The following is a 56,245-nucleotide window of genomic DNA, read 5'->3' as shown; positions in this document are numbered from 1 at the left end:
CTGGTGGCCAGCAGTGAGCTGCCGATGGCCTTCTACACCGGCACCCTGACCGCGAGCCTGGGCATCCTGATCTTCAGCGTGCTGCTATGGCTGATCATTGCCCGGCAGATCAAACGGCTGATCACCCAACCCATCCATCAGCTGGAAGAACTGTCCCGGCAGGTGACACGCGAGGAAAACTATTCCCTGCGCGCCGCCCGTGGCAACCACGATGAAATCGGCAGCCTGGCCGAGGCCTTCAACACCATGCTGTCGCGCATCGAAGCGCGAGAACAGCAACTCAAGCGGGCCCGCGACGACTCCCAGGCGGCCTATGACCAGGCCCAGGGGCTGGCCGAGGAAACCCGTCACACCAACCGCAAGCTGGAGCTGGAAGTCCAGGTGCGCAGCAAGATCGAAAAGAAACTCACCGGCTTTCAGAACTACCTCAACAGCATCATCGACTCGATGCCCTCGGCGCTGATCGCCCTGGACGAGCAGCTCTATGTCACCCAATGGAACCAGGAGGCCAGCGCCCTCTCCGGCACCCGCCTGGACGAAGCACTGAATCAGCCGATCTTCCTCGCCTTCGAACCGCTCAAGCCGTTCCTGCCGCAACTCAAGGAAACCGTGGAGCAACATACGGTCACCAAGGTCGAGCGGGTCACCTGGGTCAAGGACGACGAAGCCCGGCATTACGCCCTGACCTTCTACCCGCTGATGGGCGGTGCCGGGCGCGGCGTGGTGATCCGGATCGACGACATCACCCAGCGCCTGTCCCTGGAAGAAATGATGGTGCAGTCGGAAAAAATGCTCTCCGTGGGTGGCCTGGCCGCCGGCATGGCCCACGAAATCAACAACCCGCTGGGGGCCATCCTGCACAACGTGCAGAACATTCGTCGGCGCCTGTCCCCCGAGCTGCCGAAGAATCAGGAACATGCCGAGCAGATCGGCATCGAGCTGGAAACCGTCAACCGTTACCTGCAGAGCCGCGAAGTGCCGCAACTGCTCGATGGCATTCAGCAGGCTGGTGCCCGGGCGGCGAAGATCGTGACCCATATGCTCAGTTTCAGCCGGCGCAGCAACCGGCAGATGGCGCCCTGCGACCTGCCGGCATTGATCGACCAGGCCGTGGAGATTGCCGGCAACGACTTCGACCTGGCCATAGGCTTCGACTTCAAGGGCCAGGCCATCATCCGCCAGTTCGACCCGCAACTGGGGCCGGTGCCCGGCACCGCCAACGAACTGGAGCAGGTCCTGCTCAACCTGCTGAAAAACGCCGCCCAGGCCATTCACCAGCGCGTGGATGACAGCGAACCCGGGCGCATTATCCTGCGCACCCGGCTGAACCCGCCCTGGGCGGAAATCCAGGTCGAGGACAACGGCATCGGCATGAGCGAAAACGTGCGCAAACGCACCTTCGAGCCGTTCTTCACCACCAAGGAAATCGGCCAGGGCACCGGCCTTGGACTTTCGGTCTCTTACTTCATCATCACCAACAATCACAAAGGCCAGATGGAAGTGCAGTCGACGCAGGGCCAGGGCACATGCTTCACCTTGCGTTTGCCACTGGCGGGCAGTCAGCCGCCACCACTGGAACATCCCCCACTGGAGAGGTAAGCATGGGCTTTCGCTTGTCGAAGATTTACACCCGCACCGGCGACAAAGGCGAAACCGGGCTGGGTGACGGGCGCCGGGTTCCCAAGGACCATCCGCGGGTCGAGGCCATCGGCGAAGTCGATACGCTGAACAGCCAGCTGGGGCTGCTCCTGGCCGGGCTGGCGGAACAGCGTCTAGAACATCCCGGCCTGCAGGAACTGATCGACGTCCTGGCGCCTTGCCAGCACCGCCTCTTCGACCTGGGTGGCGAGTTGGCCATGCCGGTGTATCAGGCACTGAATATCGCGGAAGTCGAACGCCTGGAAGCGGCCATCGATACCTGGAACGAAGAGTTGGGGCCGCTGGAGAACTTCATTTTGCCGGGCGGTTCGGCCTTGATCGCCCAGGCCCATGTCTGCCGCAGCCTGGCGCGCAGTGCCGAGCGACGCTGCCAGCATCTGAATGCCGTGGAACCGCTGGAGGGGGTCGGCCTGGCCTACATCAATCGCCTGTCCGACTTGCTGTTCGTGGCGGCGCGCCTGATTGCCAAGCGCCAGGGGATTGCCGAGATTCTCTGGCAAGCAGCAGCGAAACCCGAATAGCGGGTGTTTTTCTCCGCCGGTCGCGAGCAAGCCCGCTCCTGCAACTTATGCAGGAGCGAACTGATGGGTGAATGGCCTCAGGGCCAGAACGCGCGAATCCCCGCCACCCCTTGCGCACCGGCCTGCCAAGCCTGCTCGCGCTGATCCGGACCGACGCCGCCCAGCAGGTACACCGGCTTGTTGAAACCGCTGATCAGTCGGGCGGCCTGCTCCCAACCCAGTGGCTGCGCCTCAGGGTGGGTCTGGGTCGGCTGGACCGGCGACAGCGTCACGAAATCCACATCCATCAGCTGCGCCAGGGACAACTCTTCAGCGTCATGGCAAGACGCCGCCAGCCAGCGCTCCTTGCCAAAGGGACGTCCGGCGCTGGCGTATTTGCGCAGCTGCGCCGAAGTGATATGCCAGCCCGCCGAGGGGAAATCCCCCAGCCATTCGAACGGCCCCTTGAGCATCAATTGCGCCTTGCCCGCGCTCAGCCCGACCGCGTCCACCGCCAGGTCGCGGTATTGCGGGTCGTAGCCATTGGGCGCGCGTAGCTGGATCAACTTGCTGCCACCGGCAATGGCCTTCTGCATGCCCCGCAACAGCGCCGGTGTTTCCAGGCCTTCCGGGGTGATCAGGTAGTCGCTCGGCAAGCGCGCTGCCGCCACGATCGGCTGGTTGGCCGCCGGGAACTCGTAGTTCTCCAGCTCACGGGCCGTGACCCAGGCCAAAGGCTGGCCCTCGGCGCCATGGGGTTCGCCGGTAAAGGCGCACACTTCCCAGACATCCAGCAACACCTGCTTGTCCGGGTAATCGTGCTGCACCTTGATCAACGGCCGTGCCTGGGACACCAGAATGCCCAGTTCCTCCTGCAGCTCACGGGTCAACGCCGCTTCCACCGCCTCGTCCGCTTCGACCTTGCCGCCGGGAAACTCCCAGAGGCCGCCTTGATGCTGGGTATCGGCACGTCGGGCAATCAGGATCCTGCCGTCGGCATCACGGATAACGGCCGCCGCCACATGTACTCGTTTCACCGCACTGCTTCCTCTAAACCGGCTTTCTGCCAGGCCTTGAAGGCTGGCCATTGATAGATCGTTTCAACATAGGCGGCATCGACAGCCGGCAGCGCCACCCGATAGGTACGCAGGCGCACGGCGATTGGCGCAAAAAAGGCGTCCGCCAGGCTGACCCGACCAAACAGGAAAGGCCCTGGCTCGGTCGCGGCTGCGCGACATTCGGCCCATAACGCCAGCATCCTCTCGATATCGGCCTGGGCCTCGGGCGGCATGGGTGAAAGCGCGGCATCGCGGCTCAGGTCGAACGGCAGGTTACCGCGCAAGCCAAAAAAGCCGCTGTGCATCTGCGCGCAGGCGGAGCGGGCCTGGGCACGGGCGGCCACATCCCGCGGCCAGAGCTCGGCTTCGGGAAAACGCTCGGCCAGGTATTCGGCAATCGCCAGGGAGTCGGCAATGGTGCCGTGCTCGGTCTTCAGCAACGGGACTTTGCCGGTTGGCGAATGCTTGAGAATCAGCTCGCGGGTATCGGGCTGGTTCAGCTTGATCAGTTCTTCGGTGTAAGTCGCGCCGGCCAGCTCAAGCGCCAGGACGGCGCGTAGCGACCAGGAGGAATAGAGTTTGTCGCCGATGATCAGGTGAAGATTCATGTCGGGCACCTTTCAGAGGAGATGGAGGCCCGGGGCCTCCATCGCGAGCGGACTCGCTCCTACACGTGATGCGTCGCGTCCATGTAGAAGCGAGTAACGGTGTATCAGGTACGGTATTCCGCGTTGATTTTCACGTACTCGTGGGACAGGTCGGTGGTCCAGATGGTTTCGCTGCAATCACCGCGTCCCAGCTCGATGCGGATGGTGATTTCTTCCTGCTGCATCACCGCCGCGCCCTGGGCTTCGGTGTAGCTGGCAGCACGCGCGCCACAGCTGGCGATACACACCTCACCGAGGAAAACGTCGATCTTGCTCACATTCAGGTCCGGCACGCCGGCACGACCGACAGCGGCCAGGATACGCCCCCAGTTCGGGTCGGAAGCGAACAGCGCGGTCTTGATCAGCGGCGAGTGGGCCACGGTGTAGCCGACATCCAGGCACTCCTGGTGATTGCCGCCGCCGTTGACTTCGACCGTCACGAATTTGGTTGCGCCTTCACCGTCACGCACGATGGCCTGGGCCACTTCCATGCACACGTCGAACACCGCCTGCTTCAGCGCGGCGAACAGCGGGCCGCTGGCCTCGGTGATTTCCGGCAGGGCTGCCTGGCCGGTGGCGATCAGCATGCAGCAGTCGTTGGTGGAGGTATCGCCGTCGATGGTGATGCGGTTGAACGACTTGTTGGCGCCGTCCAGCAGCAGGTTCTGCAGCACTTCACGGGAGACTTTGGCGTCGGTGGCAATGTAGCCGAGCATGGTCGCCATGTTCGGACGAATCATGCCTGCGCCCTTGCTGATACCAGTGACGGTGATGGTCACGCCGTCGTGCTGGAACTGGCGGCTGGCACCCTTGGGCAGGGTGTCGGTGGTCATGATGCCCGTGGCGGCGGCGGCCCAGTTGTCCACGGACAGGTCATCCAGTGCGGCCTGCAGCGCGCCTTCGATCTTCTCGACCGGCAGCGGCTCGCCGATGACCCCCGTGGAGTATGGCAGTACGGCGCTGGCATCGACGCCAGCCAGCTCGGCCAGCTTGGCGCAAGTGCGGGTCGCGGCGGCCAGGCCTGGCTCACCGGTGCCGGCGTTGGCGTTGCCGGTGTTGGTCAGCAGGTAACGCACAGGGCCCTGCACTCGCTGCTTGGCCAGGATCACCGGAGCGGCGCAGAACGCGTTCAAGGTGAACACACCGGCCACCGTAGAGCCTTCGGCACAGCGCATGACCACAACATCCTTGCGCCCCGGGCGCTTGATGCCCGCCGAAGCGATACCAAGTTCAAAACCGGCAACCGGGTGCAACGTTGGCAAAGGACCAAGACCAACAGCCATGAATGCGCTCCTCTTTAACCTGATGTGTGCACCGCCATCGCAAAAGGCAGTGCGGCGAATGGAAAAACGCCGCGACGGCTGATGCCGGTCGCGGCGCGGGTATTTCAGTGTCTGGCGAAAATCTTAGTTGATCTGGCCGTGACAGTGTTTGTACTTCTTGCCCGAACCGCAGTAGCACAGTTCGTTGCGGCCCAGTTTCTGCTCGTTGCGTACCGGAGCCGAAGCCAGGGCCACGTCGACATCGACGCCCTCTTCCAGCGCTTCCGGCTGCTCCAGGCCCGGGGCTTCGGCATGTTCGAACTGCATGCGCTGGGCCAGTGCCTCGGCTTCCTGGCGCAGGCGCGCCTCTTCCTCGACCGGGTCCTCGCGGCGAACCTGAACGTGCGACAGCACACGGATCGAGTCGCGCTTGATGGAATCCAGCAACTCGGAGAACAGGGTGAAAGACTCGCGCTTGTATTCCTGTTTCGGGTTCTTCTGCGCATAACCGCGCAGGTGAATACCGTGACGCAGGTGATCCATGGTCGACAGGTGGTCTTTCCACAGGTCGTCCAGTACGCGCAGAACGATTTGTTTCTCGAAGGTGCGCAGTGCTTCGGCACCGGCCTGGTCTTCTTTCTCGTTGTACGCCGCCACCAGCTCGTTGAGCAGTTTCTCGCGCAGGGTTTCTTCGTACAGGTGATCGTCTTCGTCGAGCCATTGCTGGATCGGCAGGGTTACACCGAAGTCGCTTTGCAGCGCAGCTTCCAGACCGGCCACGTCCCACTGCTCAGGCAGCGATTGTGGAGGAATGTGCGCACTGACGGTGGCGTTGAGCACGTCCTGGCGGAAGTCGGAGATGGTCTCACCGATGTTGTCCGCGGCCAGCAACGTGTTACGCATGTGATAGATCACTTTACGCTGTTCGTTGTTGACGTCGTCGAACTCGAGCAGTTGCTTGCGAATGTCGAAGTTGCGGCCTTCTACCTTGCGCTGGGCCTTTTCGATGGCGTTGGTCACCATGCGGTGCTCGATCGCTTCGCCGGACTGCATGCCCAGGGCCTTCATGAAGTTCTTCACCCGGTCGGAGGCGAAGATGCGCATCAGGCTGTCTTCCAGGGACAGGTAGAAACGGCTGGAACCGGCGTCGCCCTGACGACCGGCGCGACCACGCAGCTGGTTGTCGATACGGCGCGATTCGTGACGCTCGGACGCGATCACCTGCAGGCCGCCGGACTCCAGCACTTGCTGGTGGCGCTTCTGCCAGTCGGCCTTGATCTGGGCAATCTGCTCAGGAGTCGGGTTTTCCAGGGAGGCGACTTCGACTTCCCAGTTACCGCCCAACAGGATGTCGGTACCACGACCGGCCATGTTGGTGGCGATGGTCAGGGCGCCCGGACGACCGGCCTGGGCAATGATTTCCGCTTCTTTTTCGTGGAACTTGGCGTTCAGGACCTTGTGCTCGATGCCTTCCTTCTGGAGCAGGTTGGACATGTGCTCGGAAGTTTCGATGGTCGCGGTGCCCACCAGAACCGGACGGCCCTGGGTCATGCATTCCTTGATGTCGTTGATGATCGCGGCGTATTTCTCGTCCGCGGTCAGGAACACCAGGTCGTTGTAGTCTTTGCGAGCCAGCGGCTTGTTCGGTGGAATCACCATCACCTGCAGGCCGTAGATCTGATGGAACTCGAACGCTTCGGTGTCGGCAGTACCGGTCATGCCGGACAGCTTGGTGTACAGACGGAAGTAGTTCTGGAAGGTGGTCGACGCCAGGGTCTGGCTCTCGGCCTGGATGTTGAGGTTTTCCTTGGCTTCGATGGCCTGGTGCAGGCCCTCGGACAGACGGCGACCCGGCATGGTACGACCGGTGTGTTCGTCCACCAGGACCACCTGGCCATCCTGGACGATGTATTCGACGTTGCGGTTAAACAGCTTGTGCGCGCGCAGACCGGCATAGACGTGGGTCAGCAGGCCCAGGTTGTGCGCCGAGTACAGGCTCTCGCCTTCCGCCAGCAGGCCGACCTGGGTCAGCATCTCTTCGATGAACTGGTGACCGGCTTCGTTGAGTTCGACCTGACGGGTCTTCTCGTCGACGGTGAAGTGACCGGCCTTGGTGACCTCGCCTTCCACTTCCTCGACGTGCAGCTCAAGGCGCGGGATCAGCTTGTTGATTTCGGTGTACAGGCGGGAACTGTCTTCAGCCTGGCCGGAGATGATCAGCGGGGTACGGGCCTCGTCGATCAGGATCGAGTCGACTTCGTCGATCACGGCAAAATTGAGCTCGCGCTGGAACTTGTCTTCCATGCTGAAAGCCATGTTGTCGCGCAGGTAGTCGAAACCGAATTCGTTGTTGGTGCCGTAGGTGATGTCGGCGGCGTAGGCGGCGCGCTTCTCTTCCGGCGGCTGGAACGGCGTGACCACACCGACCGTCAGGCCGAGGAATTCATACAGCGGGCGCATCCAGTTGGCGTCGCGGCGGGCCAGATAGTCGTTCACCGTGACCACGTGCACGCCCTTGCCGGACAGCGCGTTGAGGTAAACGCCCAGTGTTGCCACCAGGGTCTTGCCTTCACCGGTACGCATTTCGGCGATCTTGCCTTCATGCAAGGTCATGCCGCCGATCAACTGTACGTCGAAGTGGCGCATACCCATGACCCGCTTGCCGGCTTCGCGGGCGACCGCAAAGGCTTCGGGAAGCAGTTTGTCGAGGGTTTCACCTTTGGCTATGCGGGCCTTGAACTCTTCGGTCTTGGCGCGCAACTGATCGTCCGAAAGGGCCACCATTTGCTCTTCGAAGGCATTGACGATCTGTACCGTCTTGAGCATGCGTTTGACTTCACGCTCGTTCTTGCTTCCAAAAAGTTTCTTTAACAAAGGCGCAAACATATCGGCAGGATCTTCCACACATAGGGATGGAGGGCGGCCCCGTGAGTCGCCCGTGCAGCCCTCATGGCCGCATGCGAACGAGCATTCTACCCGGAAACGATGGTGAGGAAAGTGGCGTTATTCCACGATGCTGGTACAGCGCTGTGACGGGGCTCACTTACAATAAGGCCTTTTGCGCCAGTTTCAACCCGGACGAGTACGAAGTTAACCATTGATTTAATAGATAAAGCGCAGCCGCAGCGATGAACGAGGTCCGGCCAGCGCTTTCTGCTACCATGGCGGCTCTGTAACTTCAGGTGTCTGATCATGGCATTTCGCCCTCTTACGGCCAGAGCACCCGCCGTACTCCTTCGCGAAGCCAAGCCTCTCAAAGCCATACTCGGCCACGCCCAGCGCCTGGCGCATCTACAGCGCCTGCTGGAAAGCCAGCTGCAACCGGCCGCGCGCGAGCACTGCCATGTCGCCTCCTGGCGTGAAGGCAGCCTGCTGCTGATCGTCACCGACGGCCACTGGGCGACGCGCCTGCGTTATCAGCAAAAACGCCTGCAACGTCAGCTTTTGGAGTTCAATGAGTTCAACAATCTGACGCGGATTCTGTTCAAAGTGCAGCCTCCCACCGTACAACGCGGCGCAGCCGGCCACACCATGGACCTGTCGAGCAACGCCGCCGAGACCATTCAGGCCACTGCCGACGGCATCACCGATCCCAACCTGCGCGCTGCCCTGGAGCGCCTGGCCAGCCACGCCAAACCTCGGGCGTGACTGGCCAGCGGCCGATCAGCGGCGCTTGCTGCCACCCAGCAAAGACCCCATCAGCCCGCGCACCAGTTGCCGGCCCAACTGGTTGGCGGCCTGACGCATGGCGGACTTCAGGGCCTGACCGGCGGCAGTGCCGAGGAACTCTCCGGCCCGATCGGTAAAGCTCGGTTCCTCGGCGGCCGGTTTGCCCGGCGCAGCCTCGGCCTCCGGTGCCAGGCCCTTGCGTCCCATCAGCACTTCATAGGCCGACTCGCGGTCGACCGGTTTGTCATAGCGGCCGACCAACGGCGAACTATTGATCAGCGCCGCACGCTCGGCCTCGGTCAGAGGCCCGATGCGCGATTGCGGCGGTGCCACCAGCACTCGCTGGACCATCTCCGGCGTGCCTTTTTCCTGCAGCGTACCAACCAGCGCCTCGCCGATCCCCAGCTCGGTCAACACCGACAGCGCATCGAACGCCGGGTTCGGCCGGAAGCCGTCCGCCACGGCGCGCAAGGACTTCTGTTCCTTGGCGGTGAAGGCCCGCAAGCCGTGCTGGACGCGCAGCCCCAGTTGCGCCAGCACGTCGTCCGGCAAGTCGCCTGGCGACTGGGTGACGAAGTACACGCCCACGCCTTTGGAGCGAATCAGCCGCACCACCTGTTCCAGCCGGTCCTGCAACGCCTTGGGCGTGCCGGCGAACAGCAGGTGGGCCTCGTCGAAAAACAGCGCCAGCAGCGGCTTTTCCGCATCGCCGCGCTCTGGCAGTTGCTCGAACAGCTCGGCCAGCAGCCACAACAGGAAGGTCGCATAGACCTTGGGCGCCTCGTGCACCAGGCGACTGGCGTCGAGCAGGTGGATCCGCCCGCGCCCGTCACTGGCCGGCTGCAGGATGTCTTCCAGTTGCAGGGCCGGCTCGCCGAACAGGGCCTCGGCGCCCTGCTGTTCCAGGGTCGCCAGGCGCCGCAACAAGGCCTGGCTGGAGCCGGTGGTCATCAGCGCCGCGTCATCCCCCAACAACTGCGGGTTGTCCTTGAGGTGGTTGAGCAACGCCTTGAGGTCTTTCAGGTCGAGCAGCAACAGCCCTTCGCGGTCAGCCACCTTGAATGCCGCGTACAACGCCGATTGCTGGCTGTCGGTCAGTTCCAGCAGGCTGCCCAGCAACAGCGGGCCCATTTCACTCAGGGTAGTGCGCAGCGGGTGCCCGGACTGCCCGTGAATGTCCCACAACGTGACCGGATAAGCCTGGGGCTTGTGGTTCAGCCACGGCATCCCGGCAATACGTTCGGCGACCTTGCCCTGGGGATTGCCCGCGGCGCCCAGGCCACACAGGTCACCCTTGATGTCCGCGGCGAACACCGCGACACCGGCATCGCTGAACGCTTCCGCCAGTCGCTGCAAGGTGACGGTTTTCCCTGTCCCGGTAGCGCCTGCCACCAGCCCGTGACGATTTGCCAGGCGCATGGCCTGGGCAATCGGTTGCCCCGCGAGATCGGCACCGATAACGAGTTGCGATGAATCCGGCATTTTGTCACCCATGGTTAATCTTTAGCCTTGACCGGCCGATAGATCAGAAAAGACTGAAAAATAGTTCAGATAATTCCCCAAGGAGAGGTGGAAATATCAACTTACTTTCAACCCCGCCCATTTTGCGCGCTTTTATAAGAGCACGCTCGTGACATTAAGACCTAGCGGACACCACAAGCCATGAACAAAAACCTGCGCTTCAGCCATAAAATCCTGCTTGCCGCCGCCCTCATCGTTATTGCCGCCTTCGCTTCCTTCACGCTGTACAACGACTATTTACAGCGCAATGCGATCCGCGAAGACCTGGACAATTACCTGCATGAAATGGGCGATGTGACCGCCAGCAACATCCAGACCTGGCTCACCGGGCGCATCCTGCTGATCGAGAACCTGGCGCAAAACCTGGCGATCGACCCGCAATCGACCAAGGTGGCCAGCCTGCTCGAACAGAAGGCCCTGACCTCGACCTTCATGGCCTCCTACCTGGGCGATGCCAGCGGCAGCTTCACCATCCGCCCGGACGCGAAGATGCCCGACGGCTTCGACCCGCGCGTTCGCCCCTGGTACAAGGGCGCCGAAAGCAGCAGCGGCTCGACCCTCACCGAACCCTATATAGATGCAGCCACCGGCCAGTTGATCATTTCCGTCGCCACCGCCTCGCGTAACGGCGGGCAGAGCATCGGCGTGGTGGGCGGCGACCTGAGCCTGCAAACCCTGATCGAAACCCTCAACGCCCTGGATTTCGACGGCATGGGCTATGCCTTCCTGGTCAGCGCCGACGGCAAGATCCTGGTGCACCCGGACAAGGCGCTGGTGATGAAGAGCCTGAGCGAGGCCTACCCGCAGAACACGCCACGCATCAATGGCGATTTCAGCGAAATCGAAGTCGAGGGCAAGACCCGCATCGTCACCTTCACCCCGATCAAGGGCCTGCCGTCGGTGAACTGGTACATCGGCCTGTCCGTGGACAAGGACAAGGCGTTCTCGATGCTCAGCGAGTTCCGCACTTCGGCCATTATTGCCACCGTCATCGCCGTGGCCATCATCATCGCCCTGCTGGGCATGCTGATCCGGGTGCTGATGCAGCCCCTGCATGTCATGACCCGCGCCATGCAGGACATCGCCGACGGCGAAGGCGACCTGACCCGCCGCCTGACCATCCAGAACCAGGATGAATTCGGCATCCTCGGCACCGCGTTCAACCGCTTCGTGGAGCGCATCCACGGTTCGATCCGCGAAGTCTCGTCGGCCACCGAGCACGTCAACGAAGTCGCCCTGCGCGTGGTCAGCGCCTCCAATTCGTCGATGCTCAATTCCGACGAGCAGGCCAGCCGCACCAACAGCGTGGCCGCGGCGATCAATCAGCTCGGCGCCGCCGCCCAGGAAATCGCCCGCAACGCCGCCCAGGCCTCGCAACAGGCCAGCGACGCGCGCAACCTGGCCGAGGACGGCCAGCAAGTGGTGGACCGCAGCATCCTGGCGATGAACCAGCTGTCGGACATGATCAGCGCCTCCAGCAGCAACATCGAAACCCTCAACAGCAAGACCGTGAACATCGGGCAGATCCTCGAAGTCATCACCAGCATCTCCCAGCAGACCAACCTGCTGGCCCTCAACGCGGCCATCGAAGCGGCGCGGGCGGGCGAGGCCGGACGCGGTTTCGCCGTGGTCGCCGATGAAGTGCGCAACCTGGCCCACCGCACCCAGGAATCGGCGCAACAGGTGCAGACCATGATCGAGGAGCTGCAGGTCGGCGCCCGCGAGTCGGTCAGCACCATGAGCAACAGCCAGCGCCATAGCCAGGACAGCGTGGAGATCGCCAACCAGGCCGGCGAACGCCTGAACAGCGTGACCCAGCGCATCGGCGAGATCGACGGCATGAACCAGTCCGTGGCAACCGCCACCGAGGAACAGACCTCGGTGGTGGAGTCGATCAACATGGACATCACCGAGATCAACACCCTGAACCAGGAAGGGGTGGAAAACCTGCAGTCGACCCTGCGCGCCTGTTCCGACCTGGAGCAGCAGGCCGCACGCCTGAAGCAACTGGTCGGCAGCTTCCGCATCTGATCCCTTCAGCCATCCGGTGCCTGGGCAAAACCCAGGCACCGGACTGCCGACAATCCCTCCCGCATCCGCAGCAAACCGTTCATCCAGACGCATCGCCAACCGCCACGGCATCCCGACCGAACATCTATCCTTGATAAGGGTCAACCCTAGGGAGAACACCGGATCGGAGGGATGATCATCGTGCATATCGCTGACATAACCATGTTCTACGCCCCTGCCAGCGGTGGCGTGCGCACTTATCTGGACGCCAAGCATCGTCGCCTGGGACGCCAACCAGGAATCCGCCACAGTTTGCTGATCCCCGGGGCCCACTTCAGCGAACGCGACGGCATCTATAAAGTCCCCGCTCCCGCCCTGCCCTTTGGCAAGGGCTACCGTTTTCCCCTGCGCCTGGGGCCCTGGCGCAATATTCTCCATGACCTGCAACCGGACCTGATCGAAGTCGGCGACCCTTACCTCACCGCCTGGGCGGCCCTGGATGCGCGGCGCCAGCTGGACGTACCTGTGATCGGCTTTTATCACTCGGACCTGCCGCTGCTGGTCAGCAACCGCATGGGCCCCTGGTTCACTCCGAATGTCGAGGCCTACGTGCGCAAGCTGTACGGCAACTTCGACCGGGTCCTGGCCCCCAGCCAGGTCATGGCCGACAAACTGATCGGCCTGGGCGTGCGCAACGTCTATGTGCAGCCACTGGGCGTCGACCTGCAGACCTTCCACCCGAGTCATCGCGACCCCGGCCTGCGTACCGAACTGGGGATTGCCGAAGACAGCCGCCTGCTGATCTTTGCCGGTCGCGGCTCCAAGGAAAAGAACCTGCCGGTGTTGCTCAACTGCATGCAACGCCTGGGCAAGCGCTACCACCTGCTGCTGGTGGGCTCGGCCATGCCGACCGCCGTGCCGGAGAACGTCACGGTGATCGACGAGTTCTGCCCGGCCCCTCAGGTCGCCCGCCTGATGGCCAGCGCCGATGCCCTGGTCCACGCCGGGGACCAGGAAACCTTTGGCCTGGTGATCCTCGAAGCCATGGCCAGCGGCATTCCCGTGGTGGCGGTGGCCGCCGGGGCCTTCCAGGAAATCGTCACCGCGGAAGGCGGCTTGCTCTGTGCGCCGAACAATCCGCTGGCGATGGCCCATGCCGTGCAGGAGCTGTTCGCCCAGGGCTGCGCCGAGCGGGGCCAACGGGCGCGCCGCCATGTCGAACGTTATTACGCCTGGGATACGGTGGTCGCCAGCCTGCTGGAGCACTATCGCGCCGTGCTCGGCACCCAGCAGCCGATGCTGGCCCATGGTTGAGTCCGCCGGGATGCCCAGCGTGCTGCTGGTATTGCACGATGTCGCGCCACAAACCTGGATCGACTACCAACCCTTCGTCGAAGCCGTCGACGCCATGGGCAATGTGCCGATGACCTGGCTGGTGGTACCGGATTTTCACCGGCACAACCCGCTCGATGCTCATCCCGGCTTTCGCCGGCTGCTCAGCGCGCGCCTGGAGCGCGGCGACGAACTGGTGCTGCACGGTTACTTCCATTGCGACGAGGGCCCGCCACCGCGCACCCCGTATGACTGGTTCATGCGTCGCGTGTACACCCATGAGGGTGAGTTCTACAGCCTCTCGGAAAACGCCGCCCTGGCACGCCTGCATGCCGGCCTGGAACTGTTCCAGCGTTACAACTGGCCCTTGCAGGGGTTCGTCGCCCCCGCCTGGCTGATGAGCCCGGGTACGCGCCAGGCCCTGCGCCAACTGCCCCTGCGCTACACCAGCGGCCCGCAGCATCTGTACCGGCTGCCGGACTTCTCGCCGATCGCCGCCCCCGGCCTGGTGTGGAGCGCCCGCAGCGCCTGGCGCCGCAAAGCCTCCCGGCTGCTCAGCCTGCAACGCGAACGACGCTGGCAGCAGGCAGCGGTGATTCGCCTCGGCCTGCACCCGGTGGACATGCGTCACCCCGACTCGCGCCAGTACTGGCTGGACACCCTCGAACGCCTGCTGGAGCAAGGACGCCAGCCACTGACCAAGGCCGACTGGCTCGACACCCAGCCGCCAAGGGCACGCGGGACCCCATGAGCCGGGCGATCTGGCTGGCCATGGCCTTGCTGGCGGCGCTCCTGGTCCCGCTGCTGCTGGGCGGCGGCGAACTGTGGGGGCGGGTCCAGCGTTTTTCCCTGCCGTTGCTGCTGGGCATGCTGAGCATGATTCTGCTGTGCTGGATCATCAATTCGCTGCGCCTGAGCCTGCTGCTGGGTCGACACCGCGGCCGGCTGGGACGCTGGAAGAGTCTCGCGGTGGTGATGTCCACCGAGTTCGCCATGTGCGCCACGCCCGGCGGCAGTGGCGGCCCCCTGACCTTGATGGCCCTGCTGGCGCGTAACGGCGTGCGCCCGGCTCGCGGCAGCGCGGTGTTTGCCATGGATCAATTGAGCGACCTGCTGTTCTTCCTCTGCGCGCTGCTGGGGATCCTGTTCTACGCGCTATTCCAGAACCTCAGCCAGCGCCTGGAATGGCTGCTGGCCCTCAGCAGCCTTTCGCTGTTCGGCGGGTTATGCATCTGCCTGGCGATAGCCCGCTACCACCGTCGCCTGATCCTGCTCAGCGGCCATCTGCTTGCGCCCTTCAAGATTCGCCCCGCGACCCGTCGGCGCCGGGCGCGCAAATGGCTGCATTTCCTCAAGGCCTTCGGCGATAGCCTGAAACTGCCCTGGCAGACCCTGACGGGGGTCTTTGCCCTGACCTGCATGCATTGGGCGCTGCGCTACAGCGTGCTGTACCTGGCGTTGCGCGGGCTGGGAGTGGACCTGCAATGGGCCTGGACCTTTCTGATCCAAATGCTCGCCCTGAGCGCAGGGCAATTCAGCCTGCTGCCCGGCGGCGCGGGAGCGGCGGAGCTGACATCGGCGGCGCTGCTGGCGCCCATGGTGGGGAAATCGACGGCGGCCGCGGCCATCCTGATCTGGCGGGCCGTCACCTACTATTTCTATCTGCTGGCCGGCGGCCCGGTATTCCTGATGATGCTCGGGCGCCCCTTGCTGCGCACCCTGATGAAGCTCAAGCAGGCTTAGGCGGCTCTGAATCCGGGGCATCCTGCTGCAACTGCTGCCACAGCTCGGCGGCGCCGGGAAACTCGGTGCCGTCCTCGGCGCTCATGTCGTCCGGGTCGTAGCGGCTCAGGCAGCCCTCGCCGAGGGTGGCGGGTGCCTTGGATGTGGCTTTGTCCAGTGGATCACTCATCGGTCGATCCTCATGAAAAATCGCCGGACCCGGAACTTGGATGCCCGGGCCCGGCGGATTCGATCAGAGCGCTTTTAATCAGAACACTCTGGATCAGAACACGACAGTCTTGTTGCCGTGCACCAGCACGCGGTCTTCCAGGTGGTAGCGCAGGCCGCGGGCCAGGACCATTTTCTCGACGTCACGACCGAAACGCACCATGTCTTCGATGCTGTCGCTGTGGCTGACACGGACCACGTCCTGCTCGATGATCGGGCCGGCATCCAGCTCTTCGGTCACGTAGTGGCAGGTCGCGCCGATCAGCTTCACACCACGCAGGGAAGCCTGGTGGTAAGGCTTAGCGCCGACGAACGACGGCAGGAAGCTGTGGTGAATGTTAATCACCTTGTGCGCGTATTCGCTGCATAGTTCCGGCGGCAGGATCTGCATGTAGCGCGCCAGCACCACCACTTCGGCGTCGTGCTGCTTGACCAGGCGCGAGACCTCGGCGAACGCCGGCTCCTTGTCCTGAGGGTTGACCGGCACGTGGTAATAAGGAATGCCATGCCACTCGACCATGCTGCGCAAGTCGTCGTGGTTGGAAATCACACAGGAGATCTCGCAGTCGAGTTCGTCGCTGTGCCAGCGGTGCAACAGGTCCGCCAGGCAGTGGGACTCACGGCTCGCCATCAACACCACGCGCTTCTTCTGCGCGGTATCGGTGATGCGCCAGTCCATCGAGAACTCTTCGGCAATCGGCGCAAAGGCTTCACGAAAGGCTTCAAGGCCGAACGGCAAAGAGTCGGCACGTATTTCGTGACGCATGAAGAACCAGCCACTCAGGTCATCCGAGTGGTGACTGGCTTCGGTGATCCAGCCGTTGTGGGACGCCAGAAAGTTACTGACTTTGGCAACGATGCCAACGCGGTCCGGGCAGGAAATCACCAACCGAAAAGTGCGCATGAGGGGGAAACTCCAGAACTTCGCAAAGGCCGCCATTCTAGCGATTGCGCGACAAAACTGCAGTATTCGTGATGTCGGAATCCGATTCCTCTGAGCAGCCTGTAGGGCTCATGCCCGATGCGAGAGGGAAATCAGTCACACTTGGAAATAGTCCTATAACTTTGTGGGAAATAGTCGTGCGGACTCGTTCACAATATTTAACTCATCAATCAGGATCTTTGCTAAACACTCTAATCAAATTAAATAAAAGCCGGCTTTATTGTTTACTTGAGGAAACTGCCTGACTATTATTACGCCACTGTCACCTGCCACTCAGCACTCAACATAAGGCAATTCTCATGTCCCTGATCAACGAATACCGCGCCACAGAAGAAGCTATCAAAGAGCTGCAAGCCCGTTTGAAGAACCTGTCGCAAGACGACAAACTGCAAGCCGAGCTGGAATTCGAAGGCAAACTGCGCGCCCTGATGGGTGAATACTCCAAGTCCCTGCGCGACATCATCGCGCTGCTGGATCCGGACTCGAAAGTTAAGGCGCCACGTGTTGCCGCCAAAACTACCGGCACCAAGCGCGCGCGCAAGGTCAAACAATACAAGAACCCGCACAACGGCGAAGTCATCGAAACCAAGGGCGGCAACCACAAAACCCTGAAAGAGTGGAAAGCCAAGTGGGGCGGCGACGTGGTCGAAGGCTGGGCAACCCTGCTGGGTTAAGCCGTATACCCGTCACAGAGGGATTTGCGACCTTATGAAAAAACGCCAGCTTGCTGGCGTTTTTTTATTTCCGGCAAATGCCCGGAATGTACTAAGCCGAACAATCAAAGCCCGAAACGCAGGGCCAGCGACCGGCTGTAATCCTGCCATTCATCCAGCACCTGACGCTGAATCGATGTAGCACTCATCCGTAGTTCGGCAGCCGCCTGATTGAAACTTTCCAGGGTATTGGGCGCTCCCCACTGCGGGTCGCACAGGCGCTGCTGACAGAATGACTTCCAGCGCTCTTGCTCCTCCCCGTTCAAGGTTTCAGGAAAGTTACGGGCGCGATAACGAAATAATAATTCAGGCAAACGTTCATCATCGAACGGCCATTGCTCTTGCCCTAAATGAAGCGGCTCGGCATTGCGCACTTGTTCGCATAAGCGTCGGTCGCGATCGCCGATAAAACCGTCGTACAACTGCTGCTCGGGATCGATGCTGGGGGCAAAATCCTCGCTGGCATAAATTGCCGCAAGTTTATCCCGCCAAACTTCTTGTGCGTCACTTAGCCGCAGCGCCCGGGCCTTATATTCCGCCATGTCCAGTTGCAAACGCTGCTGGTCCTCGCCACGCAATACATTCAGCGGTGCGACGACCGGGCAGCGGTTGATATGGATCAGCTTCAACGGCACCGGCAACTCGCCTTCGGCCAGGTCTTCGCGGCGGGTATACAAACGCTGGCGCAGCGTCTCGGCGTCCAGCTCGAGCAATCCCTGTGGGTCCAGGTGCAGGTCACAGACAATCAGGGCGTTGCGGTTGCGCGGATGCCAGGCCAGCGGCAGGACCACGCCGACATAACTGCGCGCCGCGGAAAAGCGTCCGGAAATATGCACCAGCGGTTGCAACAGACGAACCTGGTCCATGACTTTCTGCTTGCTGCGCAACTGGAACAGCCATTCATACAACTTCGGCTGCTTGTCCCGAATCAACCTGGCCAGGGCAATAGTGGCGCGCACATCGGACAGCGCTTCGTGGGCATGCCCGTGATCGATGCCATTGGCGGCGGTCAGGCGCTCCAGCTTCAGGGTCACCCGCCCCTCCTCGTCCCGCGGCCAGACAATCCCTTCCGGGCGCAAGGCATAGGCGGTGCGCACCACATCGATCAGGTCCCAGCGGCTGTTGCCGCCTTGCCACTCGCGGGCATAAGGGTCGAAGAAATTCCGGTACAGGCTGTAGCGGGTCATCTCGTCGTCAAAGCGCAGGGTGTTGTAGCCGGCGCCACAAGTGCCCGGTGCCGCCAGCTGGGCGTGCACCCGGGTCATGAAATCGGCTTCGCTCAGCCCCTGTTCGGCCAGCCGGCCCGGGGTAATGCCGGTGATCATGCAGGCCGCTGGATGAGGCAGGATGTCGTCGCTGGGCTGACAGTAAAGATTGACCGGCTCGCCGATCTCGTTGAGTTCGAAGTCGGTGCGGATCCCCGCCACCTGCAACGGCCGATCGCAGCGCGGGTTGATGCCGGTGGTTTCGTAGTCGTACCAGAAGATGGAAGTCACGGGCTGTTCCTGAGCAAAAGACCGGCAAAGTCTAGGCGCTTGGCACCAGCCGCGGCCAGCCTTGTGATGATTCAAGGGTAACGGCGCACGTCACGCGGCACAGTTAATGATGTCGTTCGCCCCTCCGACACTGCTAGCATCAGGCGGTCATCCATCGCCACCAGGCCAGCCTCAAGTTGCCTATGCTCGAGACGACAGCACTGCCAGGGAAAGCATTGCCCCCGCCACTGGACACCCGCTACCAGGTCGAAACGCCAGAAGGCATCGACCTGCCGCTGCGGCCGGCGGGGCTGATGTCGCGCGCCCTGGCCTTTGCCATCGACCTGGGCTTTCGTGGCCTGATCCTCGGCATGCTGTTTATTGTCCTGGGGTTTCTCGGCCAGCTCGGCATGGGGCTGGGCTCGATCCTGCTGTTTCTGGTCAGCTGGTGGTACATGGTGCTGTTCGAGGTGTTGAACCAGGGCTGCTCGCCAGGCAAGCAACTGATGGGCTTGCGGGTCGTGCAGGACGATGGCACGCCCATCGGCTGGGGCCCTTCCCTGACCCGCAACCTGCTGCGTTTTGTCGACATGCTGCCGTTCGGTTATTGCCTCGGCGCCATCAGTTGCCTGCAGCACCCGACCTTCAAGCGCCTCGGCGACCTGGCGGCCGGCACCCTGGTGATCTACCGCGAGCAGCCGGTGGTCCGCCCGACCTTGCCGGCAGTACCCGCCAGAACCGCCGCCTTCGCCCTGAGCCTGACTGAACAACGGGCCATCCTCAGCTTCGCCGAACGCCAGGAACAACTGTCCGCGGACCGGGTCCAGGAGCTGGCCGCGCTACTCGCCGAACCTCTGCATGTAACGCCCGCGCAGGCCCGTGACGAACTCAATGGCATCGCCCGCGGACTGCTGGGGCCGACATGAAACAGAGCCTGTTCGAAAACCGTCATCAAGCCTTGTGGCAGCGCCTGCGCGAACAGCTCGAACAACTGGAACGCGGCCAGGCGACGCCCGAGACCCATGCCCGTTTCCCCGAGGATTACCGCCGCTTGTGCCAACACCTGGCCCTGGCCCAGGAACGCGGCTACAGCAGCTTCCTGGTCGACCCGTTGCAGCAACTGGCGCTGCGCGGCCATCAGCAGCTCTATCGCCAACGCAGCCCGTTGGGCGCCCGGGTCCTGGGCTTTGTCCTGGCCGGTTTCCCGCAGTTGGTGCGCGAACAATGGCGCTTCGTCCTGGCCGCCAGCCTGGTGTTCTTTGGCAGCCTGCTGGGTATCGGCCTGCTGGTGTACCTAGTGCCCGAACTGATCTACAGCGTGGTCAGCCCGCAACAGGTGGCCGAAATGCAACGCCTCTACGATCCAGATGCCAGTCGCCTGGGCCGCCTCGCCAACCGGGCCGCCGGCGAAGACTGGATGATGTTCGGCTACTACATCATGAACAACATCGGCATCGCTTTTCAGACCTTTGCCAGCGGCCTGCTGTTTGGCCTGGGGAGCCTGTTCTTCCTGTTCTTCAACGGCCTGACCATCGGCGCGGTGGCCGGGCACCTGACCCAGATCGGCTATGGCGCCACCTTCTGGTCGTTTGTCGTCGGCCACAGTGCCTTCGAGCTCAGCGCCATCGCCCTGGCCGGCGCAGCGGGATTGAAAATGGGCTGGGCGCTGATCGCCCCCGGACGCCTGCCCCGCGGCGAAGCCTTGCTGCTGGCCGCGCGCACCAGCGTGCAGTTGATCTGCGGGGTCATCCTGTTCCTGCTGATCGCTGCCTTTATCGAAGCCTATTGGTCCTCCCTGACCTGGCCCGCGGCCTGGATCAAATACCTGGTCGGCGGCATCTGCTGGCTGCTGGTCCTGGCCTACCTGATATTCGCTGGACGCCGCCATGCGCCTGAGTGAAGCCAGCGTGGTGATTCGCCCGCGCACGACTTGGGAAGCCATGGACCTGGGAGTACTGCTGAGCCAGCGCCACCGACGCCTGCTGATGACCAGCTGGGCGCTGATCACCCTGCCGGTATTCGCCCTGCTCAGCCTGTTGCTCTGGGACTCGCCTACCCTCGCCCTGCTGCTGTTCTGGTGGCTCAAGCCGGCCTTCGAACGGCTGCCGCTGTACATCCTCGCCAAGGCCCTGTTCGGCGAAACCCCGACCTTGCGCCAGGCCCTGCGCCAATGGCCCAGGCTGCTCAAGCCGCAACTGGTGGCCAGCCTGACCTGGCGCCGCCTGAGCCTGAGCCGCAGTTTCATCATGCCCGTGGTGCAGCTCGAGGGCCTGAGTGGCGAGGCGCGCCAGCAACGGGTGCGGGTGCTGCAACAGCGCAATGCCGGGGCCGCACACTGGCTGACCCTGATCGGCGTGCACCTGGAAGGCATCTTGTGGATCGGCCTGCTGGCGTTGTTCTATCTATTGCTGCCACAACAGATCGAGCTGGACTGGGACTGGCAGACGCTGATTGCCGCCGCCGAGCAGGATTGGCTCTGGCTCGAACACCTGACCAACGCTTTTTACGCGCTGGTCCTGATTGTCTGGGAGCCGGTGTACGTCGCCTGCGGCTTCAGCCTCTACCTCAATCGCCGCACGCTGCTGGAGGCCTGGGATATCGAACTGGTGCTGCACCGCCTGCGGCAGCGCTTGAGTGGCGCCGCCCTGCTGCTGGTCCTGGGCAGCCTGAGCCTGCTGCCCCTGCCGTCCGATGCCTGGGCCGCCGAGCCGGCCACTGGCCCTGACAGCCCGCGCCTGCTGGATCAGCCGCTGACCAGCCAGGCCGCGAAAGACAGCATCAACCAGATCCTCGACCAGCCGCCCTTCAAGAACCCGCAGACCGTGACCCGTTACCGGTTCGACGAAGACAGCCCGAAAAGCGCTGAACACTCTGAACTGCCGGGCTGGCTCAAGGCCCTGACCGACCTGCTGGACAGCAGGGCCTTTGGCACCGCAGCCAAGGCCCTGGAGATCCTGCTCTGGGCCCTGCTGCTGGGGGCGCTGGCCCTGCTGGTGTGGCGTCATCGTGAATGGTTGCGGGCCTTTGTCGGCCGCCGTCCGCTGCCGGGCAAAGTCCCTGCGCGAGCTGCTCCGCACCAGCTGTTCGGCCTGGACCTCAGCCCCGACGCCTTGCCCGAGGATGTCGCCGCCGCTGCCGAGGCACTCTGGCCACAACAGCCACGCGAAGCCCTCGGGCTGTTGTACCGCGCGCTGCTGAGCCGGCTCCTGCATGACTTCCGCCTGCCGCTGAAACCGGCGGACACCGAGGGCCAGGTCCTCGAGCAGATCAAGGCCTTGCAGTTGCCCCAGCTGCAGGCGTTCAGCAACAGCCTGACCCAGCACTGGCAGAACCTGGCCTACGGTCATCGCCTGCCTCCCGCGCAATTGAAGCAGGAACTGTGCGATGGCTGGCGCACCCTGTTCGGCCCGGGAGCCCCACGATGAACCGGCGCCTGCTGCCGCTGCTCGCGCTGCTGGGCGCCGGCCTGCTCGGCGGCTTGCTGCTGTACCTCTACCTCAACACCAGGCCCTACCAGGAAACCATCGATCACGGCCCCTCCCCGCAAGCCCGCGCCAACCCATACCTGGCGGCGGAAATGTTCCTGCGCCAGCGCGGCTTGCAGGTTCACCACGCCAACGGCCTGGAGGTGCTGCCGACCCTCAAGCCGCAGCAGAACAGCCTGTTGCTGCTGGGCGAGCGCTCGAACATGACGCCGCAGCAGGTCGAGCAACTGCTGGACTGGGCCAGGGCCGGCGGGCGCCTGCTGTTCGTCGCCGAAGCACTGTGGAACAAAGAGGCCGGACGCAGCGGCGACCTGTTGCTCGATCGCCTGCACCTGCGCCAGTTTCTCAGCAAGGACCTCAAAGCCCCGCCGCCGGGCGCCGGCAAAGAGCCCTACCCGAAACTGACCAAGCTCTACCTGGAAGACGAAGACGCGCCGGCCTACATCGGTTTCGATACCGACTTTCACCTGGAAGACCCGGACAACCTCACCCAGTCCTGGGCCAACAGCGCCCGGGCCACCCACATGATGCAACTGAGCTACGGCCAGGGTTCGGTGACCGTGCTCACCGATGCCGAGATCTGGAAGACTCCGTTGATTGCCAAGTACGACAACGCCTGGCTGCTCTGGTACCTGAGCGCCGACAGCGACGTCACCCTGCTGTTCGACACCGATCACGACAGCCTCTGGAGCCTGCTGCTGAAGTATTTCCCCCAGGCGCTGGTGGCCCTCGCCGCACTGCTCGGCCTGTGGCTGTGGCATGTCGGGCTTCGCCACGGACCGATGCAGGCCCCGATGCCCAGGGCCCGGCGCCAGTTGCGCGAGCACCTGCAAGCCAGCGCCCACTTCCTGTTGCGCCACACCGGTCAGCAGGGGCTGCTGCATAGCCTGCAGCAGGACATCCTGCGCCGCGCCCAGCATCGTCATCCCGGTTTCGAACGACTCACCGCCGCCGAACAAGGGCAGGTCCTGGCCCGCCTTACCCGGCAACCGGACAGCGTCATCAGCCAGGCCCTGGCTCCCCAGCCGGCACAACGCCTTTCCAGCGCCGACTTCAGCCGCCTGGTCACCCACCTGCAAACTCTCAGGAATGCCCTATGAGCGACCTTCCCGCCGAACCGCTTCCCGCCTCCGAGCCCGGTCATGCGCAAGCGCATGCCGTCCAGCAACGCCAGCGCGCCAGCCAGCTGGCCCAGGCCCTGCGCCACGAACTGCAAAAGGCGGTGATTGGCCAGGACGCGGTGATCGACGACGTGCTCACCGCCCTGATCGCCGGTGGCCACGTGCTGCTCGAAGGCGTGCCCGGGCTGGGCAAGACCTTGCTGGTGCGCGCCCTGGCCCGTTGCTTTGGCGGCGAGTTCGCGCGTATCCAGTTCACCCCGGACCTGATGCCCAGCGACGTCACCGGCCATGCGGTCTACGACCTGCAGACCGAGCAGTTCAAGCTGCGCAAGGGCCCCTTGTTCACCAACTTGTTGCTGGCCGACGAGATCAACCGCGCGCCGGCCAAGACCCAGGCCGCCCTGCTCGAAGCCATGCAGGAGCGCCAGGTCACCCTCGAAGGCCGGGCGCTGCCCATCGCCCAGCCCTTCATGGTCCTGGCCACGCAGAACCCGATCGAACAGGAAGGCACCTACCCGCTGCCGGAAGCCGAACTCGACCGTTTCATGCTCAAGCTGCGCATGGATTACCCGGACAGCGACCAGGAATTGCACATGGTCCGCCAGGTCACCCGCTCACCCCGGGCCGACATGCTCGACGTGCAGCCGCTGCGTACCCTGCTGCAGGCCAAGGACGTGCTGGCCCTGCAGCGGATCGCCAGCGACCTGCCGCTGGACGAGCAGGTCCTCGACTACGCCGTGCGGCTGGCCCGGGCCACCCGCAGCTGGCCGGGGCTGACCCTCGGCGCCGGGCCGCGGGCGTCGATCGCCCTGGTCCGTGGGGCTCGGGCCAGGGCCTTGCTGCGCGGCGGCGAGTTCGTCATTCCGGACGACATCAAGGGTTGCGCCCTGGCGGTGCTGCGGCATCGCGTGCGGATCGCCCCGGAGCTGGATATCGAAGGCTTGTCGGTGGAGCAGGTGCTCAAGCAACTGCTCGATCAAGTGCCGGCACCACGACTGTGAGCCCGCCAAAGCAATGAAACCCTCACGCCTGTTTCTGACCTGGCTCGGCGTATTGCTGGCGCTGGACGTGCTGCTCGGCGCCGCACGGGCCTACGGCCTGGCAGTCGCGGCCAGCCTGCAAGCGATCGCCTGGGGCCTGCTCCTGGCCTTGTTGCTGCTGGCCGTGCTGGACGCCTTCCGGCTCAGGAGCCTGCCTTCGCCCCAGCTGCGGCGCCAGTTGCCCGGCAGCCTGCCCCTGGGGCGCTGGAGCGAAGTGCGCCTAGAGGTTCGCCACGACTTTACCCAGCCGCTGACCCTGGAGCTGTTCGATCATGTGCCCGATGGCCTGGGCTTCGAATACCTGCCGCAGTCGCTGCTCCTGGAGCCGGGCCAGTCGCAGGAACTGGGTTATCGGGTGCGCCCGCTCAAGCGCGGTCATTTCAACTTCGAGCGCTGCGAGGTCAGCCTGCCCAGCCCGCTGGGCCTGTGGTCGGCGCGTCGGCTGCTGAAGCTCGACGACAGCACGCGCGTCTACCCGGATTTCGCCCGCCTCTACGGCGCCCGGCTGCTGGCCGTCGACAACTGGCTGAACCAGATCGGCGTGCGGCAACAGCCGCGTCGTGGCCTGGGCCTGGAGTTCAACCAACTACGTGAGTTTCGCGAGGGCGACAGCCTGCGCCAGATCGACTGGAAAGCCACCGCCCGGCAACGCACGCCGATTGCCCGCGAGTACCAGGACGAACGCGACCAGCAGATCGTCTTCATGCTCGACTGCGGACGGCGCATGCGCAGCCAGGACGGCGAACTGGCGCATTTCGACCACGCGCTCAACGCCTGCCTGCTGCTCAGTTATGTCGCCTTGCGCCAGGGCGACGCGGTGGGCCTCTGCACCTTTGCCGGCGAACGCCGCCGCTATCTGGCGCCGGTCAAGGGCGTGGGCCAGTTGAGCGCCTTGCTCAACACTGTCTACGACCTGGACAGCAGCCAGCGCTGCGCCGACTTCCAGGCCGCCGCCAGCGAGCTGCTGGCCCGGCAGAAGCGCCGGGCCCTGGTAGTGCTGGTGACCAACCTGCGGGACGAAGACGACGAGGAGCTGCTGACCGCGGTCAAGCGCCTCGGGCGCCAGCACCGGGTGCTGGTGGCCAGCCTGCGCGAGGAAGTCCTCGATCAGTTGCGCCAGGCGCCGGTGCACAACCTGCCCGATGCCCTGACCTACTGCGGCACGATCAATTACCTGAATGCCCGCACCGACCTGCATGAACGCCTGAGCGCCCAGGGCGTTGCCCTGCTCGATGTGCGGCCGGGTGAACTGGGGGCGGAACTGGTGACCCGTTACCTCAGCTGGAAAAAGGCCGGGACCCTGTAGCGGTCAGGCGGAGGTCTGTACCGGGTAGAAACTGAAGTAGCTGCGCAAGGCCGTCACCAGCTCGCGGTACTCGGGAGGCGAACGCAGCAGCACGAAGCCGGTGTCGTAATGATGGGGCGTGACATCTTCATGGCACCAACGGCAAGAAGCGGTGATCTCGATCGGTTGCAGCTGGCCGTCGCGGCCGGGAACCTGCAGGCGCAACTCGAAATCGGCGCCGATCAGCATCGGCAACTGGCTGATCAACATGAAGCCGTCTTCGGAAACGTTGCCCAGATAACCGATAGGGTGATCGGTCAGCCGATTGAAGACTTTCAAAAAACACGGCAACTGGTGCCGCTCGATCCGCCGGTCCGTGAACATGTCATGCATCGCTATTTAGGAAGGTCATTGCGCATCGTCGCGCCGAGGACTGTCGGCCTCGGCCGGCCCATTTTAGAAACGATACTCTAAAACAGGCCCACAGATGTTAGCTCAAGGCTCACGCGGGATCAGCAATAGCCTGATGACGAGTATTACAACGCGGTCGGACGCGCCTGAGCGCTGTTGCGCGAAGGGTAATGACCCAGTTGCTGCAGGGTCTCCAGGCGCGCGCGAGCACGGTAGGCGTACTCGCTGTTCGGGTGTTCGGTGATGATGTACTGGTAGGTCTGCGCGGCATCGAGGAACAGCTTCTGCCGCTCCAGGCACTGTCCGCGCAGCATCGATACCTCGGGCTGGATATAAGGGCGCGAGCGACTCGTGCGGTCGACCTGGCTCAGTTCGAGCATCACCCGTTCGCAGTTGCCGGCGTCGTAGGCGCGGTAGGCGGTATTCAGATGATGGTCCATCGACCAGCGGGTACAGCCGACAACACTGACGGCCAGGGCAGCAATGAGCACGAATCGCATGGGGGTTCTCCTGTCTTGTGCACGTTATCGACCCGCGCTGGAAAATCTTCAGGAATGTTCGTTTAAAGAAACAAACGAATAAGTAGTGCAAACGAACAATGACTACAGCTGCGGACCATAGTAGCCTCTCGTTGCGCTTGAACTCAGGAGTCTTTGCATGTCCGTCCGTCGTACCAAAATCGTCGCTACCCTTGGCCCGGCCAGTAACTCGCCGGAAGTTCTCGAACAGCTGATTCTGGCTGGCCTGGACGTCGCCCGCCTGAACTTCTCCCACGGCACCCCGGACGAGCACAAGGCTCGCGCCAAGCTGGTGCGTGACCTGGCCGCCAAGCATGGGCGCTTCGTCGCGCTGCTGGGTGACCTGCAAGGCCCGAAGATCCGTATCGCCAAATTCGCCAACAAGCGCATCGAGCTGAAGATCGGTGACAAGTTCACCTTCTCCACCAGCCACCCGCTGACCGAAGGTACCCAGGACATCGTCGGCATCGACTATCCGGACCTGGTCAAGGACTGCGGCGTGGGCGACGAGCTGCTGCTCGACGACGGCCGCGTGGTGATGCGCGTCGACACCGCCACCAGCACCGAACTGCATTGCACCGTGACCATCGGCGGCCCGCTGTCGGACCACAAGGGCATCAACCGTCGCGGTGGTGGCCTGACCGCCCCGGCCCTGACCGAAAAAGACAAGGCCGACATCAAGCTGGCCGCGGCCATGGATCTGGACTACCTGGCCGTGTCCTTCCCGCGCGACGCCGCTGACATGGAATACGCCCGCCAACTGCGCGACGAGGCCGGCGGCACCGCCTGGCTGGTGGCGAAGATCGAGCGCGCCGAAGCCGTGGCCAACGACGAAACCCTCGACGGCCTGATCAAGGCCTCCGACGCCGTGATGGTGGCCCGTGGCGACCTGGGCGTGGAAATCGGCGACGCCGAGCTCGTGGGCATCCAGAAGAAAATCATTCTGCACGCCCGTCGCCACAACAAGGCGGTGATCGTCGCGACCCAGATGATGGAGTCGATGATCCAGAACCCGATGCCGACCCGCGCCGAAGTGTCCGACGTGGCCAACGCCGTGCTCGACTACACCGACGCCGTGATGCTCTCGGCCGAATCCGCCGCCGGCGCCTACCCGCTCGAAGCCGTCCAGGCCATGGACCGCATCTGCATCGGCGCGGAAAAGCATCCGACCAGCAAGACCTCCAGCCACCGCATCGGCAAGACCTTCGAGCGCTGCGACGAGAGCATCGCCCTGGCCACCATGTACACCGCCAACCACTTCCCGGGCGTGAAGGCGATCATCGCCTTGACTGAAAGCGGCTACACCCCGCTGATCATGTCGCGTATCCGTTCCTCGGTGCCGATCTACGCGTTCACCCCGCACCGCGAAGCCCAGGCCCGCACCGCGATGTTCCGTGGCGTCTACACCATCCCGTTCGACCCGGCGTCCCTGCCGCCAAGCGAAGTCAGCCAGAAGGCCATCGACGAGCTGGTCAAGCGCGGCGTCGTGAAGAAAGGCGACTGGGTGATCCTGACCAAGGGCGACAGCTACCACACCACCGGCGGCACCAACGGCATGAAGATCCTGCACGTTGGCGACCCGATGGTCTGAGCCACCCGAAGCAACAATAAAGAGCCCCGCAGTGAAGACTGCGGGGCTTTTTCATGGGGGCACATTTATGGAACTCACAAACCTGTAGCCGCTGCCGCCAGGCTGCGATAAGGCCGCCAGGCCTTCAGCGATCTTGAGACCTTACGCCCCTTCGTCGGAATGCCGCCCAAATCGATCGCAACCTCCGGCAGCGGCTACACGAGCGGTGCCGATTTCAGCTTTTAGCGAAAAAGCCCGACAAGGCCGCCAGCGCTTCCGGCGAATGCAGGCGCTGGGTGAACAGGGCGCCCTCCTCCTCGATCACCTTGCGCAGCTGTTCGCGATCGGGCGTGCGCATCAGCTGCTTGCTGATCTGCACCGCCTGCGGCGCCAGCTTCTCGAAACGCAGCGCCATCTCCCGGGCCTTGTCCAGGGTCGCCGCGCCATCGGCCAAGGCCTGGTTGGCAATGCCCCACTGCGCAGCCTGTTCACCGCTGAAACCTTCGCCCAGCAGCAACAGTTCGGCGGCCCTGGCCTGCCCGAGCAAGCGCGGCAGGATCAGGCTGGAACCAAACTCGGGGCACAAACCGAGATTGACGAAAGGCATGCGCAACCGGGCATCGCGGCTGACGTACACCAGGTCGCAATGCAGCAGCAGGGTGGTGCCAATCCCCACGGCCGGCCCGGCGACCGCGGCGACCACCGGCTTGCGGCATTCGAACAGGCTGAGCATGAACTGGAAGACCGGGCTGTCGAGACCGGTAGGTGGTTGCTGGAGGAAGTCGGCAATGTCGTTGCCGGCGGTAAAGCAATCGCTGCTGCCGCTGAGCAGTACCGCGCGGACCTCAGGGTCGGCGTCGGCTTGCCGCAACCCTTCGGCCAGCTGGCTGTACATGGCCCGGGTCAGGGCATTTTTCTTGTCCGGGCGATTCAGGCGCAGGGTCAGCAGCCCGCCCTCGCGTTCAAGCAGGATGGTATCGGTCATGGGTGGTCTCGCTCAGGACGGATCAGCGCTCAGCCGCGGGGCAGGAATACGTCGGCCAGCAGTTGATTGCGCGGCAGCCCCGCCAGGTACAAGCGTCGGGCGAAAGCATCGACGCTGTCGGGGTGCCCGCAGAGTAAAGCCTGGGTTTGCCGTGAAACAAGCCGCAGTTGTGCCAAAGCCGCTGGCAGCTCGGTCGCGGTCAACAGCTCGACACTGAGGTTGGCGTGGCTCGCCGCCAGCGCCGCCAGGGGCTTGGCCAGGTAATGTTCGCTGGCGTCATGGGCCAGGTGAATGACGCGGATGTCGCCCTGATGATCCTGGCGCAAAGCCTCGCGCAGGATACCGAACAAGGGCCCCAGCCCGGTGCCCGCCGCCAGCAGCCACAATGGCCGGGTTTGCCAGTCCGGGTCGTAGTGCAGCGCCCCGCCGCGCAGCTCGCCCAGACGCAACCCATCGCCGGGCTTGAGCTGGCGCGCCGCGTCGCTGAACGCGCCGGGCTGGCGGCAATCAAGATGGAATTCGAGAAACCGGTCTTCGCCAGGCAGGCTCGCCAGCGAATACGGCCGCGCCACGCCGGAAGCCGTCCACAGCACCAGGTGCTGGCCGGCCTGATAACGCAGGTTGCGCTCCGGCTGCAAACGCAGGCGCAGCACCGTGGCCGACAGCCAGTCCACACCGACCACCTCGGCCGGCGCGCCATCGCGCAGCGGGTCGTAGGTTTCGACCCGCAGGTCTTCCACCACCTGACACTGACAGGCCAGCCGCCAGCCGCGCTGGCGCTGATCGTCGCTCAAGGCATCGGGCCGGCTGTCGCTGGGCAGGCCCTCGACGCAGTGCACCAGGCAGGCGTGGCAACTGCCGGCGCGGCAGCTGTAAGGCACCGCCACGCCGGCCTGATTCAAGGCATCCAGCAGATTGCTGCCCGCGACCACCGACCACTGCCGCTCACCGACACGCAGCTCAGGCATCGATATTTTCCCAGGCCGCGGCGCAGCGATTGCGTCCGTCGCGCTTGGCCCGATACAGCGCCTGGTCGGCACGTTGCAGGGCATCGTCCAGGTCGTCGCCCAGCTCCACCAGGGTCATCCCCACGGACAGGCTCAGGCCGGGCACCTCGACCCCGATCAACTGGGCGTCCATAAAGGCCACGCGCAGACGCTCGCAGCAGGAGGTCAGGCGTTCGGGATCGCAATCGGGCAACAACATGACAAACTCCTCGCCGCCGTAGCGGGCCAATACATCGCCATCGCGCAAGCAGGCGCTGGCTACGGCGGCGAACGCCTGCAGCACCTGATCGCCGGCGGCATGGCCGTGCACGTCGTTGATCCGCTTGAAGTGATCGAGGTCGATCAGCGCCAGGCCATGCATCTGCTCCAGGCTCATCGCGTGCAGTTCGCGCGACGCCAGCCGCAGGAAATGCCGTCGATTGTACAGGCCGGTCAGTTCGTCGGTGGCAACCAGATCCTCCAGTTGTCGCATCATGCCGCGCAAGGTGTCCTGGTGCGCCTGCAAGGCGAAGCGCCGTTGCCGCATGCGCTGCCGGGAAGTCTGCACATAGCTGGCGTACAGGCACAGCCAGATCAGCACCGCGAACAGCACGCACACCTGCAGGACGGCGAGCATCGGATCGGCCAGCCGGAAGTGGTAGCCGTCCCACAGCGTGATTCCGGCAAAGCCGATGAAAATGCACAGGGCACAGCGCACGAAGGCCCGACGCGGAAGGTGGAACAAGCCGAACAGCAGCGTCAACAGATAGAACACCAGGAAGGTGCCGCGCGCCGTATCGAGGTGGGCCAGCAGCCAGGTCTGCCAGCCGATGGCCAGGAGTATCTGGATCTCGGTCAGGCTCGGGTCGCGAAAGCGCAGGTTGCGCCCGGAGACAAACAGCCAGAACAGCAGCGCCTGGCTCAGCACCACCAAGCCGGTATCGATCAGCGCCGAATGCACCGGCGCCGAATAGTAGCCACTGAAAATGGCCAGCCAGAGCAGCAGCAACGCCAGTCCATAGGTACCCGCCGCAAGAACGAAGCGCTTGAGTAAAAGACTCTGGATAGCGTTATGGGTCAATCGTTGACTCACCATGCGAAAGGGGGCTTTAAAGAGTTTCCTACCCTACAGGCCACTTGCCACTTTAGTGGTGTCGCCAAAAAATAACTATCCCATTTTTGTTCCCGCCCAGCGCCATCCATCCCGGGGCCGCGCCCACCGTCATGCCTGGCGCCATCCCCCGATCGGCGCATCCCCGGCATGCGACTTTGGTTTGACTGCCGGCGCGTGTGCCCGGCCCCGAGGCGCGGTATACTGCCGCGCCTTTTTAGCGTCGCGCCAGTGTGTCCGGCGTGCCTTGAAGGTGCTTGCAACCGACCGATGCACCCAAGCTGCAAGTACCTTATTAAATGTTCCCGTCTTTTAGAGGAGCGCGACTCATGACCGTGATCAAGCAAGACGACCTGATTCAGAGCGTTGCCGACGCCTTGCAATTCATTTCCTACTACCACCCCGTGGACTTCATCCAGGCGATGCACGAAGCCTACCTGCGCGAAGAATCGCCAGCGGCCCGTGACTCCATGGCGCAGATCCTGATCAACTCGCGCATGTGTGCCACCGGCCACCGCCCGATCTGCCAGGACACCGGTATCGTCACCGTATTCGTACGCGTGGGCATGGACGTGCGCTGGGACGGCGCGACCATGAGCCTGGACGACATGATCAACGAAGGCGTGCGTCGCGCTTACAACCTGCCGGAAAACGTCCTGCGGGCCTCGATCCTCGCCGACCCGGCGGGCGCTCGTAAAAACACCAAGGACAATACCCCGGCGGTCATCCACTACTCCATCGTTCCCGGCAACACCGTGGAAGTGGACGTGGCGGCCAAGGGCGGCGGCTCCGAGAACAAGTCGAAGATGGCCATGCTCAACCCGTCCGACTCGATCGTCGACTGGGTGCTGAAAACCGTTCCGACCATGGGCGCCGGCTGGTGCCCGCCGGGCATGCTCGGCATCGGCATCGGCGGCACCGCCGAGAAAGCCGCGGTGATGGCCAAGGAAGTGTTGATGGAGTCCATCGACATCCACGAGCTGAAGGCCCGCGGCCCACAGAACCGTATCGAAGAGATGCGCTTGGAGCTGTTCGAGAAGGTCAACCAGCTGGGCATCGGCGCCCAGGGCCTGGGCGGCCTGACCACCGTGCTCGACGTGAAGATCATGGACTACCCGACCCACGCCGCTTCCTTGCCGGTGTGCATGATCCCGAACTGCGCCGCGACCCGTCACGCGCACTTCGTGCTCGACGGCTCGGGCCCTGCGTCCCTGGAAGCGCCACCCCTGGACGCCTACCCGGAAATCGTCTGGGAAGCCGGTCCGTCGGCCCGTCGCGTCAACCTCGACACCCTGACCCCGGAAGAAGTGCAGAGCTGGAAGCCGGGCGAAACCGTCCTGCTCAACGGCAAGATGCTCACCGGTCGCGACGCCGCGCACAAGCGCATGGTCGAGATGCTGAACAAGGGCGAAACCCTGCCGGTGGACCTCAAGGGTCGCTTCATCTACTACGTCGGCCCGGTCGATCCGGTCGGTGACGAAGTGGTTGGCCCGGCTGGCCCGACCACCGCGACGCGGATGGACAAGTTCACCCGCCAGATCCTCGAGCAGACTGGCCTGCTGGGCATGATCGGCAAGTCCGAGCGCGGCCCGACCGCGATCGAAGCGATCAAGGACAGCAAGGCCGTGTACCTGATGGCCGTCGGCGGCGCTGCCTACCTGGTGGCCCAGGCGATCAAGAAGTCCAAGGTCCTGGCCTTTGCCGAACTGGGCATGGAAGCGATCTACGAGTTCGAAGTCAAAGACATGCCGGTCACTGTCGCGGTCGACAGCAAAGGCGAGTCGGTGCACATCACCGGTCCTGCCATCTGGCAGAAAAAGATCAGTGAAAGCCTGGCGGTAGAAGTGCAGTAAGCGCTGCTTGCTGTTACCCAAGGCGGCGTTGCTCGATGAGCAGCGCCGCCTTTTTCATGCCTGGCCGGGCAAGGACTGTCCGCGATCAACGAAGCCTCGGACAGGCGTGTTATCTTTCCTGCCCCTTTCAGCCTGCCCTTGACTCATGGTCCAGATCTCCCGCCCGCTGCGCTTGACCTTCTATACCCTGGTGATTCTCGCCGGCGCCGTGGTCAGCGCGACCTTCGCCATGCGCCATGCCGAGCGCCAGGCATTGGAGGACGATGCCGCCCGCGCCAGCGAGCAACTGGCGCTGTACGCCAACTCCCTGCATACCCTGATCGAGCGTTACCGCGCCCTGCCCGCCGTGCTGGCGCTGGACCCGGAACTGCGCTCGGCGCTCAAGGGCCCGGTCGGCCCGCAGCAGCAGGACGCCCTGAACCGCAAACTGGAACAAATCAACGGCGCCGCCCGCTCCTCGACCCTGGAGCTGCTGGACCACACCGGCCTCGCCGTGGCCGCCAGCAACTGGCGCCTGCCCAGCAGCTATGTCGGACACAACTACGGTTTTCGCCCCTACTTCAGCCAGACCCGCAGCCAGGGCAGCGGGCGCTTCTATGCGGTGGGCGTCACCAGCGGCATTCCCGGTTATTTCCTCTCCAGCGCGGTCAAGGACGAGCAGGAGCAGTTCCTCGGCGCCATGGTGGTGAAGCTGGAATTCCCCGAACTGGAGCGCGAATGGAGCCAGGGCAGCGACACTCTGTTGGTCAGCGATGCCCGGGGCATCGTGTTCATCGCCAACCAGCCGGGCTGGCGTTATCGACAGTTGCGCCCGCTGTCGGACAGCGACCGCGCCGAACTCAAGGCCACCCGGCAGTACGACAAACAATTGCTGACGCCGCTCGAACATCGGCCGCTGCGACGCTTTGACGACGACAGTACGCTGACCCGGGTCGAGGGCCCGGACGGCAGCGTCGACTACCTGTGGGAATCCCTGCCCCTGGCCACCGAAGGCTGGACCCTGCATTTGCTGCGGCGTCCGCAGATCGCTTTTGAGGACCGCCGCAATGCCGGCCTGGCCGCGGCCGGTGCCTGGCTGACCCTGGTATTCCTGCTGCTGTTCCTCAACCAGCGCTGGCGCCTGGCCAGGCTGCGCCAGCGCAGCCGCGAGGAGCTCGAACGCCTGGTCGAGGAGCGCACCCGCGACCTGCGTACCGCCCAGGACGGCCTGGTGCAATCGGCCAAGCTGGCGGCCCTGGGGCAGATGTCCGCGGCCCTGGCCCATGAAATCAATCAGCCGCTGACCACCCAGCGCATGCAGTTGGCCACCCTGCGCTTGCTGCTCGATCACGGGCGGGTCGACGAGGCCTACCAGGCCCTGAAACCGCTGGACGATATGCTGACCCGCATGGCCAGCCTCACCGGCCACCTGAAAACCTTCGCCCGCAAGAGCCCCAGCGGCCTGCGCGAACGCCTGGACCTGGCGGCGGTGGTGGATCAGGCCCTGCAACTGCTGGACACCCGGCTGCGCGACGAACAGGTCGACACACACCTGCAACTGACGCGCCCGGCCTGGGTCCGCGGCGATGCCATACGCCTGGAGCAGGTGCTGATCAACCTGCTGCGCAACGCCCTGGACGCCATGCGCGACAAGCCCCTCAAGCACCTGGAAATCCGCCTCGAAGCCGACCAGCAGTTGTGGAGCCTGAGCGTCATCGACAGCGGTGGCGGCATCGCCGAAGAACACCTGCCGAATGTCTTCGATCCGTTCTTCACCACCAAGCCGGTGGGCGACGGCCTGGGCCTCGGCCTGGCGGTGTCCTACGCTATCGTCCACGAACTGGGCGGGCGCCTGAGCGCCGGCAACCAGGGCCAGGGCGCGATCTTCACCCTGAGCCTGCCCATCGACCTGGAGGCGCATATCCCATGTTGAATTCGGTGATGCTGGTCGACGACGAAGCCAGTATTCGCACCGCCGTCGAACAATGGCTGAGCCTGTCGGGCTTCGAGGTGCAGCTGTTCAGTCGCGCCGAGGACTGCCTGGCCCGGCTGCCCAGGGACTTCCCCGGGGTGATCCTCAGCGATGTGCGCATGCCCGGCATCAGTGGCCTGGAACTGCTCAAAGAGGTGCAGCAACGCGACGCCGACCTGCCGGTGATCCTGCTGACCGGCCACGGCGACGTGCCGATGGCGGTGGAAGCGATGCGCGACGGCGCCTATGACTTCCTGGAAAAACCCTTCAGCCCGCAGACCCTGCTGAGCAGCCTGCGCCGGGCCCTGGACAAACGCGGCCTGGTCCTGGAGAACCGGCGCCTGCACGAACAGGCCGATACCCGGGAGAAAATCGACTCCACCCTGCTCGGCGTGTCCCGCGCCTTGCAGACCCTGCGGCGCCAGGTGGTCGACCTGGCCGCGCTGCCGGTCAACGTATTGATCCGTGGCGAGACCGGCAGCGGCAAGGAACTGGTCGCCCGCTGCCTGCACGACTTCGGGCCGCGCGCCGACAAGCCTTTTGTCGCCCTGAACTGCGCGGCGATCCCCGAGCAACTGTTCGAAGCCGAACTGTTCGGCCATGAAAGCGGCGCCTTTACCGGCGCCCAGGGCAAGCGCATCGGCAAGCTGGAATACGCCGACGGCGGCACCCTGTTCCTCGACGAGATCGAAAGCATGCCGCTGGCCCAGCAGGTCAAGCTGCTGCGGGTGCTGCAGGAACAGAAGCTCGAACGCCTAGGGTCCAACCAGAGCATCGAGGTGGACCTGCGGATCATTGCCGCGACCAAGCCGGACCTGCTGGACGAAGCCCGCGCCGGGCGTTTTCGCGAAGACCTGGCCTACCGCCTGAACGTCGCGCAACTGCGCCTGCCGCCGCTGCGCGAGCGGCGCGAGGACATCCCGCTGCTGTACGAACATTTCGCCCACGCCGCCGCCGAGCGCCTGGGCCGTAGCGTCGCGCCCCTGAGCGGAGCGCAGTTGAGCCGCCTGCTGAGCCACGACTGGCCGGGCAACGTGCGCGAACTGGCCAACGTCGCCGAACGCCAGGTGCTTGGCCTGGGCGAGCCCGAGCCGGAAACCATCGACCCCGGCCAGTCCCTGGCGGCGCAGCAGGAAGCCTTCGAGGCGCAATGCCTGCGGGCCGCGCTGACCCGGCACAAGGGCGACATCAAGGCGGTGCTCGTTGAGCTGCAACTGCCGCGCCGCACCTTCAATGAAAAGATGCAGCGCCATGGGCTGGCGCGGGAAATGTTTCTTGGTGAGGAGTGAGGCCCGAGGTCCTATCGCGAGCAAGCTCGCTCCTACAGGGATCACGTAGCTTCTGTAGGAGCGAGCTTGCTCGCGAAGACGCCCTCACCCACACCACCTTCATCGGCAATTTTCCGCTCACGCACTTTCGCCAACGAGCGGATTTCCGCTCATTGCAATCTCCAGACCCTTCTAAACCAGGCCTTTCGGCTCCTGGCACAGCTCCTGCTATAGCTCCAGCAGGCTGCGTTTCGGCGCGCTCCACAAAAACAATTAAATGAAGGATCCGTCATGGATAACTCGCAAACCCTGCCTCTTGGGTCGGCAGCTGCGCCTGCCAAAGAAAAGACCACCGCCAGCCGCCTGAAATCGATCTTCAGCGGTTCGGTCGGCAACATGGTCGAGTGGTACGACTGGTACGTCTACGCCGCCTTCTCCCTGTACTTCGCCAAAGTCTTCTTCCCCAAGGGCGACACCACCGCGCAACTGCTGAACACCGCCGCGATCTTCGCCGTGGGCTTCCTGATGCGTCCGATCGGCGGCTGGCTGATGGGGCTCTACGCTGACCGCAAGGGCCGCAAGGCCGCGTTGATGGCCTCGGTGCTGCTGATGTGCTTCGGCTCGCTGATCATCGCCCTGACTCCCGGCTACGAGACCATCGGCGTCGGCGCTCCGATCCTGCTGGTCCTGGCGCGCCTGATGCAGGGCCTGTCGGTCGGCGGCGAATATGGCACCTCGGCCACCTACCTCAGCGAGATGGCGACCAAGGAGCGTCGTGGCTTCTTCTCCAGCTTCCAGTACGTGACCCTGATCTCCGGCCAGCTCATCGCCCTGGCGGTGCTGATCGTGCTGCAGAACGTGCTGACCACTGAAGAGCTGCAATCCTGGGGCTGGCGCATTCCGTTCGGCATCGGCGCTCTGTGCGCGATCGTCGCGCTGTACCTGCGTCGTGGCATGGAAGAAACCGAGTCCTTCACCAAGAAGAAGGAAAAGCCGAAAGAAAGCCTGATGCGCACCCTGATGCGTCATCCGAAAGAGCTGATGACCGTGGTCGGCCTGACCATGGGCGGCACCCTGGCCTTCTACACCTACACCACCTACATGCAGAAATACCTGGTGAACACCGTCGGCATGAGCATCTCCGACTCCACCACCATTTCCGCGGCGACCCTGTTCCTGTTCATGTGCCTGCAACCGGTGGTCGGCGCGCTGTCGGACAAGATCGGCCGCCGTCCGATCCTGATCGCCTTCGGCATCCTCGGTACCCTTTTCACCGTGCCGATCCTCACCACCCTGCACACCGTCCAGAGCTGGTGGGGCGCGTTCTTCCTGATCATGGCGGCGCTGATCATCGTCAGCGGCTATACCTCGATCAACGCGGTGGTCAAGGCCGAGCTGTTCCCGACCGAGATCCGCGCCCTGGGCGTGGGCCTGCCCTACGCGCTGACCGTATCGATCTTCGGCGGCACCGCCGAATACATCGCGCTGTGGTTCAAGAGCGTCGGCATGGAAACCGGTTACTACTGGTATGTCACCGCCTGCATCGCCGTGTCGCTGCTGGTCTACATCACCATGAAAGACACGCGCAAACACTCGCGGATCGAGACTGACTGACCGGCAAAAAAAAGCGCGAGGGTGCAAGGCCCTCGCGCTGTGGTGTCATCAGGTAAAGCCTATCGCGGGCAAGCCTCGCTCCTACAGAAGCGGGGCTTGCCCGCGATAACCGCAACGCGATGCGCGGATCATCACCCCAATTCAGCTGCCACCTGCCGCTCGCTACGGTTCTTGTAGTACGAAGCCCCGGCAATCATCACCAGCAGAATCCCCGCCAATACCGCCGACGAGCCGATAGTGCCGAAGTCCAGGCCGCCCTTTTCCAGGGGCTTGGTCAGGAAGTCGCCCAGGGTCGCGCCGAACGGCCGGGTCAGCACGAACGCCACCCAGAACAACAGTACCGAGGAGATCCGGGTGCAGTACTTGAGCACGACCACCAGGGCGATGGTCGAGCCGATCAGCAGTGCGCCGCCGGCAAAACCCAACCCCGAGTCGTCCGCCAGGTAGTCCCCCAGCGCCGTGCCCAGGGTGTTGGAAAACAGGATCGCCAGCCAGTAGAACAGCTCGCCGCGCAGGGTCTGGATCTTGTTGACGTTGAGCGAATCTCCGCTCAGGCGCCAGACCGCGAAGATCGCCAGCAGGATCGCGATCAGGATCGCCGAGCCGGTGGCGTAACCCAGGCCCAGGGTGCGGTCCATGAAGTCCGACATGGTGGTGCCGGCGGTGCTGGTGGAGAGGATCACGATCCAGTACAGCACCGGGTTGTAGGTTTTCGAAAACAGCTGGGTGACCAGGGTCAGCAGGAACACGCTGATCAGGATCATCGAGCTGATGGCGTAGCCGACATTCAGGGTCATCGACAGCAGGTCGCCGGCAGTTTCCCCGAGGGTCGTCGCGCAGATTTTCATGACCCAGAACGCCAGGGTGATCTGAGGGAGTTTATTCATTCGTTGCAGTGCTCCAGGGCTCGAGTGAAGACGGTCCGTCTTGGACTTCTATGTGGGAGCGAAGGCTGCGGGGCGAGCGGTGAAAAATAGGTAAGGGGTGTATGAAAAAACCGTTGAGCAGGTTTTTTCAGTGGTGCAGGCAGGTTAATGACCGGTTAATGCCCAGCCCTCACTCTGCCTCCATCGAAATCGGTGTCGGCGCGTCAAACGCGGCAGAAGCAGGCAAGAGGCCTTATGCAGTGATTCTTGACGCCAAAAACATCTACTAATTCGATATTTTTCAGCATTTATTTGCGCTTTTTAATCAAATTAACTGGCGTAGTATTCATTTCACACCCACTGCACAAAACTCACCGAACCTGGAGTGACCCTCATGAAAAGCAAACTGATCCTCGCCCTGACCCTTTCCGTACTGGCTGCCAATACCTTTGCCGCCGATGGTTACGACCGCACCGGCTCCGCTACTTTCACCTCGGGCAGCTCGGCCAGCGCCAGCCTGGCTTCCGACGGTTTCGATCGCACCGGCACCGCCGCCGCTATCGCCTCCGATGGCTTCGATCACACCGGCACCGCAGGCGCAGTCGCTGCCGACGGCTTCGATCGCACCGGGACTGCCGCCGCCATCGCCTCCGATGGCTTCGACCACACCGGCACCGCAGGCGCAGTCGCCTCCGATGGCTTCGACCACACTGGTACCGCAGGCGCAATCGCTGCCGACGGCTTCGATCGCACCGGGACTGCCGCCGCCATCGGCTAACCCTCAGGGATGCCCCGCAGCCCGGCTTCGGCCGGGCTTAGTTGTTTTTGGCCCGGGGAAAACCGCACGCCGCAAGGCTGGCATTCACTTTCAATGGCTTGCACTATGGCGGCCTTCCCTCTTTGTCCGCGCAAGAGCCCGTCATGTCCGAAGACATCCATTACTACGAACCCGCCCAGGGCCACGGCCTGCCCCACGATCCGTTCAACGCCATCGTCGGCCCGCGCCCGATCGGCTGGATCTCCTCCCAGGACCAGCAAGGCCGGCTGAACCTGGCGCCCTACAGTTTTTTCAACGCTTTCAATTACATTCCACCGATCATCGGTTTCTCCAGCGTCGGTCGCAAAGACAGCCTGAACAACATCGAGCAGACCGGCGAGTTCGCCTGGAACCTCGCCACCCGCCCGCTCGCCGAGCGGATGAACCAGAGCTGCGCGGCCGTGCCGGCCGAGATCAATGAGTTCGAACTGGCGGGGCTGACGCCCGTGGCCTCGAAAGTGATTGCGGTGCCGCGGGTAGCCGAAAGCCCGGTGTCCTTCGAGTGCAAGGTCACGCAGATCATTCAACTGCAGCGCGCGGATCAGGAGTTGGTGCCCAGCTGGCTGATCCTCGGCGAAGTGGTCGCCGTGCATATCGCCAAGTGGCTGCTCAAGGACGGGATATACGACACCGCCGCGGCAGAGCCGATTCTGCGCGGCGGCGGGCCGGCGGATTATTTCCAGCTGGGGCCAGAGGCCTTGTTCAAGATGTTCCGTCCGGGGGCGGTCAGGTAGCTGCTCAAACCAACTAGCTGCGCAGATCAGGTAGCGACCCGGATCAGGCCGTTGCCCAGGCCAGTTCGCCGTCTTCGGTCACGTCGATCAACTGCTCAAGCTTCTGCGCGGCAGCCTGGTCGGCGTCATGGGCGGTCTTGAATTTCTGGTCGTCGAGGACCTTGTGAAAGTGCGGTGCCCCTGAACCACCCAGGGCCTTGACCGCGATGGCAGCGCTGTAGCCCCCTTCACCTGGAACCACGGCGGAAACCGCTTCGTATGCTGCAAACTCTTTACGTGCCATGTTGCTGGTCCTGGCCAATGGAAAGTCGGCCATTCTAAACCCTCAGCTGGCCAGCTGGTGTACCGGTGCCCCGTTCAGTTGCGCGTATTCGCCTTCGGCCTGGGCCGCCGAGACGTCTCTGAAAGTATGGAAATCCAGGCTGTTGACCACCAGGTCCTGGACCAGCTCGGCGAAGATCGCCATGGCCGGCGAACAGAAGTAATCGGTCATCGCCTGCTGGCTGCTCCAGAATCCGGATATCAGCCACAGGTCAGCGTCGCACTGCGAATGCTGCAAGGCGAACTGCAGGCAACCTGTGGCCTGGCGGGATGGTTCGATCAGACTGCTCAAGCGAGCCCCCAACTCCGTTGAGCGACCGGCGCGGGCGCGAACGAATGCCATGTGGCTGACGGGAATATGCGTGGACATGTGCGACCCTCCCAGGGTGGTGTCGAGGCAGCCATGGGACGGGCTGCGACAGGATCCAAGATTAAGCGCCCGGCGTAATGCTCGTTAGTCGATTCCTGCCGGCCTATTGCACAATCCTGCGAGTCTTGCCCGGGAACGCCGAACCCTGCCCGGCAAGCGGAAAAAACCCACAACGTTGTTTCAAGCAAGTGACAGCCCGCGCACAGGACTCGGCTCTACTCACGCGCGCACGCCTGGCAGGATCAGGCAAGATTTACGCAGGAATCGCCTACCCCTGGCGCTTGCACAAATTTAAGCTGTGACCATTCGCAATCTTCCCGGAGGGGCCTTCATGTCATCGCTCGAAACCCAGCAGCCGCCACTGGATGCGGAAATGGAAAAACAGCGGGCGGAGCTGGCCGGGATCATTGCTCGCAATACCGGCGAAGATGGCAGCTATGCCACGGCGATCCAGTCGCTGTTCGTCTCGCGCTACAGCCACTCCCACGATTTCGCCTCGGTGCTGGCCCAGCCGGCCCTGTGCATCATGGCCCAGGGGCGCAAGGAAGTGCGGCTGGCCGACGAGGAGTTCAACTACGACCCGCTCAACTACCTGGTGGTCTCGGTTTCCATGCCGTTGAGCGGGCGCCTGGCCGATGTCTCGCCGCTGGAACCGGTCCTGGCCCTGCGCCTGGACATCGACCCGGCCGAGATCAGCACGCTGATCGCCGATGCCGGGCCGCTGGGGGTGCCGAACCGTCCTGTCGGCCGCGGCCTGTATGTGGAGCGCCTGGACACGCCGATGCTCGACGCCGTGCTGCGCCTGACCCGCCTTCTGGACACGCCCAAAGACATCGCCATGCTCGCGCCGCTGATTCGTCGGGAAATTCTCTACCGGCTGTTGCGCAGTCCGCAGGGCCATCGGTTGTATGAGATCGCCATCGCCAACAGCCAGAGCCACCGGGTCAGCCAGGCCATAAAGTGGCTGAACGGCAACTACGAGCAACCGCTGCGCATCGACGATCTGGCGCGAGGGGTGAACCTCAGCGTGTCCACCCTGCACCACCGTTTCAAGGCCATGACCGCCATGAGCCCCTTGCAGTATCAGAAGCAACTGCGCCTGCAGGAAGCCCGGCGCCTGATGCTGACTGAAGGGCTGGAGGCGTCCGCCGCCGGGTACCGGGTCGGCTACGAAAGCCCTTCGCAGTTCAGCCGCGAATACAGCCGCCAGTTCGGCGCCCCGCCGCTGCGCGACATGGCGCGCCTGCGCAGCAGCGTCTGACTCCCCCTTGTAGGAGCGAGCTTGCTCGCGATAGCCGCAAGGCGGCGCTCTATCTGTCGCACGGCGTCATCCTTGACCCGCATCGCGAGCAAGCTCGCTCCTACAGAGAACCATCTCGCTTCAAAAGACTGTTTACCGCGCGCGAACCACGTGCTTGATCTCCTGGAACGCCTGCAAACCCCAAGGCCCCAGCTCGCGGCCAATGCTGCTCTGCTTGTAGCCGCCCCAGGCGGTCTGCGGGAAGATCACCTGCGGTGCGTTGATCCACACCAGCCCGGCCTGCAAGGCATTGGCGACTCGCTCGGCGTTTTCTACATCGGCGCCGACCACACTGGCCACCAGGCCGAATTCGCTGTCGTTGGCCAGCGCGATGGCCTCGGCCTCGCTGGCGAAACTGCGCACGCAGAGCACCGGGCCAAAGATCTCCTCACGCCACAGCGCACTGTCGAGGGGCACTTCGGTGAAAATGGTCGGCCGTATAAAAAAGCCGCGTGTCAGCTCCTCTGGGCGTTCGCCGCCACACACCAACTTGGCCCCGACACTCAGCCCGCGATCGATATGGCCGAGCACGCGCTGGTATTGCGCCTGGTTGACCAGCGCACCCATCTCCACGTCCGGATCGAAAGGGTCCGCCACCCGAATCGCCTCGGCCCGCGCCTTGAGGCGCAGGAGGAATTCGTCCGCCAGCTCGTCGGCCACCAGCACCCGGCTGGTGGCGGAGCACATCTGCCCGGCGTTGAAAAAACCGCCACCGCAGGCCAGCTCCACCGCCAGTTCGAGATCGGCATCGGCCAGCACCAGCAGCGAAGATTTGCCACCCAGTTCCAGGCTCACGCCCTTGACCGTCTCCGCCGCGCGCTGCATGACCTGGACCCCGACCGCATTGCTGCCGGTAAAGGAAATCTTCGCCACCCGCGGATCGGCCGCCAGCGGCGCGCCCACCGCCAGGCCGGTGCCGCAGACCAGGTTGAACACGCCCTTGGGCAAGCCGCTCCGGGCGATGATCGCCGCCAGTTCCAGTTCCGGCAGCGGCGTGACTTCCGAGGGCTTGAGCACCACGCTGCAACCGGCGGCCAGGGCCGGCGCGAGCTTCCAGGCGGTGGTGACCATCGGGAAATTCCACGGCACGATCAGGCCGACCACGCCACAGGGCTCACGCCGCACACGGGCGCTGAAATCATCGCTGGGCAGCGGCACATCGCGGTCCTGGGTGGCGTCCAGGCCTTCGGCCAGCCCCGCGTAATATTCGAAGGTGGCAATCACGTCGTCGACGTCGATGGCCGCTTCGAATTGCGGCTTGCCATTGTTGCTCGACTGCAGGTGCATCAGGCGTTCACGACGCTCGGCGACACCGGCGGCGATCCGCCGCAACACCGCGCCACGCTCGGCGCCGCAGGTCGCGGCCCACTCGGCGAGCCCGGCCTGGGCGGCACTCACCGCCAGCTCGACGCTGTGTTGATCGCCGCCACCGACCACGGCCAGCGGCTCTTCGGTAGACGGATTGATCACCGGCAACCGCTCGCTGCCGGCATGCCACTGGCCATCGATATACAGGCCGTTCAACAGGTTTGTCGGGTTCATGCCTGCACCGCCCGCATCCAGCCGGCCTGGTCGATTTCGATCAGGGTTGGGCCCTGGCGATCGCTGGCCGCGCGCAACGCATCGCGCAATCCGTCGATGCTGTCGATGGCCTCGGCGGCACAGCCCAGGGCCTTGGCCACGCCGATGAAGTCCGGCGTGTAGATGTCCACGCCCACCGGCTCGATGTCGCGGTTGACCATGTACTTCTTGATCTCTTCATAGCCCTGGTTATTCCACAGCAGCACGATGATTGGCGTGCGTGCTTCCACCGCGCAGGCCAGTTCCGACAGGGTGAACTGCAGGCCGCCGTCGCCGATCAGGCACGCCACCGGGCCCCGGGCCTTGCGTTCGGAAGCGCCACCGAGCCAGGCGCCGATCGCCGCCGGCAAGGCATAACCCAAGGTGCCGTAGCCGGTCGAGGAGTTGAACCAGCAGCGCGGACGCTCGGGGTTGAAGGTCAGGTTGCCGCTGTACACCGGCTGCGTGGAGTCGCCGACGATGACGATCTCCGGCAGCTCTTGCAGCACAGTTTCGAGGAACAGGGTCTGCGCCCGGGTCGGCGCGTCCCACTGCTGCTCCAGTGCGTTGCGCAGGGCAGCGGCACGGGCGGCGCCCCAGGTGCTGTCGCGCTCGCTCAGCGGTTGTTTGCCCAGCTCGGCCAGCAAGGCTTCAGTTGCGCTGTGCGCGTCGGCCACCAGCGCCACTTTCGGCGGATAGTTGCGCACGGTCTGGTCAGGGTCGATGTCGATGCGCAGCAGGGTGCCAGGAATCTCGAAACCGCCGGCGAAAGTCACGTCGTAATCGGTTTCGGCCAGCTCGGTACCGATGGCCAGGACCACGTCGGCATCGGCCACCAGGGCGCGGGTCGCCACCAGCGACTGGGTCGAACCGATCAGCAGCGGGTGCCGCGACGGCAGCATGCCCTTGGCATTGATGGTCAGGGCCACGGGTGCCTGGAGCGATTCGGCGAGGCGGGTCAGGGACGCGGCGGCATCGATCGCGCCACCGCCGGCGAGGATCAGTGGACGCCTGGCGCCCGCCAACAGCTGGCTCATCCGCGCGATGGCGGCAGGCGCGGCACCGGCCCGGGCAATGCTCACCGGCTCGCTGTCGAGCAGGTCGTCGGCCTCCTCCACCAGCACGTCGAGGGGGATTTCGATGTGCACCGGGCGCGGGCGGCCGGCCTGGAACAACGCGAAGGCGCGGGCCAGGACACCCGGCAGTTCCGCCGCCGACATCAGGGTATGGGAGAACGCCGCCACGCCGCCCACCAGGGCGCCCTGGTTCGGCAGCTCGTGCAGCTTGCCGCGGCCGCCGCCGAGCTGGCTGCGCGATTGCACGCTGGAGATCACCAGCATCGGAATCGAGTCGGCATAGGCCTGGCCCATGGCGGTGGTGATGTTGGTCATGCCCGGGCCGGTGATGATGAAGCACACCCCCGGCTTGCCACTGGTGCGGGCATAGCCGTCGGCCATGAAACCGGCACCCTGCTCGTGACGCGGCGTGACATGCCGGATGCTCGAACGGGCCAGGCCGCGATACAGCTCGACGGTGTGCACCCCGGGAATGCCGAAGACCTGCTCGACGCCATAACCTTCGAGTAACTTGACCAACACTTCGCCGCACGTCGCCATGTCTTGCCCTTCTTGTTCGCTTGAGACGGTGTGCCTGGCTGGCCGCTGCATGGCCAGGCACGGGGAAGGCGTCATTGGAACGGGCCGCGTGTAGCGGGAACAATGGATAAAAAGTCATACTCGCCATGTCCTCACGTCATGCCTTGGCCCTTTATGAAACGCCTCCCGCCCTTGCCCGCGCTGCACACCTTTCTGATCACCGCGCGCTGCTGCAACTTCACCCACGCGGCCGAGCAGCTGCATATCACCCAGGGTGCGGTGAGCCGGCAGATCGCCGGCCTGGAGAGTCACCTGGGTTATGCCTTGTTCCAGCGCCAGGCCCGCGGCCTGAGCCTGACGAGCGAAGGACGGGAATGGCTGCCACGGGTGGAACAGGTGTTCGGCCTGATCAGCGAGGGGGTGGAACAGGTCGGGGTGAACCGCGACACCCTGCAACTCAAGGCGTCCACCTGTGTGATGCGCTGGTTGTTGCCGCGCCTGATGCAGTGGCAGAAAGAGCGGCCGGACGTGCCTGTGCGGCTGACCACCACGGTGCAGCATGGGGTGGACTTCAGTCGCGAACAATTCGACGCCGCGGTGATTTACGGTGCCCCGCCACCTTCCACCCTCGGCGCCTATCACCTGTTCGACGAACAGCTGACGCCGGTGTGTTCACCTGCACTGCTCGACGGGGCGATAGTGCTGAAGACCCCGGCCGACCTGCAGCAACACATGCTGCTGCACCCGACCCTGGATACCCATGACTGGAATACCTGGCTGAAAGCCTCGGGGACGGTGCTGAACAACATCGGCAAGGGCCAGCATTTCGAAACCCTGGACCTGGCGATGTCGGTTGCTTCCCAGGGGACGGGGGTAGCTATTGGCGATTGGGCATTGATCGGCGAAGACCTGAGCGCCGGGCGGCTGGTCATGCCATTTGAATTGAAGGTCCGTACGGGGCTGGGCTATTACCTGGTGCACCCCGATCGCTCGGCACCGTCGCCGCAGTTACGGGCGTTGCTGGACTGGCTGGTGGAACAGGCCCGGGCCAGATAGCCCTGTAGCCGCTGGCGCAGCCTGCGATCGAGCGCGTAGCGGTCGTAATCCAGTCAACACGTTGTACCTGCAAAAACGCGGTATCTGGTTTTACGACTGCTGCGCAGCCGATCGCAGCCTGCGGCAGCGGCTACAGGATGTCTCAGTAACCGACCGTGAAACGCTCGCGGGAGTGCTTCGGTGTTTCCAGCTCATCGATCATGGCGATGGCGAAGTCGGCGAAGGTGATCCAGCTCTTGCCTTCGGCGCTCACCAGCAGGTGGTCCTGGCCCAGGCGGAACTGCCCGCGGCGCTCGCCTTCGACGAACTCCGCCGATGGCGACAGGAAGGTCCAGTCCAGCTCTTTTTCCTGGCGCAGGGTATCGAGGAACACACTGCCGGCACTGGCTTCGGCCTTGTATTCGTCCGGAAAACCGGCGGCATCGATCACCCGGCTGCCGTCGGGCAACAGCAACGAACCGGCACCGCCCACCACCAGCAGGCGTTTGACCCCGGCCTTTTTCACCGGCTCGATCACGGCCTTGGGCGCGATGGTGGAAAAGTGCGCCGCGCTGATCACCGCATCGTGACCGGCGATCGCCGCTTGCAACGCCGCGCCGTCCAGCACGTCGACCGCCTTGCTCACCACACCGGCGCGATTGCCGATTTTCGCCGGGTTACGGGCGATCGCGGTAACGCTGTGACCACGACGCAGGGCTTCTTCCAGCAGTTGGCTACCGGCACGGCCGGTGGCCCCAATGATTGCGATCTTGCTCATGACAGTTCTCCAGTTCCGATAAGTGACGCAAAGCCTTACAGGGAATGCCCCCGCGCCAGGCGCGGGGACGGTCGAATCACCACTTCATTTCGCCCTTGGCGACCTTGGCGCTCAGCTCCAGGGAGCTGTCTTCGCCCAGGTCCGGGTAACGCTTTTTCATTGCCGCGATCAGTTCGGCGGAATCCTTGGCCTTGGCGGTTTCTTCATCGAAGGCCTTGATGTAGTCGGCGGTGAAATGCACAGGAGCCAGGGAGCGGGCGCTTTCGCCCAGGTAATGGCCGGGCACCACGGTCTGGGGTTTCAGCGCGGCGATGGTGTCCAGGGTCGTCAGCCAGTCCTTGTGGGATTGCGCGGTCTGGGTATCGGCCATCCACACATGGATGTTTTCCGCGACCACCACACCACCGACGACCGCCTTGATCGACGGAATCCAGACGAAGGTGCGGTCAGGTTGCTTACCGTCCAGGCCGATGATGTCCAGCTTCTGCCCTTCCAGGCTCAGGCTATGGCCCTTGAGCACGCCCGGCACGATGGTCTTGGCCGGCACGTCGGCGCCCATTTTCGGGCCCCAGAATGCGAGCTTGCCGTCGACCGTGGCCTTGATGTGCTCGACAGTCGGCTGCGACGCCACGACCTTGGCCTTGGGGAAGGCCCGGGTGATGGTGTCCAGGCCGAAGTAGTAGTCCGGGTCACCGTGGCTGATGTAGATGGTGGTCAATTGCTTGCCGCTGGCGCGGATCTTTTCCACCAGTTGCTCGGCCTGGGATTTGCCGAACTGCGCATCCACCAGGATCGCTTCCTTCTTGCCGCTGACCAGCACCGAGGTCACCGGGAAGATCGCCGCGGCGCCCGGGTTGTACACATCCAGGCTCAGGGCCGGCTCGACGGCGGCGGCATGGGCGGCGAAACCCAGGGTGGCGGTGGCCAGCAGCAGGCGCTTGAGTGAGGTGAATCCGATCATGTGCAGCTCCGATGGTCTGTCGGCCGTAAGTGGCCAGGGGTAGGTGGCGATAGGTAAGTGGCGATGGAGATGAAGCTTAGTTGCCGCACTCGTTACAAAAAATGCGATGCTTGGACATAGTTTGTTTCTGAAAGCGGGCAAATCATGGATCGTCTTCAAGCAATGCGCGTCTTCGTCACCGTAGTCGACCTTGGCAGCCAGTCGGCCGCCGCCGACCACCTGGACCTCTCGCGACCGGTGGTTTCACGCTATCTGGCGGAGCTGGAGGACTGGGTCGGCGCCCGGCTGATGCACCGCACCACCCGCAAGCTGAGCCTGACCGCGGCGGGCACCGAGATCCTGCCCCGCTGCCGGCAGATGCTCGAGTTGTCGACGGACATGCAGGCCGCCGTCAGCGAACCCGACGACGCGCCCCGCGGCTTGCTGCGCATCAGCGTCAGCACCTCGTTCGGCCAGGCCCAGTTGGCCGATGCCATGGCCACCTACGTCAAGCGTTACCCCGGCGTCAGCATCGACCTGCAGATGCTCGACCGCACGGTGAACCTGGTGGACGAGCGCATCGACCTGGCGATCCGCACCAGCAACGACCTGGACCCGAACCTGATCGCCCGGCGGCTGACGGTCTGCCGCTCGGTGATCTGCGCCTCGCCGGCCTACCTGCGTGAGCACCCGGCGCCGCAACGGGTCGAGGAACTCAGCCAGCACAACTGCCTGACCCACTCCTATTTCGGCAAGAGCCTGTGGCATTTCGAGCAGGACGGCGAACAGGTTTCGGTCCCGGTGCAGGGCAATATCAGCGCCAACGAAGCCAGCACCCTGTTGCGCGCGACCATGGCCGGGGCCGGCGTGGCCATGCTGCCCAGCTACCAGGCCGGGGTGCATATCCACAGCGGCGAACTGGTGCGCCTGCTGCCCCACGCAGAGCCCCGGCAAATGAACATGTACGCGGTCTACGCCTCGCGCAAACACATGCCGGCGGCCCTGCGCAGCATGCTGGATTTCCTGGTGCTGCGTTTCCCCGAGGAGCCGGAGTGGGACAAGGGCCTTTAAAGCCCGATAAGACCGCTGAATACCGCATCAACACGCTGCCCGCGACCTGGCCGGCGGCCATGGCTGATCCACATGGCTGATCTATGCTGATAACAGTACCCCCACACGCGCAGGGGTATTCGTTCAGAGGTGTTTGCCATGAACATCAAAACAAGAAGATACCTGGCCATTTTCGTCACCTGCACCGCGACCCTGGCGCTGTATGGAACAGCGGCCTATCGCGTCGAGCAGGCCCGGCAACAGCCACGTGTCTACGCCAGCTGCAACGTCGACCAGTGCATCCCGCACAACGCGACCCTCAACTCCCTGAAATGATGCAGGCGCGCGGCGTCACGGTTCATGATCGGTCTTCAGCCGGTCGCGGAAGGCCTTGGGCGAGATCCCGACCCGGCGGCGGAACAGCCGGGTGAAGTTGGTGGGATCGGAAAAACCCAGGGTGTCGGAAATCTCGTAGATGGTCATGCTGGTGTAGGTCAGCAGGCGCTTGGCCTCCAGCAGCTGACGCTCATGCATGATCTGCAGGGCCGGCTGGCCCGCCAGTTCGCGGCAGGTGCCATTGAGGTGGGAAACGGAAATCCCCAGCTTGTGCGCCAAGTCCTCGACCTTCACATGCTCGCGATAGTGGGCTTCCACCAGTTGGATATAGCCATTGAAATACTCCCGCGCCCGCTGCGGTCGCTGGCTGGCGCTGCGGCGCCGGATCGCCTGGCGGCTGACCCACACCATGATCACGCTGACCAGCGAGTGCATGAGCATTTCCCGCGCCGGCTCACGCCCCTGGTACTCGTTCTGCAACGCGGCAAACAGGCTGTTCAGGTAGTCGCCGTCGGCGCCCGCCGGGTAGCTCTCGGCCACGGCCAGGGCATTCACCGAGTGCCCCAGCTGGGCTTGCAGATGGGCCATCAAGGGCGCCGCCAGGGTCACCACATAACCGTCGATGTCTTCGGAAAAACGAAAGCCGTGCACCGACAGGGCCGGCAGGATCTGCAGCGCCGACTCCCCCAGCAGCGTGCGCTGGCCTTCGATCTCAAGCTCGGCCTGGCCGCGATGCACGAACAGTAATTGACAGAGATCGGCATGCCGATGTGGCTTGATTTCCCAATGGTGCTCGCGGCTGCGCTTGGAAATGGTTTCGCAGTGCAGCAGGTCCGGTGTCGGCCAATCCAGGCTTTCCCCATAGAGTTTGAACACCGGAATTGAAGGCAAGGCAGGCTTATTCATAACTGCAATCCAGGCCTCTGGGTGACGGGCGATAATCGCACCGATTGGTGAAATGAACAGGTATCGGCTCAGTTTTCACCTTCAACTGACAGCATCACAAGTGAAAAATGCAGGCACTCGAAACATAAAAATCAGTCAGCGAACCTGTTCGCGTGAAGCTTGCGAGTCATAAAAACAATGAAAACCCTGAAAACTCAAGTCGCCATCATTGGCGCCGGCCCCTCCGGACTGCTGCTCGGCCAACTGCTGCACAAGGCCGGCATCGATACCCTGATCCTCGAACGACAAACCCCGGATTACGTACTCGGGCGCATCCGCGCCGGGGTGCTGGAACAAGGCATGGTCGACCTGCTGCGCCAGGCCGGGGTCAGCCAGCGCATGGACGCCGAAGGCCTGGTGCACGGTGGTTTCGAACTGGCCCTCGACGGCCGCCGGGTGGCCATCGACCTGCACGCCCTCACCAATGGCAAGAGCGTGACGATCTACGGCCAGACCGAAGTCACCCGCGACCTGATGCAAGCCCGCCAGGCCGTCGGCGCCCGGACCCTGTACCAGGCCGACAACGTGCGTCCTCACGACATGCAGAGCGACCAGCCCTACCTGACCTTCGATTACCAGGGCGAACCCCATCGCCTGGACTGCGACTACATCGCCGGCTGCGACGGCTTCCACGGGGTCGCCCGGCAGTCGATCCCGGCCGACAAGCTCAAGGTTTTCGAACGCGTCTATCCGTTCGGCTGGCTCGGCATTCTCGCCGACACCCCACCGGTCCACGACGAACTGGTCTACGCCCGCCACGAACGCGGCTTTGCCCTGTGCAGCATGCGGTCGACCACCCGCACCCGCTACTACCTGCAAGTACCGGCAGAGGAAAATGTCGCCGACTGGTCCGATCAACGTTTCTGGGACGAGCTCAAGAGGCGCCTGCCCAAGGAGCTGGCCGAACGCCTGGTGACCGGGCCGTCGATCGAGAAAAGCATCGCGCCGCTGCGCAGCTTCGTGGTCGAACCGATGCAATACGGGCGGCTGTTCCTGGTCGGCGACGCCGCGCACATAGTGCCCCCCACCGGAGCCAAGGGCCTGAACCTGGCCGCCAGCGATGTCAGCACGCTGTTCAACATCCTGCTCAAGGTCTACCGCGAGCAACGCACCGACCTGCTGCAGAAGTATTCGCAAATCTGCCTGCGGCGGATCTGGAAGGCCGAGCGTTTCTCCTGGTGGATGACCGCGATGCTGCACCGTTTCCCCGACTCCGACGACTTCAGCCAGCGCATCGCCGAGTCGGAGCTGGCGTACTTCGTCGACTCCGAGGCCGGGCGCAAAACCATCGCGGAAAATTACGTCGGCCTTCCTTACGAGGCTATCGAGTAGGAGCCTATCGAGTACACTGGCGAGCATTCCCGCTCGCCTTGCACCCTGCGGGTCAATCACTGCCCGCAGGTTATTTCGTGTCCAATCCCAACCAGCCTGGCCAGCCCAAACCGGCTCTTCGCAGCGTACTGATCGCCCTGATGCTGGCGATCTTCCTCGGCGCCCTGGACCAGACCATAGTCGCGGTCTCCATGCCCGCCATCTCCGCGCAATTCAAGGATGTCAGCCTGCTGGCCTGGGTGATTTCCGGCTACATGGTGGCCATGACCGTGGCGGTGCCGATCTACGGCAAGCTCGGCGACCTCTACGGGCGGCGCAAGCTGATGCTGTTCGGCATGGGTCTGTTCACCCTGGCGTCGCTGTTCTGCGGCATGGCGCAGAACATGGAACAGCTGGTTCTGGCGCGGATCTTCCAGGGCATCGGCGCCGGCGGGATGATTTCGGTCAGCCAGGCGATCATCGGCGACATCGTGCCGCCCCGCGAGCGCGGGCGTTACCAGGGCTATTTCAGCAGCATGTACGCGGCGGCCAGCGTCGCCGGCCCGGTGCTCGGCGGCTACATGACCGAATACCTGTCCTGGCGCTGGGTGTTCCTGATCAACCTGCCCCTGGGCCTGGGCGCCTGGCTGGTGGCCAGACGCAATCTGCGCGGGCTGCCGATTCCGCAGCGCAAACCGATCATCGACTACCTCGGCACGCTGCTGATGATCATCGGCCTGACGGCCCTGCTGCTGGCGATCACCCATTTCGGCCAGGGCCACGCCTGGCGCAGCAGCGAAGTGCTAGGCCTGCTGGCGTGTGCCGTCGTCACCCTGGCCCTGTTCGCCTGGCATGAACGGCGCACGGAAGAGCCGCTGCTGCCCATGCACCTGTTCGCCAACCGCAACGCCATGTTGTGCTGGTGCACGGTGTTCTTCACCAGCTTCCAGGCCATCTCGCTGACGGTGCTGATGCCGTTGCGCTTTCAGAGCGTCACCGGCGCCGGTGCCGACAGCGCGGCATTGCACCTGCTGCCGCTGGCCATCGGCCTGCCGATGGGCGCCTACTTCGCCGGGCGCATGACCTCGGTGACCGGCCGCTACAAGCCGATGATCCTCGGTGGCGCCCTGCTGATGCCACTGACCGTTCTCGGCATGGCCTTCAGCCCGCCCCAGGCGGTGCTGCTGAGCAGTGTGTTCATGTTGTTCAGCGGGATTGCCTCCGGCATGCAGTTCCCGACGTCGCTGGTGGGCAGCCAGAACTCGGTGGAACAACGGGACATCGGGGTCGCCACCAGCACCACCAACCTGTTCCGCTCCCTGGGCGGTGCGGTGGGCGTGGCCTTGATGTCGGCGCTGTTGCTGGCGCTGTTGCAGGATTCCAGCTTCGCCCAATTGAGCGGCTCGGCGCTGATCGGCGAAGGCCACTCGGGCAATGTGCTGCTCGACGGCCTGAACGCCGCGCCGGGTCCGGAACAGGGCGCCTTGCGGGCTGAGTTGCTGCTGACCTTCAAACACTTGCTGATGGTCAGCGCGGCGGTGTCGTTGCTGGGGTTGGCGGCGGCGCTGGCCATGCCCAACGCGCTGCTGCGCGGGCGCGAAGACAAGGTCAAATAACGGCATCGCCAGCCAGCTCTTCCACAGGCGAGCTGGCCGGCGACCGACCGTCACGGGCTGTAGTACCCCACCGCCACCAGGAAGTGCCCGACCTTGCGCAGGTAGGCGTGCTTGTCTTCCACCTTGGCCGTCACCGGGTTCTTCCAGCGGTACTCATACTCGCCCTGCTCCTGGGTGGTCATCAGCGCCAGGATCGGCTCGCCCACCGGTTTGCCGTCCGGGTCCTTGACCTTGCCGAAGTCGGTATTGATCAACCGCAGATTGGTGCCGTGGGCCACGTAGCGCTGGTTGTCCAGGTCGACCACGAACACATACAGGTCGTCCTGCAGGAAGCCGCCCTTGAGCGAGTTGATCGCTGTCAGCGTGCCCTTCTCGTCCTTGACCAGTTCGGTCGCCGCCTTATCCAGCAAGGCTTTGGCCTGCTCGGCGGAAGCCCGTGGCAGGTAATATCCGACCGCCAGGATCCGCTCGCCGACCCGCTGGTAATACACATGCTTGCGCTCGACCTTGCCGTCGGCCCAGTTCTGCCAGCGGTATTCGGCTTGCTGGATGCCATTGCCCTCGGGAATCTTCAGCGCGTCCTTGAAGGCCTTTTGCAGATCCGGCCCAAGCACCTCGGAAACATCGCGGCCGATCAGCGCCGACGACGGCCCGCCACTGGCCAGCATCACCCCCTTGGTGTCGACCACAAACACATAACGGTCCTTGTCGACGAACTCGCCCTGCCGGCTGAACGCGGCGAAGGCCTTGTCACCGTGGTCGTGGTAATAGGCCAGGGCCTTCTCCAGCAGGGCCTTGGCCGCCGTGGCATCGTCCGCCGCCTGGACCTGGCTGGCGCAGAACATCAGCAACCCTCCCAGCACCGTGGCTCTAAGCAATCCCCTCATTGCGCGTCCCTCGTTCTTGTTGGTGTTTCAAGAGCGTAGACGGCTGCGGGATATGGTCGAGTATTCAGCGAAGCAGGGAGGCGAGAGGCAAAACCGCGACCTTCCCACGCCACGCGCGGGAAGGTCGCCAGGGTCAGGGGCGGGTATTGAGCTGCTGCTGCAGGTTCTGGATCTGGCTCTGCAGGGTATTGATGTTGCGAGTGACCTGGCCGCGGAAAGCGTCGAACTCGGCGGTGTTGGTGCCGCCCTGGGCCGCGGCGGGACGATTGTCCTGCTGGCTCTTGAGCACGATGATGTCCTGTTCCAGACGCTCGATGGCGGCGCTCGGGTTGCCCTGTTTCTTCAAGGCCGCGATCTCGGCGCTCAGGCCCTTGAACTGGGCATCGACCTTGCTGGTGTCGGCAGGCGCGCTTTTCAGGGCGGCCAGTTCGCTGCCCAAGGTTTTCACCTGTGCCTGCAACTGGGTATTGGCCGCCTGCTGCTCGGTGGCCTGCGCGGTCATCTGGGCCAGGCGCTTGTCCAGGTCCGTGGCCTGCCCGGCCACGCCTTGCTGCTGCTTGCCCTGGTCCTGCAGGCGGCTTTCCAGCTGCTTGATCTGCAACTTCAAGGCTTCGCTGTCGCTGTTGACGCTGGACTGGCTGGCCACCACCTTGCCGGAAATATCCTGCAGGCGCCCCGCCGCTTCTTCGCTGATGCGGGCGAAACTTTCCTGGGTGGCGACCAGTTGCTGCTCCATCAGCGAGATCTGCTGGAAGCTCCACCAGGCCAGGCCGATAAAGGCGAAGAACAAGGCGCCGACCAGCGCCCAGAGCGGCCCGGCATTCGGGGTCTTGACCTTGGTTACCGGCACGCTGCGCGAATGCACCGAAGTACGCGCGCGGCCCGCGGCGGTGGTCGGGAAATCATCGTCGAGGGTATCGGCACGCAGGCTTGGAACATCGTCGAAGTCGTCGTTGGCATCGTTACGCATGGGGCAACCTTTCTAAACCGCGGTGATAGCTGAATGCGGCGAGTATAAACCGCTAACCCGCCGCCCTCATCGACCCGGAACCCCGAACTCGGTTCAGTGTTTATTTTCAGCGTATGTCCTGGGCCTTCCACCAGCCGCAGAATTCATCCAGGGCCGTCCACAGGCTGACCTTAGGTTCGTAATCCAGATAATGGCGGGCGCGGCTGATATCCAGGGTGAAGTTCTTGTTCATCACCTGCATGCCCAGGCGCGACAGGGTCGGCTCCGGACGGCCCGGCCAGAGCTTGCAGAAGCCTTCATTGAGGGCCGCCACGCTGTAGGCCAGGCCAAAGGAGCGGTAGCGCGTGACCTGCGGCACGCCCATCTGGCGCATCACGTAGTTCACCACGTCCCACAACGGCACGGGCGCGCCGTTACTGATGTTGTAGGCCTTGCCCAGGGCCGAGCCGCTGGCCAGCAGACTGCTGAGCAGCGCTTCGCTGAGGTTCTGCACACTGGTGAAGTCGACCTTGTTCAGGCCGTTGCCGATGATCGCCAGACGGCCCTTGCGCTGCATCTTCAACAGGCGCGGGAAAATGCTCATGTCGCCGGCACCGGTGACAAAACGCGGGCGCAGCGCCAGCACCTCCAGGCCGAACTCCTGGGCGCCGAACACCTTCTGCTCCGCCAGGTATTTGGTGGCGGCATAAGGGTGCTTGAAGCGCTTGGGCACCTGCTCCTCGGTCAGGCCCAGATGGTCGCGGCCGTCGAAATAAATCGACGGCGACGACAGGTGCACCAGGCGCCGGACATGGCGCTTGAGGCAGGCTTCGACCACGTTTTCGGTGACCAGCACGTTGCCCTGATGAAAATCCTGATAACGCCCCCAGAGCCCCAC

At 63.9% G+C, this 56,245-nt stretch carries 51 protein-coding genes and 1 pseudogene (1 of these 52 cut by a window edge); 28 read left to right on the top strand and 24 right to left on the bottom strand.

Annotation, left to right across the window (positions count from 1 at the left end):
• Together AC07Y9_RS18455 and AC07Y9_RS18450 are read left to right on the top strand one after the other, a co-directional pair.
• Window positions 1–1,599 carry the 3' portion of a sensor histidine kinase gene (locus AC07Y9_RS18455; RefSeq protein ID WP_102679009.1) on the top strand. Its footprint begins 438 nt before the window's first position, so the window shows 1,599 of its 2,037 coding nt (coding positions 439–2,037); its start codon lies off the left edge, out of view; it ends in the stop codon at window positions 1,597–1,599.
• Between the two features lie 2 nt (window positions 1,600–1,601).
• Window positions 1,602–2,180 carry a cob(I)yrinic acid a,c-diamide adenosyltransferase gene (locus AC07Y9_RS18450; RefSeq protein WP_102679010.1) on the top strand — a complete coding sequence of 193 codons (579 nt, stop codon included), beginning with the start codon at window positions 1,602–1,604 and terminating at the stop codon, window positions 2,178–2,180.
• A gap of 77 nt (window positions 2,181–2,257) precedes the next feature.
• On the opposite strand, the gene AC07Y9_RS18445 is transcribed toward AC07Y9_RS18450, so the two are convergent.
• The 4 genes from AC07Y9_RS18445 to secA form a co-directional block, all read right to left on the bottom strand.
• Entirely contained in the window at window positions 2,258–3,196 is a 939-nt protein-coding gene (locus tag AC07Y9_RS18445) for a Nudix family hydrolase (protein ID WP_102679011.1), read from the bottom strand.
• The gene (locus AC07Y9_RS18440; RefSeq protein ID WP_102679012.1) at window positions 3,193–3,825 is read right to left on the bottom strand and encodes a glutathione S-transferase family protein; all 633 of its coding nucleotides are present in this window, start codon (window positions 3,823–3,825) and stop codon (window positions 3,193–3,195) included. The genes AC07Y9_RS18445 and AC07Y9_RS18440 overlap by 4 nt, the downstream gene beginning before the upstream one ends.
• Before the next feature lie 104 nt (window positions 3,826–3,929).
• Entirely contained in the window at window positions 3,930–5,147 is a 1,218-nt protein-coding gene (argJ, locus tag AC07Y9_RS18435; RefSeq protein ID WP_102679013.1) for a bifunctional glutamate N-acetyltransferase/amino-acid acetyltransferase ArgJ, read from the bottom strand.
• 123 nt (window positions 5,148–5,270) lie between these two features.
• A complete protein-coding gene (gene secA / locus AC07Y9_RS18430) occupies window positions 5,271–8,012 on the bottom strand; it encodes a preprotein translocase subunit SecA (RefSeq protein ID WP_007931158.1) in 2,742 nt (913 codons plus the stop codon).
• 306 nt (window positions 8,013–8,318) lie between these two features.
• Between secA and AC07Y9_RS18425 the strand changes: the two genes are divergently transcribed.
• The gene (locus AC07Y9_RS18425; protein WP_007931160.1) at window positions 8,319–8,774 is read left to right on the top strand and encodes a DUF721 domain-containing protein; all 456 of its coding nucleotides are present in this window, start codon (window positions 8,319–8,321) and stop codon (window positions 8,772–8,774) included.
• A gap of 15 nt (window positions 8,775–8,789) precedes the next feature.
• Here the strand turns inward: AC07Y9_RS18425 and AC07Y9_RS18420 are convergent, their stop codons facing one another.
• Window positions 8,790–10,277, bottom strand: a complete 1,488-nt coding sequence (locus tag AC07Y9_RS18420; RefSeq protein WP_092417749.1) for a helicase HerA-like domain-containing protein — start codon at window positions 10,275–10,277, stop codon at window positions 8,790–8,792.
• A gap of 180 nt (window positions 10,278–10,457) precedes the next feature.
• Between AC07Y9_RS18420 and AC07Y9_RS18415 the strand changes: the two are divergent.
• The 5 genes and pseudogenes from AC07Y9_RS18415 to gpgF all read left to right on the top strand — a co-directional run.
• Window positions 10,458–11,489: pseudogene (locus tag AC07Y9_RS18415) on the top strand (HAMP domain-containing protein); the annotation flags it as partial.
• A 93-nt stretch (window positions 11,490–11,582) separates the two neighbouring features.
• Window positions 11,583–12,347 carry a methyl-accepting chemotaxis protein gene (locus AC07Y9_RS18410; protein WP_370686811.1) on the top strand — a complete coding sequence of 255 codons (765 nt, stop codon included), beginning with the start codon at window positions 11,583–11,585 and terminating at the stop codon, window positions 12,345–12,347.
• Window positions 12,348–12,518: 171 nt separating this feature from the next.
• Complete coding sequence (gpgS, locus tag AC07Y9_RS18405; RefSeq protein WP_102679014.1) at window positions 12,519–13,640, top strand: N-acetylglucosaminyl phosphatidylglycerol synthase; 1,122 nt, start codon at window positions 12,519–12,521, stop codon at window positions 13,638–13,640.
• A 10-nt stretch (window positions 13,641–13,650) separates the two neighbouring features.
• On the top strand, window positions 13,651–14,409 hold the full coding sequence (gene gpgD, locus AC07Y9_RS18400; protein ID WP_087090225.1) for an N-acetylglucosaminyl phosphatidylglycerol deacetylase: 759 nt from the start codon (window positions 13,651–13,653) through the stop codon (window positions 14,407–14,409).
• Entirely contained in the window at window positions 14,406–15,401 is a 996-nt protein-coding gene (gene gpgF / locus AC07Y9_RS18395) for a glucosaminyl phosphatidylglycerol flippase (protein ID WP_102679015.1), read from the top strand. The genes gpgD and gpgF overlap by 4 nt, the downstream gene beginning before the upstream one ends.
• Here the strand turns inward: gpgF and AC07Y9_RS18390 are convergent.
• Both AC07Y9_RS18390 and purU read right to left on the bottom strand, forming a co-directional pair.
• Complete coding sequence (locus AC07Y9_RS18390; RefSeq protein WP_102679016.1) at window positions 15,388–15,570, bottom strand: hypothetical protein; 183 nt, start codon at window positions 15,568–15,570, stop codon at window positions 15,388–15,390. The genes gpgF and AC07Y9_RS18390 overlap by 14 nt on opposite strands.
• A gap of 93 nt (window positions 15,571–15,663) precedes the next feature.
• Window positions 15,664–16,512 carry a formyltetrahydrofolate deformylase gene (gene purU, locus AC07Y9_RS18385; RefSeq protein WP_007931173.1) on the bottom strand — a complete coding sequence of 283 codons (849 nt, stop codon included), beginning with the start codon at window positions 16,510–16,512 and terminating at the stop codon, window positions 15,664–15,666.
• A gap of 338 nt (window positions 16,513–16,850) precedes the next feature.
• Here purU and mvaT point away from each other — a divergent pair, with 338 nt between their 5' ends.
• Window positions 16,851–17,225 (top strand): histone-like nucleoid-structuring protein MvaT, encoded by a 375-nt coding sequence (mvaT, locus tag AC07Y9_RS18380; RefSeq protein ID WP_007931174.1) that lies wholly within the window; start codon window positions 16,851–16,853, stop codon window positions 17,223–17,225.
• 104 nt (window positions 17,226–17,329) lie between these two features.
• Here mvaT and sbcB read toward each other — a convergent pair whose 3' ends face one another.
• A complete protein-coding gene (sbcB, locus tag AC07Y9_RS18375) occupies window positions 17,330–18,760 on the bottom strand; it encodes an exodeoxyribonuclease I (RefSeq protein WP_102679017.1) in 1,431 nt (476 codons plus the stop codon).
• Between the two features lie 182 nt (window positions 18,761–18,942).
• Here sbcB and AC07Y9_RS18370 point away from each other — a divergent pair, with 182 nt between their 5' ends.
• From AC07Y9_RS18370 to AC07Y9_RS18345, 6 genes are read left to right on the top strand one after another with little or no spacing between them, the layout of a single operon-like run.
• Complete coding sequence (locus AC07Y9_RS18370; RefSeq protein WP_102679018.1) at window positions 18,943–19,665, top strand: RDD family protein; 723 nt, start codon at window positions 18,943–18,945, stop codon at window positions 19,663–19,665.
• Window positions 19,662–20,639 carry a stage II sporulation protein M gene (locus AC07Y9_RS18365; RefSeq protein ID WP_102679035.1) on the top strand — a complete coding sequence of 326 codons (978 nt, stop codon included), beginning with the start codon at window positions 19,662–19,664 and terminating at the stop codon, window positions 20,637–20,639. Before AC07Y9_RS18370 ends, AC07Y9_RS18365 begins: the two co-directional genes overlap by 4 nt.
• Complete coding sequence (locus tag AC07Y9_RS18360; protein ID WP_102679019.1) at window positions 20,626–22,164, top strand: DUF4129 domain-containing protein; 1,539 nt, start codon at window positions 20,626–20,628, stop codon at window positions 22,162–22,164. Before AC07Y9_RS18365 ends, AC07Y9_RS18360 begins: the two co-directional genes overlap by 14 nt.
• The gene (locus AC07Y9_RS18355) at window positions 22,161–23,324 is read left to right on the top strand and encodes a DUF4350 domain-containing protein (protein WP_102679020.1); all 1,164 of its coding nucleotides are present in this window, start codon (window positions 22,161–22,163) and stop codon (window positions 23,322–23,324) included. Before AC07Y9_RS18360 ends, AC07Y9_RS18355 begins: the two co-directional genes overlap by 4 nt.
• On the top strand, window positions 23,321–24,346 hold the full coding sequence (locus tag AC07Y9_RS18350) for an AAA family ATPase (protein WP_102690473.1): 1,026 nt from the start codon (window positions 23,321–23,323) through the stop codon (window positions 24,344–24,346). The genes AC07Y9_RS18355 and AC07Y9_RS18350 overlap by 4 nt, the downstream gene beginning before the upstream one ends.
• Window positions 24,347–24,359: 13 nt before the next feature.
• Entirely contained in the window at window positions 24,360–25,691 is a 1,332-nt protein-coding gene (locus AC07Y9_RS18345; RefSeq protein WP_102679022.1) for a DUF58 domain-containing protein, read from the top strand.
• 3 nt (window positions 25,692–25,694) lie between these two features.
• Here the strand turns inward: AC07Y9_RS18345 and AC07Y9_RS18340 are convergent, their stop codons facing one another.
• Window positions 25,695–26,054: a PilZ domain-containing protein gene (locus AC07Y9_RS18340; protein WP_102679036.1), complete on the bottom strand. Its 360-nt coding sequence runs from the start codon at window positions 26,052–26,054 to the stop codon at window positions 25,695–25,697.
• Window positions 26,055–26,206: 152 nt separating this feature from the next.
• The gene (locus AC07Y9_RS18335; RefSeq protein WP_102679023.1) at window positions 26,207–26,581 is read right to left on the bottom strand and encodes a hypothetical protein; all 375 of its coding nucleotides are present in this window, start codon (window positions 26,579–26,581) and stop codon (window positions 26,207–26,209) included.
• Window positions 26,582–26,738: 157 nt separating this feature from the next.
• On the opposite strand from AC07Y9_RS18335, the gene pyk reads away from it, so the two are divergent.
• Window positions 26,739–28,190 (top strand): pyruvate kinase, encoded by a 1,452-nt coding sequence (gene pyk / locus AC07Y9_RS18330; RefSeq protein WP_007931191.1) that lies wholly within the window; start codon window positions 26,739–26,741, stop codon window positions 28,188–28,190.
• A 214-nt stretch (window positions 28,191–28,404) separates the two neighbouring features.
• On the opposite strand, the gene AC07Y9_RS18325 is transcribed toward pyk, so the two are convergent.
• Genes AC07Y9_RS18325 through AC07Y9_RS18315 form a run of 3 tightly spaced genes read right to left on the bottom strand, consistent with a single transcriptional unit; the run spans window position 28,405 to window position 31,221 of the window.
• Window positions 28,405–29,154 (bottom strand): enoyl-CoA hydratase-related protein, encoded by a 750-nt coding sequence (locus AC07Y9_RS18325; protein WP_053262416.1) that lies wholly within the window; start codon window positions 29,152–29,154, stop codon window positions 28,405–28,407.
• A 29-nt stretch (window positions 29,155–29,183) separates the two neighbouring features.
• Entirely contained in the window at window positions 29,184–30,122 is a 939-nt protein-coding gene (locus AC07Y9_RS18320; protein WP_102679024.1) for an iron-sulfur-binding ferredoxin reductase, read from the bottom strand.
• Window positions 30,115–31,221: a GGDEF domain-containing protein gene (locus AC07Y9_RS18315; RefSeq protein WP_087090206.1), complete on the bottom strand. Its 1,107-nt coding sequence runs from the start codon at window positions 31,219–31,221 to the stop codon at window positions 30,115–30,117. The genes AC07Y9_RS18320 and AC07Y9_RS18315 overlap by 8 nt, the downstream gene beginning before the upstream one ends.
• Window positions 31,222–31,580: 359 nt before the next feature.
• Between AC07Y9_RS18315 and AC07Y9_RS18310 the strand changes: the two genes are divergently transcribed.
• The 4 genes from AC07Y9_RS18310 (at window position 31,581) to AC07Y9_RS18295 (ending at window position 37,937) form a co-directional block, all read left to right on the top strand.
• Window positions 31,581–33,104, top strand: coding sequence for a fumarate hydratase (locus tag AC07Y9_RS18310; protein ID WP_007931196.1), 1,524 nt, complete (start codon window positions 31,581–31,583; stop codon window positions 33,102–33,104).
• A 145-nt stretch (window positions 33,105–33,249) separates the two neighbouring features.
• Entirely contained in the window at window positions 33,250–35,016 is a 1,767-nt protein-coding gene (locus AC07Y9_RS18305) for a sensor histidine kinase (RefSeq protein ID WP_102679025.1), read from the top strand.
• Window positions 35,010–36,344, top strand: coding sequence for a sigma-54-dependent transcriptional regulator (locus AC07Y9_RS18300; RefSeq protein ID WP_101338916.1), 1,335 nt, complete (start codon window positions 35,010–35,012; stop codon window positions 36,342–36,344). Before AC07Y9_RS18305 ends, AC07Y9_RS18300 begins: the two co-directional genes overlap by 7 nt.
• 270 nt (window positions 36,345–36,614) lie before the next feature.
• The gene (locus AC07Y9_RS18295; protein ID WP_007931214.1) at window positions 36,615–37,937 is read left to right on the top strand and encodes an MFS transporter; all 1,323 of its coding nucleotides are present in this window, start codon (window positions 36,615–36,617) and stop codon (window positions 37,935–37,937) included.
• Between the two features lie 131 nt (window positions 37,938–38,068).
• On the opposite strand, the gene AC07Y9_RS18290 is transcribed toward AC07Y9_RS18295, so the two are convergent.
• Window positions 38,069–38,824 carry a COG4705 family protein gene (locus AC07Y9_RS18290; RefSeq protein ID WP_007931223.1) on the bottom strand — a complete coding sequence of 252 codons (756 nt, stop codon included), beginning with the start codon at window positions 38,822–38,824 and terminating at the stop codon, window positions 38,069–38,071.
• Window positions 38,825–39,197: 373 nt separating this feature from the next.
• Here AC07Y9_RS18290 and AC07Y9_RS18285 point away from each other — a divergent pair, with 373 nt between their 5' ends.
• Window positions 39,198–39,581 carry a hypothetical protein gene (locus tag AC07Y9_RS18285; protein WP_087090200.1) on the top strand — a complete coding sequence of 128 codons (384 nt, stop codon included), beginning with the start codon at window positions 39,198–39,200 and terminating at the stop codon, window positions 39,579–39,581.
• Window positions 39,582–39,724: 143 nt separating this feature from the next.
• A complete protein-coding gene (locus tag AC07Y9_RS18280; protein ID WP_102679026.1) occupies window positions 39,725–40,354 on the top strand; it encodes a flavin reductase family protein in 630 nt (209 codons plus the stop codon).
• Window positions 40,355–40,397: 43 nt separating this feature from the next.
• Here the strand turns inward: AC07Y9_RS18280 and AC07Y9_RS18275 are convergent, their stop codons facing one another.
• Entirely contained in the window at window positions 40,398–40,670 is a 273-nt protein-coding gene (locus AC07Y9_RS18275; RefSeq protein ID WP_102679027.1) for a hypothetical protein, read from the bottom strand.
• 9 nt (window positions 40,671–40,679) lie between these two features.
• A complete protein-coding gene (locus AC07Y9_RS18270) occupies window positions 40,680–41,045 on the bottom strand; it encodes an antibiotic biosynthesis monooxygenase family protein (protein ID WP_007931229.1) in 366 nt (121 codons plus the stop codon).
• A gap of 331 nt (window positions 41,046–41,376) precedes the next feature.
• On the opposite strand from AC07Y9_RS18270, the gene AC07Y9_RS18265 reads away from it, so the two are divergent.
• On the top strand, window positions 41,377–42,306 hold the full coding sequence (locus AC07Y9_RS18265) for an AraC family transcriptional regulator (protein ID WP_007931230.1): 930 nt from the start codon (window positions 41,377–41,379) through the stop codon (window positions 42,304–42,306).
• A gap of 132 nt (window positions 42,307–42,438) precedes the next feature.
• Here AC07Y9_RS18265 and AC07Y9_RS18260 read toward each other — a convergent pair whose 3' ends face one another.
• Window positions 42,439–43,887 (bottom strand): aldehyde dehydrogenase family protein, encoded by a 1,449-nt coding sequence (locus AC07Y9_RS18260; protein ID WP_102679028.1) that lies wholly within the window; start codon window positions 43,885–43,887, stop codon window positions 42,439–42,441.
• Window positions 43,884–45,521, bottom strand: coding sequence for a 5-guanidino-2-oxopentanoate decarboxylase (locus tag AC07Y9_RS18255; RefSeq protein ID WP_102679029.1), 1,638 nt, complete (start codon window positions 45,519–45,521; stop codon window positions 43,884–43,886). Before AC07Y9_RS18255 ends, AC07Y9_RS18260 begins: the two co-directional genes overlap by 4 nt.
• A 153-nt stretch (window positions 45,522–45,674) precedes the next feature.
• Here AC07Y9_RS18255 and AC07Y9_RS18250 point away from each other — a divergent pair, with 153 nt between their 5' ends.
• On the top strand, window positions 45,675–46,556 hold the full coding sequence (locus AC07Y9_RS18250; protein ID WP_102679037.1) for a LysR substrate-binding domain-containing protein: 882 nt from the start codon (window positions 45,675–45,677) through the stop codon (window positions 46,554–46,556).
• Between the two features lie 142 nt (window positions 46,557–46,698).
• Here the strand turns inward: AC07Y9_RS18250 and AC07Y9_RS18245 are convergent, their stop codons facing one another.
• Both AC07Y9_RS18245 and AC07Y9_RS18240 read right to left on the bottom strand, forming a co-directional pair.
• Window positions 46,699–47,313 (bottom strand): NAD(P)-dependent oxidoreductase, encoded by a 615-nt coding sequence (locus AC07Y9_RS18245; protein ID WP_102679030.1) that lies wholly within the window; start codon window positions 47,311–47,313, stop codon window positions 46,699–46,701.
• Between the two features lie 76 nt (window positions 47,314–47,389).
• On the bottom strand, window positions 47,390–48,274 hold the full coding sequence (locus AC07Y9_RS18240; RefSeq protein ID WP_007929792.1) for an MBL fold metallo-hydrolase: 885 nt from the start codon (window positions 48,272–48,274) through the stop codon (window positions 47,390–47,392).
• A gap of 144 nt (window positions 48,275–48,418) precedes the next feature.
• On the opposite strand from AC07Y9_RS18240, the gene AC07Y9_RS18235 reads away from it, so the two are divergent.
• Together AC07Y9_RS18235 and AC07Y9_RS18230 are read left to right on the top strand one after the other, a co-directional pair.
• Window positions 48,419–49,324 (top strand): LysR family transcriptional regulator, encoded by a 906-nt coding sequence (locus tag AC07Y9_RS18235; RefSeq protein ID WP_037035534.1) that lies wholly within the window; start codon window positions 48,419–48,421, stop codon window positions 49,322–49,324.
• 138 nt (window positions 49,325–49,462) lie between these two features.
• The gene (locus AC07Y9_RS18230; RefSeq protein WP_007929787.1) at window positions 49,463–49,639 is read left to right on the top strand and encodes a hypothetical protein; all 177 of its coding nucleotides are present in this window, start codon (window positions 49,463–49,465) and stop codon (window positions 49,637–49,639) included.
• A 15-nt stretch (window positions 49,640–49,654) separates the two neighbouring features.
• On the opposite strand, the gene AC07Y9_RS18225 is transcribed toward AC07Y9_RS18230, so the two are convergent.
• A complete protein-coding gene (locus tag AC07Y9_RS18225) occupies window positions 49,655–50,545 on the bottom strand; it encodes a helix-turn-helix domain-containing protein (protein WP_053262424.1) in 891 nt (296 codons plus the stop codon).
• A 186-nt stretch (window positions 50,546–50,731) separates the two neighbouring features.
• On the opposite strand from AC07Y9_RS18225, the gene pobA reads away from it, so the two are divergent.
• Window positions 50,732–51,916, top strand: a complete 1,185-nt coding sequence (pobA, locus tag AC07Y9_RS18220; protein WP_173679764.1) for a 4-hydroxybenzoate 3-monooxygenase — start codon at window positions 50,732–50,734, stop codon at window positions 51,914–51,916.
• 77 nt (window positions 51,917–51,993) lie between these two features.
• Window positions 51,994–53,511, top strand: a complete 1,518-nt coding sequence (locus AC07Y9_RS18215) for an MDR family MFS transporter (RefSeq protein WP_102679032.1) — start codon at window positions 51,994–51,996, stop codon at window positions 53,509–53,511.
• 50 nt (window positions 53,512–53,561) lie between these two features.
• Here AC07Y9_RS18215 and AC07Y9_RS18210 read toward each other — a convergent pair whose 3' ends face one another.
• The 3 genes from AC07Y9_RS18210 to AC07Y9_RS18200 form a co-directional block, all read right to left on the bottom strand.
• Window positions 53,562–54,398 (bottom strand): cache domain-containing protein, encoded by an 837-nt coding sequence (locus AC07Y9_RS18210; protein WP_102679033.1) that lies wholly within the window; start codon window positions 54,396–54,398, stop codon window positions 53,562–53,564.
• Window positions 54,399–54,531: 133 nt separating this feature from the next.
• A complete protein-coding gene (locus tag AC07Y9_RS18205; protein WP_102679034.1) occupies window positions 54,532–55,368 on the bottom strand; it encodes an ATPase in 837 nt (278 codons plus the stop codon).
• Window positions 55,369–55,474: 106 nt separating this feature from the next.
• Window positions 55,475–56,245: NAD-dependent epimerase/dehydratase family protein (locus AC07Y9_RS18200; protein WP_102690472.1), on the bottom strand; the 771-nt coding region annotated here is incomplete at its 5' end.

Source organism: Pseudomonas sp. GW456-L12, assembly GCF_059424045.1.
Note: the sequence above shows the minus strand (reverse complement) of the source record. Positions and strands in the feature narration are given on the sequence as shown.

Excerpts from the sequence above, each read along its gene's own strand:
- AC07Y9_RS18450 (WP_102679010.1), top strand. The coding sequence starts at position 1,602 with ATGGGCTTTCGCTTGTCGAAGATTTACACCCGCACCGGCGACAAAGGC.
- AC07Y9_RS18440 (WP_102679012.1), bottom strand. The coding sequence starts at position 3,825 with ATGAATCTTCACCTGATCATCGGCGACAAACTCTATTCCTCCTGGTCG.
- argJ (WP_102679013.1), bottom strand. The coding sequence starts at position 5,147 with ATGGCTGTTGGTCTTGGTCCTTTGCCAACGTTGCACCCGGTTGCCGGT.
- secA (WP_007931158.1), bottom strand. The coding sequence starts at position 8,012 with ATGTTTGCGCCTTTGTTAAAGAAACTTTTTGGAAGCAAGAACGAGCGT.
- AC07Y9_RS18425 (WP_007931160.1), top strand. The coding sequence starts at position 8,319 with ATGGCATTTCGCCCTCTTACGGCCAGAGCACCCGCCGTACTCCTTCGC.
- AC07Y9_RS18420 (WP_092417749.1), bottom strand. The coding sequence starts at position 10,277 with ATGCCGGATTCATCGCAACTCGTTATCGGTGCCGATCTCGCGGGGCAA.
- AC07Y9_RS18410 (WP_370686811.1), top strand. The coding sequence starts at position 11,583 with ATGCTCAATTCCGACGAGCAGGCCAGCCGCACCAACAGCGTGGCCGCG.
- gpgS (WP_102679014.1), top strand. The coding sequence starts at position 12,519 with ATGATCATCGTGCATATCGCTGACATAACCATGTTCTACGCCCCTGCC.
- gpgD (WP_087090225.1), top strand. The coding sequence starts at position 13,651 with ATGCCCAGCGTGCTGCTGGTATTGCACGATGTCGCGCCACAAACCTGG.
- gpgF (WP_102679015.1), top strand. The coding sequence starts at position 14,406 with ATGAGCCGGGCGATCTGGCTGGCCATGGCCTTGCTGGCGGCGCTCCTG.
- AC07Y9_RS18390 (WP_102679016.1), bottom strand. The coding sequence starts at position 15,570 with ATGAGTGATCCACTGGACAAAGCCACATCCAAGGCACCCGCCACCCTC.
- purU (WP_007931173.1), bottom strand. The coding sequence starts at position 16,512 with ATGCGCACTTTTCGGTTGGTGATTTCCTGCCCGGACCGCGTTGGCATC.
- mvaT (WP_007931174.1), top strand. The coding sequence starts at position 16,851 with ATGTCCCTGATCAACGAATACCGCGCCACAGAAGAAGCTATCAAAGAG.
- AC07Y9_RS18370 (WP_102679018.1), top strand. The coding sequence starts at position 18,943 with ATGCTCGAGACGACAGCACTGCCAGGGAAAGCATTGCCCCCGCCACTG.
- AC07Y9_RS18365 (WP_102679035.1), top strand. The coding sequence starts at position 19,662 with ATGAAACAGAGCCTGTTCGAAAACCGTCATCAAGCCTTGTGGCAGCGC.
- AC07Y9_RS18360 (WP_102679019.1), top strand. The coding sequence starts at position 20,626 with ATGCGCCTGAGTGAAGCCAGCGTGGTGATTCGCCCGCGCACGACTTGG.
- AC07Y9_RS18355 (WP_102679020.1), top strand. The coding sequence starts at position 22,161 with ATGAACCGGCGCCTGCTGCCGCTGCTCGCGCTGCTGGGCGCCGGCCTG.
- AC07Y9_RS18350 (WP_102690473.1), top strand. The coding sequence starts at position 23,321 with ATGAGCGACCTTCCCGCCGAACCGCTTCCCGCCTCCGAGCCCGGTCAT.
- AC07Y9_RS18345 (WP_102679022.1), top strand. The coding sequence starts at position 24,360 with ATGAAACCCTCACGCCTGTTTCTGACCTGGCTCGGCGTATTGCTGGCG.
- AC07Y9_RS18340 (WP_102679036.1), bottom strand. The coding sequence starts at position 26,054 with ATGTTCACGGACCGGCGGATCGAGCGGCACCAGTTGCCGTGTTTTTTG.
- AC07Y9_RS18335 (WP_102679023.1), bottom strand. The coding sequence starts at position 26,581 with ATGCGATTCGTGCTCATTGCTGCCCTGGCCGTCAGTGTTGTCGGCTGT.
- pyk (WP_007931191.1), top strand. The coding sequence starts at position 26,739 with ATGTCCGTCCGTCGTACCAAAATCGTCGCTACCCTTGGCCCGGCCAGT.
- AC07Y9_RS18325 (WP_053262416.1), bottom strand. The coding sequence starts at position 29,154 with ATGACCGATACCATCCTGCTTGAACGCGAGGGCGGGCTGCTGACCCTG.
- AC07Y9_RS18320 (WP_102679024.1), bottom strand. The coding sequence starts at position 30,122 with ATGCCTGAGCTGCGTGTCGGTGAGCGGCAGTGGTCGGTGGTCGCGGGC.
- AC07Y9_RS18310 (WP_007931196.1), top strand. The coding sequence starts at position 31,581 with ATGACCGTGATCAAGCAAGACGACCTGATTCAGAGCGTTGCCGACGCC.
- AC07Y9_RS18305 (WP_102679025.1), top strand. The coding sequence starts at position 33,250 with ATGGTCCAGATCTCCCGCCCGCTGCGCTTGACCTTCTATACCCTGGTG.
- AC07Y9_RS18300 (WP_101338916.1), top strand. The coding sequence starts at position 35,010 with ATGTTGAATTCGGTGATGCTGGTCGACGACGAAGCCAGTATTCGCACC.
- AC07Y9_RS18295 (WP_007931214.1), top strand. The coding sequence starts at position 36,615 with ATGGATAACTCGCAAACCCTGCCTCTTGGGTCGGCAGCTGCGCCTGCC.
- AC07Y9_RS18290 (WP_007931223.1), bottom strand. The coding sequence starts at position 38,824 with ATGAATAAACTCCCTCAGATCACCCTGGCGTTCTGGGTCATGAAAATC.
- AC07Y9_RS18285 (WP_087090200.1), top strand. The coding sequence starts at position 39,198 with ATGAAAAGCAAACTGATCCTCGCCCTGACCCTTTCCGTACTGGCTGCC.
- AC07Y9_RS18280 (WP_102679026.1), top strand. The coding sequence starts at position 39,725 with ATGTCCGAAGACATCCATTACTACGAACCCGCCCAGGGCCACGGCCTG.
- AC07Y9_RS18275 (WP_102679027.1), bottom strand. The coding sequence starts at position 40,670 with ATGGCCGACTTTCCATTGGCCAGGACCAGCAACATGGCACGTAAAGAG.
- AC07Y9_RS18270 (WP_007931229.1), bottom strand. The coding sequence starts at position 41,045 with ATGTCCACGCATATTCCCGTCAGCCACATGGCATTCGTTCGCGCCCGC.
- AC07Y9_RS18265 (WP_007931230.1), top strand. The coding sequence starts at position 41,377 with ATGTCATCGCTCGAAACCCAGCAGCCGCCACTGGATGCGGAAATGGAA.
- AC07Y9_RS18260 (WP_102679028.1), bottom strand. The coding sequence starts at position 43,887 with ATGAACCCGACAAACCTGTTGAACGGCCTGTATATCGATGGCCAGTGG.
- AC07Y9_RS18255 (WP_102679029.1), bottom strand. The coding sequence starts at position 45,521 with ATGGCGACGTGCGGCGAAGTGTTGGTCAAGTTACTCGAAGGTTATGGC.
- AC07Y9_RS18250 (WP_102679037.1), top strand. The coding sequence starts at position 45,675 with ATGAAACGCCTCCCGCCCTTGCCCGCGCTGCACACCTTTCTGATCACC.
- AC07Y9_RS18245 (WP_102679030.1), bottom strand. The coding sequence starts at position 47,313 with ATGAGCAAGATCGCAATCATTGGGGCCACCGGCCGTGCCGGTAGCCAA.
- AC07Y9_RS18240 (WP_007929792.1), bottom strand. The coding sequence starts at position 48,274 with ATGATCGGATTCACCTCACTCAAGCGCCTGCTGCTGGCCACCGCCACC.
- AC07Y9_RS18235 (WP_037035534.1), top strand. The coding sequence starts at position 48,419 with ATGGATCGTCTTCAAGCAATGCGCGTCTTCGTCACCGTAGTCGACCTT.
- AC07Y9_RS18230 (WP_007929787.1), top strand. The coding sequence starts at position 49,463 with ATGAACATCAAAACAAGAAGATACCTGGCCATTTTCGTCACCTGCACC.
- AC07Y9_RS18225 (WP_053262424.1), bottom strand. The coding sequence starts at position 50,545 with ATGAATAAGCCTGCCTTGCCTTCAATTCCGGTGTTCAAACTCTATGGG.
- AC07Y9_RS18210 (WP_102679033.1), bottom strand. The coding sequence starts at position 54,398 with ATGAGGGGATTGCTTAGAGCCACGGTGCTGGGAGGGTTGCTGATGTTC.
- AC07Y9_RS18205 (WP_102679034.1), bottom strand. The coding sequence starts at position 55,368 with ATGCGTAACGATGCCAACGACGACTTCGACGATGTTCCAAGCCTGCGT.